The sequence below is a fragment of the Burkholderia sp. 8Y genome, assembly GCF_902506145.1.
Classification (GTDB): domain Bacteria; phylum Pseudomonadota; class Gammaproteobacteria; order Burkholderiales; family Burkholderiaceae; genus Caballeronia.
Genome location: NZ_LR733519.1, coordinates 1,149,170 through 1,206,840 on the forward strand (window position 1 = coordinate 1,149,170; position 57,671 = coordinate 1,206,840).

General features: G+C 63.0%; 48 protein-coding genes and 4 pseudogenes (2 of these 52 running past the window's edge). 23 read left to right on the plus strand and 29 right to left on the minus strand.

The genetic code is table 11. The features are described 5' to 3' along the window. The 4 genes from GV035_RS05025 to GV035_RS05040 form a co-directional block, all read left to right on the plus strand. On the plus strand, positions 1 to 666 hold the 3' portion of the coding sequence (locus GV035_RS05025) for an alpha-hydroxy acid oxidase (RefSeq protein WP_159833907.1). The gene continues 555 nt to the left of window position 1, outside the view; only the last 666 of its 1,221 coding nucleotides appear in the window; its start codon lies beyond the left edge, outside the window; the stop codon is at positions 664 to 666. 114 nt (positions 667 to 780) lie between these two features. Next, a complete protein-coding gene (locus GV035_RS05030) occupies positions 781 to 1,491 on the plus strand; it encodes a GntR family transcriptional regulator (RefSeq protein ID WP_159833908.1) in 711 nt (236 codons plus the stop codon). Positions 1,492 to 1,641: 150 nt separating this feature from the next. Then, the gene (locus tag GV035_RS05035; RefSeq protein ID WP_159833909.1) at positions 1,642 to 2,580 is read left to right on the plus strand and encodes a TauD/TfdA dioxygenase family protein; all 939 of its coding nucleotides are present in this window, start codon (positions 1,642 to 1,644) and stop codon (positions 2,578 to 2,580) included. 89 nt (positions 2,581 to 2,669) lie between these two features. Beyond that, positions 2,670 to 3,980: an MFS transporter gene (locus GV035_RS05040; RefSeq protein WP_159833910.1), complete on the plus strand. Its 1,311-nt coding sequence runs from the start codon at positions 2,670 to 2,672 to the stop codon at positions 3,978 to 3,980. 1,088 nt (positions 3,981 to 5,068) lie between these two features. On the opposite strand, the gene GV035_RS05050 is transcribed toward GV035_RS05040, so the two are convergent. The 7 genes from GV035_RS05050 to GV035_RS05080 all read right to left on the minus strand — a co-directional run bounded on the left by GV035_RS05050 (position 5,069) and on the right by GV035_RS05080 (position 14,810). Continuing rightward, entirely contained in the window at positions 5,069 to 6,412 is a 1,344-nt protein-coding gene (locus tag GV035_RS05050) for an MFS transporter (protein WP_159833912.1), read from the minus strand. A 757-nt stretch (positions 6,413 to 7,169) separates the two neighbouring features. After that, positions 7,170 to 8,561 (minus strand): MFS transporter, encoded by a 1,392-nt coding sequence (locus GV035_RS05055; protein ID WP_236572443.1) that lies wholly within the window; start codon positions 8,559 to 8,561, stop codon positions 7,170 to 7,172. A 230-nt stretch (positions 8,562 to 8,791) separates the two neighbouring features. After that, positions 8,792 to 9,784, minus strand: coding sequence for an ABC transporter substrate-binding protein (locus tag GV035_RS05060; protein WP_159833913.1), 993 nt, complete (start codon positions 9,782 to 9,784; stop codon positions 8,792 to 8,794). Positions 9,785 to 9,786: 2 nt separating this feature from the next. Then, a complete protein-coding gene (locus GV035_RS05065; protein ID WP_159833914.1) occupies positions 9,787 to 10,980 on the minus strand; it encodes a Gfo/Idh/MocA family oxidoreductase in 1,194 nt (397 codons plus the stop codon). Beyond that, positions 10,980 to 12,305 carry a Rieske 2Fe-2S domain-containing protein gene (locus GV035_RS05070; RefSeq protein WP_159833915.1) on the minus strand — a complete coding sequence of 442 codons (1,326 nt, stop codon included), beginning with the start codon at positions 12,303 to 12,305 and terminating at the stop codon, positions 10,980 to 10,982. Before GV035_RS05070 ends, GV035_RS05065 begins: the two co-directional genes overlap by 1 nt. A gap of 18 nt (positions 12,306 to 12,323) precedes the next feature. After that, positions 12,324 to 13,298, minus strand: coding sequence for a PDR/VanB family oxidoreductase (locus GV035_RS05075; protein ID WP_159833916.1), 975 nt, complete (start codon positions 13,296 to 13,298; stop codon positions 12,324 to 12,326). A 186-nt stretch (positions 13,299 to 13,484) separates the two neighbouring features. Beyond that, the gene (locus tag GV035_RS05080) at positions 13,485 to 14,810 is read right to left on the minus strand and encodes an MFS transporter (RefSeq protein ID WP_236572546.1); all 1,326 of its coding nucleotides are present in this window, start codon (positions 14,808 to 14,810) and stop codon (positions 13,485 to 13,487) included. A gap of 261 nt (positions 14,811 to 15,071) precedes the next feature. Between GV035_RS05080 and GV035_RS05085 the strand changes: the two genes are divergently transcribed. The 3 genes from GV035_RS05085 to GV035_RS05095 all read left to right on the plus strand — a co-directional run bounded on the left by GV035_RS05085 (position 15,072) and on the right by GV035_RS05095 (position 18,269). Beyond that, the gene (locus tag GV035_RS05085; RefSeq protein ID WP_159833918.1) at positions 15,072 to 15,659 is read left to right on the plus strand and encodes a MarR family winged helix-turn-helix transcriptional regulator; all 588 of its coding nucleotides are present in this window, start codon (positions 15,072 to 15,074) and stop codon (positions 15,657 to 15,659) included. A gap of 239 nt (positions 15,660 to 15,898) precedes the next feature. Beyond that, positions 15,899 to 17,797, plus strand: coding sequence for an FAD-binding monooxygenase (locus GV035_RS05090; protein WP_159833919.1), 1,899 nt, complete (start codon positions 15,899 to 15,901; stop codon positions 17,795 to 17,797). A gap of 28 nt (positions 17,798 to 17,825) precedes the next feature. Then, on the plus strand, positions 17,826 to 18,269 hold the full coding sequence (locus GV035_RS05095) for a MarR family winged helix-turn-helix transcriptional regulator (RefSeq protein ID WP_159833920.1): 444 nt from the start codon (positions 17,826 to 17,828) through the stop codon (positions 18,267 to 18,269). 33 nt (positions 18,270 to 18,302) lie between these two features. On the opposite strand, the gene GV035_RS05100 is transcribed toward GV035_RS05095, so the two are convergent. The 5 genes from GV035_RS05100 to GV035_RS05120 all read right to left on the minus strand — a co-directional run bounded on the left by GV035_RS05100 (position 18,303) and on the right by GV035_RS05120 (position 24,337). Further along, positions 18,303 to 18,806, minus strand: a complete 504-nt coding sequence (locus GV035_RS05100) for a bacteriohemerythrin (protein ID WP_442859520.1) — start codon at positions 18,804 to 18,806, stop codon at positions 18,303 to 18,305. Positions 18,807 to 18,863: 57 nt separating this feature from the next. Beyond that, positions 18,864 to 20,936, minus strand: coding sequence for a tripartite tricarboxylate transporter permease (locus GV035_RS05105; RefSeq protein WP_159833921.1), 2,073 nt, complete (start codon positions 20,934 to 20,936; stop codon positions 18,864 to 18,866). A gap of 199 nt (positions 20,937 to 21,135) precedes the next feature. Next, a complete protein-coding gene (locus GV035_RS05110; RefSeq protein ID WP_159833922.1) occupies positions 21,136 to 21,837 on the minus strand; it encodes a class II aldolase/adducin family protein in 702 nt (233 codons plus the stop codon). A 58-nt stretch (positions 21,838 to 21,895) separates the two neighbouring features. Continuing rightward, the gene (locus GV035_RS05115) at positions 21,896 to 22,966 is read right to left on the minus strand and encodes a Bug family tripartite tricarboxylate transporter substrate binding protein (protein WP_159833923.1); all 1,071 of its coding nucleotides are present in this window, start codon (positions 22,964 to 22,966) and stop codon (positions 21,896 to 21,898) included. A gap of 96 nt (positions 22,967 to 23,062) precedes the next feature. Beyond that, positions 23,063 to 24,337: an aromatic ring-hydroxylating dioxygenase subunit alpha gene (locus GV035_RS05120; protein ID WP_159833924.1), complete on the minus strand. Its 1,275-nt coding sequence runs from the start codon at positions 24,335 to 24,337 to the stop codon at positions 23,063 to 23,065. A gap of 341 nt (positions 24,338 to 24,678) precedes the next feature. On the opposite strand from GV035_RS05120, the gene GV035_RS05125 reads away from it, so the two are divergent. The 3 genes from GV035_RS05125 to GV035_RS05135 are packed head-to-tail and all read left to right on the plus strand — an operon-like array spanning position 24,679 to position 27,961. Beyond that, positions 24,679 to 25,929: a Gfo/Idh/MocA family oxidoreductase gene (locus GV035_RS05125; protein WP_159833925.1), complete on the plus strand. Its 1,251-nt coding sequence runs from the start codon at positions 24,679 to 24,681 to the stop codon at positions 25,927 to 25,929. 5 nt (positions 25,930 to 25,934) lie between these two features. Beyond that, positions 25,935 to 26,951 carry a PDR/VanB family oxidoreductase gene (locus GV035_RS05130; protein ID WP_159833926.1) on the plus strand — a complete coding sequence of 339 codons (1,017 nt, stop codon included), beginning with the start codon at positions 25,935 to 25,937 and terminating at the stop codon, positions 26,949 to 26,951. A 17-nt stretch (positions 26,952 to 26,968) separates the two neighbouring features. Further along, positions 26,969 to 27,961, plus strand: a complete 993-nt coding sequence (locus tag GV035_RS05135) for an ABC transporter substrate-binding protein (RefSeq protein WP_159833927.1) — start codon at positions 26,969 to 26,971, stop codon at positions 27,959 to 27,961. Between the two features lie 78 nt (positions 27,962 to 28,039). Here GV035_RS05135 and GV035_RS05140 read toward each other — a convergent pair whose 3' ends face one another. Continuing rightward, the gene (locus tag GV035_RS05140) at positions 28,040 to 29,227 is read right to left on the minus strand and encodes a porin (RefSeq protein ID WP_159833928.1); all 1,188 of its coding nucleotides are present in this window, start codon (positions 29,225 to 29,227) and stop codon (positions 28,040 to 28,042) included. Between the two features lie 418 nt (positions 29,228 to 29,645). Here GV035_RS05140 and GV035_RS05145 point away from each other — a divergent pair, with 418 nt between their 5' ends. After that, positions 29,646 to 30,227 (plus strand): MarR family winged helix-turn-helix transcriptional regulator, encoded by a 582-nt coding sequence (locus GV035_RS05145; protein WP_442859521.1) that lies wholly within the window; start codon positions 29,646 to 29,648, stop codon positions 30,225 to 30,227. A gap of 13 nt (positions 30,228 to 30,240) precedes the next feature. Continuing rightward, entirely contained in the window at positions 30,241 to 31,608 is a 1,368-nt protein-coding gene (locus GV035_RS05150; RefSeq protein ID WP_159833929.1) for an MFS transporter, read from the plus strand. A gap of 28 nt (positions 31,609 to 31,636) precedes the next feature. Here GV035_RS05150 and GV035_RS05155 read toward each other — a convergent pair whose 3' ends face one another. Continuing rightward, entirely contained in the window at positions 31,637 to 32,938 is a 1,302-nt protein-coding gene (locus GV035_RS05155) for a citrate synthase (protein ID WP_201303907.1), read from the minus strand. 165 nt (positions 32,939 to 33,103) lie between these two features. Here GV035_RS05155 and GV035_RS05160 point away from each other — a divergent pair, with 165 nt between their 5' ends. The 3 genes and pseudogenes from GV035_RS05160 to GV035_RS29345 all read left to right on the plus strand — a co-directional run. Next, positions 33,104 to 34,465, plus strand: a complete 1,362-nt coding sequence (locus GV035_RS05160) for an MFS transporter (protein ID WP_159833930.1) — start codon at positions 33,104 to 33,106, stop codon at positions 34,463 to 34,465. Positions 34,466 to 34,555: 90 nt separating this feature from the next. Then, positions 34,556 to 35,317 carry a class II aldolase/adducin family protein gene (locus tag GV035_RS05165; RefSeq protein ID WP_159833931.1) on the plus strand — a complete coding sequence of 254 codons (762 nt, stop codon included), beginning with the start codon at positions 34,556 to 34,558 and terminating at the stop codon, positions 35,315 to 35,317. A 61-nt stretch (positions 35,318 to 35,378) separates the two neighbouring features. Beyond that, positions 35,379 to 35,507 (plus strand): annotated as a pseudogene (locus GV035_RS29345) (ectoine/hydroxyectoine ABC transporter ATP-binding protein EhuA); the annotation flags it as partial. 414 nt (positions 35,508 to 35,921) lie between these two features. On the opposite strand, the gene GV035_RS05170 reads toward GV035_RS29345, so the two are convergent. The 7 genes and pseudogenes from GV035_RS05170 to GV035_RS05200 form a co-directional block, all read right to left on the minus strand. After that, positions 35,922 to 36,521, minus strand: a complete 600-nt coding sequence (locus GV035_RS05170; RefSeq protein WP_159833932.1) for a nitroreductase family protein — start codon at positions 36,519 to 36,521, stop codon at positions 35,922 to 35,924. A 79-nt stretch (positions 36,522 to 36,600) separates the two neighbouring features. Then, positions 36,601 to 37,494, minus strand: coding sequence for an ATP-binding cassette domain-containing protein (locus GV035_RS05175; protein ID WP_201303908.1), 894 nt, complete (start codon positions 37,492 to 37,494; stop codon positions 36,601 to 36,603). Positions 37,495 to 37,568: 74 nt separating this feature from the next. After that, positions 37,569 to 37,697, minus strand: a pseudogene (locus tag GV035_RS05180) (integrase core domain-containing protein); the annotation flags it as partial. 154 nt (positions 37,698 to 37,851) lie between these two features. Then, a complete protein-coding gene (locus GV035_RS05185; protein WP_236572444.1) occupies positions 37,852 to 39,144 on the minus strand; it encodes a glycosyltransferase family 87 protein in 1,293 nt (430 codons plus the stop codon). Positions 39,145 to 40,813: 1,669 nt separating this feature from the next. Next, positions 40,814 to 41,176 carry a hypothetical protein gene (locus GV035_RS05190; RefSeq protein WP_159833934.1) on the minus strand — a complete coding sequence of 121 codons (363 nt, stop codon included), beginning with the start codon at positions 41,174 to 41,176 and terminating at the stop codon, positions 40,814 to 40,816. Between the two features lie 426 nt (positions 41,177 to 41,602). Further along, positions 41,603 to 41,824, minus strand: a complete 222-nt coding sequence (locus tag GV035_RS05195; protein ID WP_159833935.1) for a hypothetical protein — start codon at positions 41,822 to 41,824, stop codon at positions 41,603 to 41,605. Between the two features lie 84 nt (positions 41,825 to 41,908). Then, positions 41,909 to 42,880 carry an SOS response-associated peptidase family protein gene (locus GV035_RS05200; protein WP_159833936.1) on the minus strand — a complete coding sequence of 324 codons (972 nt, stop codon included), beginning with the start codon at positions 42,878 to 42,880 and terminating at the stop codon, positions 41,909 to 41,911. 432 nt (positions 42,881 to 43,312) lie between these two features. On the opposite strand from GV035_RS05200, the gene GV035_RS05205 reads away from it, so the two are divergent. Together GV035_RS05205 and GV035_RS05210 are read left to right on the plus strand one after the other, a co-directional pair. Next, positions 43,313 to 44,608, plus strand: coding sequence for an MFS transporter (locus GV035_RS05205; RefSeq protein WP_159833937.1), 1,296 nt, complete (start codon positions 43,313 to 43,315; stop codon positions 44,606 to 44,608). Positions 44,609 to 44,651: 43 nt separating this feature from the next. Then, on the plus strand, positions 44,652 to 45,434 hold the full coding sequence (locus tag GV035_RS05210) for a substrate-binding domain-containing protein (RefSeq protein WP_159833938.1): 783 nt from the start codon (positions 44,652 to 44,654) through the stop codon (positions 45,432 to 45,434). Between the two features lie 40 nt (positions 45,435 to 45,474). Here GV035_RS05210 and dctA read toward each other — a convergent pair whose 3' ends face one another. From dctA to GV035_RS05235, 5 genes are all read right to left on the minus strand, one after another. Beyond that, the gene (gene dctA, locus GV035_RS05215) at positions 45,475 to 46,782 is read right to left on the minus strand and encodes a C4-dicarboxylate transporter DctA (protein WP_159833939.1); all 1,308 of its coding nucleotides are present in this window, start codon (positions 46,780 to 46,782) and stop codon (positions 45,475 to 45,477) included. Next, positions 46,779 to 47,747 (minus strand): LysR family transcriptional regulator, encoded by a 969-nt coding sequence (locus tag GV035_RS05220; protein ID WP_159834970.1) that lies wholly within the window; start codon positions 47,745 to 47,747, stop codon positions 46,779 to 46,781. The genes dctA and GV035_RS05220 overlap by 4 nt, the downstream gene beginning before the upstream one ends. Positions 47,748 to 47,888: 141 nt before the next feature. Next, positions 47,889 to 48,551, minus strand: a complete 663-nt coding sequence (locus GV035_RS05225; RefSeq protein WP_159833940.1) for an HAD family hydrolase — start codon at positions 48,549 to 48,551, stop codon at positions 47,889 to 47,891. A 178-nt stretch (positions 48,552 to 48,729) separates the two neighbouring features. After that, complete coding sequence (locus GV035_RS05230; RefSeq protein WP_159833941.1) at positions 48,730 to 50,106, minus strand: sensor histidine kinase; 1,377 nt, start codon at positions 50,104 to 50,106, stop codon at positions 48,730 to 48,732. Further along, entirely contained in the window at positions 50,096 to 50,773 is a 678-nt protein-coding gene (locus GV035_RS05235) for a response regulator (RefSeq protein WP_159833942.1), read from the minus strand. The genes GV035_RS05230 and GV035_RS05235 overlap by 11 nt, the downstream gene beginning before the upstream one ends. A gap of 166 nt (positions 50,774 to 50,939) precedes the next feature. Between GV035_RS05235 and GV035_RS05240 the strand changes: the two genes are divergently transcribed. The 5 genes and pseudogenes from GV035_RS05240 to GV035_RS29825 form a co-directional block, all read left to right on the plus strand. Then, positions 50,940 to 51,956, plus strand: a complete 1,017-nt coding sequence (locus GV035_RS05240) for an ABC transporter substrate-binding protein (protein WP_159833943.1) — start codon at positions 50,940 to 50,942, stop codon at positions 51,954 to 51,956. A 10-nt stretch (positions 51,957 to 51,966) separates the two neighbouring features. After that, positions 51,967 to 52,755 (plus strand): ABC transporter ATP-binding protein, encoded by a 789-nt coding sequence (locus GV035_RS05245; protein ID WP_159834971.1) that lies wholly within the window; start codon positions 51,967 to 51,969, stop codon positions 52,753 to 52,755. Positions 52,756 to 52,778: 23 nt separating this feature from the next. Next, positions 52,779 to 53,639 carry an ABC transporter permease gene (locus GV035_RS05250; RefSeq protein WP_040053446.1) on the plus strand — a complete coding sequence of 287 codons (861 nt, stop codon included), beginning with the start codon at positions 52,779 to 52,781 and terminating at the stop codon, positions 53,637 to 53,639. A 402-nt stretch (positions 53,640 to 54,041) separates the two neighbouring features. Beyond that, positions 54,042 to 54,548, plus strand: a complete 507-nt coding sequence (locus tag GV035_RS05255; protein WP_159833944.1) for a lipocalin-like domain-containing protein — start codon at positions 54,042 to 54,044, stop codon at positions 54,546 to 54,548. 20 nt (positions 54,549 to 54,568) lie between these two features. Next, a pseudogene (locus tag GV035_RS29825) lies at positions 54,569 to 54,676 on the plus strand (LysR family transcriptional regulator); the annotation flags it as partial. 23 nt (positions 54,677 to 54,699) lie between these two features. On the opposite strand, the gene GV035_RS05265 reads toward GV035_RS29825, so the two are convergent. The 3 genes and pseudogenes from GV035_RS05265 to GV035_RS05275 all read right to left on the minus strand — a co-directional run bounded on the left by GV035_RS05265 (position 54,700) and on the right by GV035_RS05275 (position 57,076). Further along, positions 54,700 to 55,722: an LLM class flavin-dependent oxidoreductase gene (locus tag GV035_RS05265; protein WP_159833945.1), complete on the minus strand. Its 1,023-nt coding sequence runs from the start codon at positions 55,720 to 55,722 to the stop codon at positions 54,700 to 54,702. A gap of 93 nt (positions 55,723 to 55,815) precedes the next feature. Then, positions 55,816 to 56,088, minus strand: a pseudogene (locus GV035_RS05270) (short-chain dehydrogenase/reductase); the annotation flags it as partial. A gap of 220 nt (positions 56,089 to 56,308) precedes the next feature. After that, complete coding sequence (locus tag GV035_RS05275; protein ID WP_159833946.1) at positions 56,309 to 57,076, minus strand: MBL fold metallo-hydrolase; 768 nt, start codon at positions 57,074 to 57,076, stop codon at positions 56,309 to 56,311. Between the two features lie 306 nt (positions 57,077 to 57,382). Between GV035_RS05275 and GV035_RS05280 the strand changes: the two genes are divergently transcribed. Next, positions 57,383 to 57,671, plus strand: the start of a protein-coding gene (locus GV035_RS05280) for a hypothetical protein (RefSeq protein ID WP_159833947.1). 419 nt of this gene lie beyond the right edge of the window; the window shows 289 of its 708 coding nt (coding positions 1–289); it begins with the start codon at positions 57,383 to 57,385; the stop codon falls past the right edge of the window.

Here is a 57,671-nt window from a genome sequence, read left to right on the forward strand (position 1 = left end):
AGGACGCCGCTCAGGCCGAACTTTCAGCTATTGCGCGACGGCCTGACGCATCCGCACTGGTCGCTCCTCACGTTTCTGCGCACGTTGATTCGTCATGGCATGCCGCACTTCGAGAATGCCTCGGCGCAACGAGGCGAGCCGTTGCTCTCGCGTCGCGCCAACCGGGATTTCAGCGGGCGTGAGCATCTGGACTGGGACGCGATCCGCGAAATTCGCGCGCGCTGGAGGGGGCCGCTGGTAATCAAAGGCATCCTGCATCCGGACGATGCCGCGACTGCCCGAAACCTCGGAGCGGACGGCATTATCGTGTCCAACCATGGCGGCCGGCAGCTCGACGGATCGGTCTCGCCGATGCGCATGTTGCCTCCTATCGCCGAAGCCTGCCCGGACATGCCGCTCATGATCGACAGCGGCTTTCGACGCGGCACGGACGTATTGAAGGCTGTCGCTCTGGGCGCGACGTGCGCTTTCATCGGGCGGCCGATGAACTACGCGGCGTGCGTGGGCGGGCAAGCCGGCGTCGAGCACGCCATCGGCCTTGTGAAGGCCGAGATTCACGCGGACATGGGACTCCTCGGCGTGAACCGTCTCGACGAACTCGGGCCCGAGTTTCTGCGTCTGTTGAGGTTCGCGCCCGGCGAGCTCGGCGCGGGCGCATATCGCTGATTGGGGCGAGCCAGTCGTGAGTGGTGATGAGCGCAGCGCCGCACCGTGGACCGGGACGCGCGAATAAGCGGTATATTGCGAGCTTGGCTCAATACGGCATCCGGAGACCGTCACGTGCAGCGCCTGAAGGACGTCAGAGGCACCCCAGCGACCACCGCACCAGGGCAAGGGTCGGCGACCACGCTCACCCAGGAAGCCTATCGGCGTCTGGAAGAAATGATCGTGACGCTGGAACTGGCGCCGGGCACGCTCGTATCGGAAGCTATTCTGAGCCGCCAACTCGGCATCGGCACCACGCCGATACGCGAGGCACTGCAACGGCTCGCGCGTGAATACCTCGTGGAAATCATTCCCCGTCGCGGCGTGGTCGTCACGACCATCGACGTGCGCCGCCAGTTCGAAGTGCTCGAAACGCGGCGCGAACTCGACCGGCTGCTCAGTTCGGCGGCGGCGAGGCGGTCCAACGCGCTGGAACGCAAAGCGTTCGCGGCCAACTTCGAGCGCACGGAGAAGTCCGTCGCCGATGGTGACACGCGCGAATTCCTCCGGCTCGACGCCGAACTCAACCAGTTGCTGTCGAAGGCCGCGCGCAACGCCACGGCGGCCGCGCTCGCCTCGACGCTGCATACCGTCTCGCGCCGCTTCTGGTTCTATCACCACGATCAGCACAATCCGCTCGGAGAGATCGGTCCGGTTCACTGCCACCTCGTCGAGGCGATCGCATCGGGCGATCCGGCGCACGCCGGGCATGCCTCCAACCGCCTCATCGACTATCTCACCACCTTCGCGCAGTCGACGCTCCCGCATCCGCTGACGCTTGACTGACCGCCCGCCCCGCTTCCACCCAAGCTTGCGTCGCTGGTTGGGTTTCCTCGCAGTTGCAGGCCGCGCAACAAGCGCCTTACCATCGCTTCATGTCTGGCATGCCAGTCACATACCAGAAGGGAACCGAAACTTTTCCAAGGAGCGAAGACGATGGAGCAAGCGGAACTCAATACCGATTACGTCATTACGCCGCTGGCAGACGCGCTGGGTGCCGAAGTAACCGGCCTCGATCTCACGCAGCCGATACTTCCCGAGACGATCGCAGAGATGAAGCGAGCCATCGCGACGTACGGCGTGCTGTGTTTTCGCAGGCAGTCGCTCACGGAAGCGCAGCAGATCGAATTCTCGAAGCTGTGGGGCCCGCTCGAAGACTTCCCGGAGGAAGACAAGACCGTATCCGCGCCAACCGTCTATCACGTGGCGAACGTGTCCGCGGACGGTCAAAGCCTGCCGGAAACCGATTTCCGCGTGATTTTCCAGAAGGTGAACGCACGCTGGCATACGGACAGCTCGTATCGTTACGTGCCCGCGTATGTTTCCCTGCTCTACGGAATCGAAGTAATGCCGAAGGGCGCGCCGGGCGGGCGCACCGGCTTTTCCAACATGATCGCGGCTTATGCCGCGTTGCCCGACGATCTCAAGGACGAAATCGAGCCGCTGCACATGGTGCATACGTACGAATTTGGCCGGCGCCTTTTTCCCGAACTTCCGCCTCTTACGAAATTCGAGAAGGAAGCGGTTCCGCCCGTGAGTCACCCGCTCGTGCGCGTGCATCCCGATCGCGACTACGAGCGCTCGCTGTACCTCACGGCGAACGCCGGCAACGAGATCAGCGGTCTGCCACTGGACGAAGCCCGCGTGCTGCATCGCAAGCTCGTCGAGCACATCTCGCAGCCGCAGTTCACCTATTTCCACGAGTGGGAAAAGGGCGACCTCGTCGTATGGGACAACCGCACCATGCTGCACAAGGCGGAAGCCTACGACATGAGCAAGTATCGCCGCGTCTTTCGCCGCACGACCGTGGCGGGCGACGGCCCCGTGCTCGGCCCGTATTCGCGTGCCGTGATCGACAAGGTTCGTCCGCGCTGATGGCAGCCGGCTGACCGCCTGCACTTCCGAACAAGCGATAACGGCCGCGGCGTCGCGCGGCCTCACAAGGAAACTCTCGAGGAGACACCATGCAGGAGAAGTCGACACGCCTGAAGCGAATCCAGGTCATGGCGATCGCATTGCTGACGATCGCGGGCATCGTGAATTATCTCGACCGCAGCACGCTCTCCATCGCCAATCATTCGGTGAGTACGGAACTGGGCTTGTCTGCCTCCCAGATGGGATTGCTGCTCTCCGCGTTTTCCTTCGCCTATGCCTTCGCGCAGCTGCCTATCGGCGTGTTGCTGGACCGCTTCGGCGCACGGATCATGCTCGGCGTCGGCATGTTCGTGTGGTCGACCGCCCAGTTGTGCGGCGGACTCGTGTCGAACCTGACGCAATTTCTCGTCGCGCGCGTGGCGCTCGGCCTCGGCGAGTCGCCGAATTTTCCGGCGGGCGCAAAGGTCGTGAGCGAATGGTTCGGCGTCCATGAGCGCGGCAGGCCGACGGGCATCTTCATCACTTCGTCCACCATCGGTCCCGCACTTGCTCCTCCGGTACTGACCGTGCTGCTGCTCGTATTCGGCTGGCGCGCCATGTTTGTCATCATGGGTGTGCTCGGCATCGTCGTGTCGATCGGCTGGTATCTGCTCTATCGCGACCGCCGCTCGATGCCGCTCGACCCACGCGAACTCGCCTATCTCACCGACGGCGAAAGCGGCGAACGGGCGGAGCGCCGCATGACGATGCTCGAATGGCGCAGCCTCTTCAGCAAGGCGACGACGTGGGGCATGATTTTCGGCAACATGGGCGTGATTTACATGGTCTGGTTGTATCTGACCTGGCTGCCCGCGTATCTGGAACACGAGCGGCATCTGTCGATCGCGAACACCGGATGGCTCGTTTCGATTCCGTACCTGTTCGGCACGCTTGGCATGCTGTCGAGCGGCTTCGTCGCCGACGGATTGATGGCGCGCGGAATGGCGCCCATGCGCAGCCGCAAGTGGCCGATTTGCGTGGGACTTGTCGGCGCCGCCCTCTTCACCGTTCCCGCAGCGTTCACGCCGAATCTGACGTTGGCAATGATCTACCTGTGCGCCGCCATGTTTTTCGTGAACATGGCGAGCGGCGCATGCTGGGCGCTTGCAACGGTTGCCGCGCCACGGCACATGGTCGCGTCGCTCGCAAGCATTCAGAACTTCGGCGGCTATTTCGGCGGCTCGTTCGCGCCGTTCATCACGGGCGTCGTCGTCGACACGACCCACTCGTTCGTCAATGCGTTTCTCATCAGCGCGGGTGTCGCGTTCGGCGCCGCGCTCGTCTACATGTTCGTGGTGCGTCGGCGCATCGAAGAGCCGGAGGCAGACGTGTCGAGCCTGGGTCTTTCGAAACTGAATTGATGCATGGGGACTGATGCAGCTCGCTGCTTTATGCTTCGCCTACCTCTGACGCTCTGTGCCCGAATCACTGAGCCGTTGCCCTGCCTGCGGCTCACAGTTGCACCGGCTTCGGCACAGTTCTTGATTAATGTCTACTGCAATTGATCTTTCGTTCGTTGAATCGCTTGCGCCTCTGCCTTGCCACCGCATCAAACGCAGGAAACAAGACAGAGGGCTCAACAGAAATCGTTCGGGATTGAGTGTCGCGTTCCGCCGTTGCTTCGAACGAGCGACGGCGGAAGCGTCATCGTCAGGACTGAACGCCCTTCAGATGCTTGAGTTTGATGGGCCAGCCGCTCTGGTTAGGCTGCGTCACCGACTCCGTTTCGATACGTTCGATGATCTTCCCGTCAGCATCTTTTCGCACCGACACGGACTTCGTATAGGTGGTCGAAACACATCCGGACAACAGAACCGAAATTGCACAAGGTGTCAGCACCAACGTCTTTTTCTTTTACATTCGTCCTAAGTTGAGACACCACCCGGAGAGAGGCTCCCTCCGGATGAAGGGTGCTTGCCCGGTCAGTATGAGATCGGGCTCAGAAGCGCAGGTGCACCGAACTCCTGCACCTTCGCATTCGATTGCTGAAAATACAGCATCCAGAATTGCTTGAGCACGGCCATCGTCACCGGATCGCGATACGCATTGCGTGCTTTCCCATCGCCGGAGAGCAGCCCCGCGCCGTAGGACGCGTAAGACCTCCAGCATCACGGCTCGCCGGTACACGAGATCGCCAGGCGGGTACGGTCCGAGGCACTCTTCAACGCTCGAATAGACTTCCTGACCGGGCCGCGGTGCGAATATGTCACCAAGCGAAGGGCTTCGGTAGCTGGGCTGCGCTCAGTGAACTCGCTGAACCGTATTTGCTCGATGGTGCGCCGGAGATCCCGCTTTGCTGCACGGATGTCTTCGGCCCCTACGACTATGTCGTCGAATTCCCTGTGCGGGACCGGGAACAACTGGAACCGAGGATGTCCCGACTGCTGGATTTCGGCCCGTTCGCCAAGTGCGTCGCACGCATGCAGTGGTGGTTCTGTCAGCCCTTCGATCAGCTGAGTCCATGAGTTGCGTCATCGACAATCTCGACGCCGATAACCGTCCATTGAGGGAACAGAAGACAGTCTCCTGCCAACGACGTCCGCGATCTCCGCGTCAACCCCTCAACCACCCAACGCCCCCTCATCGCTCCCGCCGCCCCGATACGCGAACGTCCCAGCGCCGCCACGGGCTGCAGCGTCACGAGACCGAGCACGGCCAGTCCCGCGCCCAGCATGAAGTCGATCTCCACGCCCGCACGGTCGACGATCGCGCCGCCCACGGCAGAACCCGTCGCAATCGCCACCTGAATGATGCTGACGAACATCGCCGAGCCGGCTTCCGGGTAGTCCGCCGTGCCGCGCTGTATCCACACGCTGAAGCACAGCGGCAGCGCGCCGAACGCCACGCCCCAAATCAGCATCGCGGCACTCTCGCCGATGTGCGAATGTCCGAGAAGCAGCATCGACACGATGGCGCCGAGAAGCAGCAGGATCATGGCGGCAACGGACTTGACGAGATGCTTCGCAACGAGCATCGACATCAGCGCGTTGGAGAAGAAGCCGATGACGCCGAATCCGAGCAGCAGCAGCGTGATCGCGTTCAGCGAGAAATCCTGTTCGAGCAAGGGCGCGATGTACGTGTAGGTCGAGAAGTGCGCGCCGAAAGCGAACGCGACCATCAGCATGCTGAGCCGCGCATGCGGCCTTGCGAGCAGCGCCCGAAAATCGCCGAAGCGCAGGCCCGATGCAGATGGCAGCCGCGGCACGAGCAACGCCTGCGCCGCGAGCGCGACCGCGACGAGGCCAGCGGTCGCGGCGAAGGACAGACGCCACGACGCGAACGATGCGATGAAGATGCCGAGCGGAACGCCGATGACCGTTGCGAACGTCACACCCGTGAGGATGATGGCCGTCGCTTTCGCGGCGTCCTTGCCTTGCACGAGTCGAGGCGCCGCGGCGGTCGCGAGCGTCCAGAAACCGCCGAGCGCCGCGCCGAGCAACGCGCGCCCGACGAGCATCGTGGCGAAACCGGGAGCCATCGCGCACACGACGTTGGACACGAACAGGACAGCCGTGAGCAGCAGGAAGACATATCGACGGTCCATGCGGCCCGCGCCGACGAGCAGCGTTGGAGCGAAGACGGCGGCCATGACACCGGGCGTCGTCACCATCAAACCCGCGACGCCGGCGGTCACGCCCAAGTCGTGAGAAATCTGCGGCAGCAGGCCGACCGGCAGGAATTCCGCCGTCACGAACGCGAATGCGCTGACCGCGACGGCAAGCACTGCAAGCCACTGACGTAACGTGGTTGCAGTGTCCGGTGATCCGGAGTTCGCAGGGGTGTCGATATGCATCGTGATGAGTAGCGGTAAAACTGTCCAGGCGATGGCCTCGCGTTCGACATCGAACGGCCAGTGCGACGAATGCAACACTGTAGGGGGATGCGCGACGAGGAAAAAGGGCGAGGGGTCGAATTGACAATCCTAGTCAGGCGAACAATCGCACGCGGCACGTGCACGGGCCGCGAGTCGCGCCTGTCGCGCGATTGCGGGTGTATCGACACCTTTCGGTTATGCACGGTGCTATGTCTGCATGCCGACGAGCGCAACCAAGGCGACGTTGCATCGCCCGGCCTGCAATGCTTGTCGCGAGTCGGCTGGAAAGCAAAGAACGATAAACCGTTTGGCATCGCGCGGGCGGCCGGCTTTCAGTGATTGGCTGGCTTTCGGGCCGCTGCATCGATGTCCTTGGGGAGATGCGCATCGGGCCGCGCGCGTGCCGAACAGCCCGCACCCGATGACTACCCCGAAATTCTGCAAATTCACGCCGACCATACGACAAAGCGCATTGCGGGCGCTGGCACTTCGATGGCTCCTGCGATGAAGCGCCGCTACCCGGCACGTTGCTGTGCATTCGAAGGTGAGAACACGCGTCGCCGCGCTCGCGGTCCGCAGCCCGATGCATCGTTCGCCGGGCGCGTGCAGGAATTCGCGCGGCCGGTCGCTGGACGCAATATCAGCGGCATTGCCTTGCACTTCAGTGCAGTCTGCGCAGCATAGCGACGTCATGCTTCTTCTCGACGAGTGCACGCAACGTGCAACCCGCCTCAGCTCATCTGCCCGCCGATCCGATCGCAACCTCCTCTGCCTCACGATGCATATCGGCGCAACGCAAGCGATAACGCGCGAGCACATGAACGCTCACCGCCGCGACCACGAGCGGTGCCGCGACGACGCCGAAGATGACCTTCGGTCCCCAGTGCGCCGCGAGCATCGCGCCGCCGATCATCGATCCAACGATCGATCCTATGCGGCCCATGCCGAGCGTCCACGCCACGCCGGTCGCTCGTGCCGCCGTGGCGTAGTAGCCTGCCGACAGAATGTTCGTGCCGGTCATCGTGCCGCCGGTGCCCACGCCGGTGACGAAGAGCGCGAGCAATGCCAGAGCCGGCATGCCGGAAAGATGGCCGAACGATGCAAGGCTGATCGCCGCGCAAACGAAGGCGCCGCACAGCACGTACTGCGGATTCATGCGGTCCATCAGCAGGCCGAGCAGGATCGCGCCGAGGCTGTTGCCGGTGAGATAAAGCGCCGTCATCAACGAAGCGTGATTGAACGACAGCCCGCTCTGCTGTATCAGAAGCGGCAGCCAGTTGCCGAGGAAGTAGATGACGAAGAGCGCCATGAATGCCGTCGTCCAGAGCAGCAGCGTGCCGCCGCCCACGCCGGGCCGCAGCAACTGGCGAATCGGCTGGCCCTGTACGCGGTTCTCGCCAAGCGTGATCGCGACGTTGTCAAACGTGGCATCGGGCGCGACGCGCTGCAGGATCGCGCGCGCCTGCGCTTGGCTGCCGCCGCGTGCGACGAGGTAGCGCGCCGATTCGGGAAGCCAGCGCGCCAGCACGGCAACGACGAGAAGCGGCAGGACGCCGCCCAGGACGAGCATCGATTGCCAGCCGAAGGCCGCGATCATGCGCGAGGCGACCAGCCCGCCGAGCGCGCCGCCGACGGCGATTCCGCATCCGATGGGCGCAACGAGTGTGGAGCGCAGGCGGTCGGGGCAGTATTCCGCCGCCAGCGTGTAGGCGTTCGGCATGGCGCCGCCCAGTCCGAGACCGGTCAGGAAGCGCAATGCGATCAGCATGCCAATGGAATTCGCCCATGCCGAGACCAGGCTGAAGAGCGCGAACACCGCAATCGACGCGATCAGCGTCGGCTTGCGTCCGAAGCGGTCGGCGACGGGGCCGAAGACGAACGATCCGACCGTCAGCCCGAAGAGACCTGCTCCGAACATCGGCGCGAGCTGGGCGGGCGCGGCGCCGAAGTGCGCCTTCAGCGCCGGCGCGATATAGCCGACCACCACGGTGTCATAGCCGTCGAGCACAAGAATCAGAAAGCAGAGCAGAAACGTGACGATCTGGAACCGCGATAAGCCACGCTGGTTGATCAGGTCCTGCAGGACCACGCTGCGCGTTTCGTCTGCTGGATGCGGTGCATGCATCATGTCTCCCGTGGCCGCTTGCGGCTCGTTATAGTCGGCGCTGTCTCGCCCGATTGCTGCGATCCTCCGGGATGCGTTGCCGGTGATGATCGATCGCGAACGCTCAGGCGCATTCCGCTGCGATCAGCCGGGCCATCGTGCTTCTTCTCATTGCCCCGTTTCGCGATGATGCCACTGCGCTCGACGCCCCGCCTCCACGGCGCATCGAGCGCGTCGCAAAACCACGCGCGGCGTCAGATCTTGAAGGATTCGAGCGTGGCGGGATGGAACAATTCCTCGGGCTGCAGCAGCCGGCTGGACAACCCTTCTTCGTGATGGCGCTTCAGGAAGCGCGAGAGCACATGCCGGTTCGGCTCGAAGCCGTATGACCAGAAGTCGTGTCCCATCAGCCGGCGCGCGTTCCGCAATTGCTCCTCGACGAACGGCAGCGTGACCTTGGTCGCGGACGTATCGCTCAACTTCGTGAGCGCGATTGCCTTGCTCTTCTCGAAGGCTTTGGCCACCGCGCCGGGCAGCCACGGATGCTGCTCCGCCAGCGTGCGCCGCACGCCCAGCAGATGCATGACCGGAAAGAGCTTCGTGCGCGAGTACCAGTCGGCGGCGGCCTTCTGCGGGTCGTCGAAGAGATACTTCACGTTCGGATGGCCTTCCGTGAAGCACGACGGCGCGCGCGGCCCAATGAGCGCATCGATCTCGCCGGACGCGAGCATGCCGGAGATGGTCTGATGTTCGGGCGCGTTTTCGAGCCGCACGTCGTCGGGCAGCTTGAGACTGATTTTCTCCAGGCGGCCAGGTTCCTCATAGCCGCCGCGAACCCACGTGACGTCCGACGGCTTCAGTCCGTGATCTTCTTCGAGGAACAGACGCGCCCACACGTTCGCCGTCAACTGATATTCGGGCACGCCGATGCGCTTGCCCTTCAAATCGGCCGGCGTCTCGATGCCGCGGTCGTTGCGCACGTAGATCGACGTGTGGCGGAACGCGCGCGACGGAAAGACCGGCACGCCAATATACGGGCTCGTGCCCGCCGCCGTCTTCACGCTGTAGCTGGAGAGCGACAGTTCACAGATGTCGTAATCCGCATGGCGGAAGGCGCGGAAGAAAATCTCTTCCGGGTCCTGCAGCATGAAGACGGGATCGACGCCGTCGATCTGCACTTCGCCGTCGACCAGCGGCCGCATGCGATCGTAGTTGCCCACTGCAATAGAGAGGTTCAGCTTCGCCATAGTCAACGTTTCCTGGTTTTGGTTGTTTCGCCGCCGATCAGCACATCGCGCGATTCGGCGCTCGATTGCAGCATGGCAAGACAAATCTCGAGCGTTCCGCGTGCCCACTCGCCGTCGTGCAGCGGCGCCATGCCGCCGTGCACGGCGCCGATCAATTCGTCGATGACTTCGGCGCGCGGCACGCCCGGCGCCTCGAGTTCGATGCGCTCGCGCCGTTCGTCCCCGTACATGACGATTTCATGCGGCAAGGGCCGCAAATCGCCACGTTCGCAGGATACGATGACCGGACCGAAGTGCTGATGCCGGGGCGCATCGGGCGCCCTGGAGACGGGCGTACAGGCCTTTCCGCCGTAAGTCCCCGCTGCCTTGAGGCGCGCTTCCTCGTCGGGCGACGACACCTGCGAGAGCTTGCGGCGCGCAACGCCGTATTCGTCGGCATCGCGCTGCTGTCCCATTTCGCCGATCCATCCGATCCACTCGTCCGAGTCGAAATGCGCATAGCCGTTGTAGCAAAGCGTGGCAAATGCGCCGTTCTCGAACCACAGCGTCGCGGTGTACGCGCCTTCGGTGGGACGCGCCGCATCCCAATTGCCGACGGCCGCGCGAATGCGCGTCGCGCGGCTGCCCGCGAGCATGCGCACGATATCGACCTGATGCGCCGCCTGACTGAACACCGCGCCGCCGCCCTCTTCGGTCTTCAGTTCCTCGGGACGGCGCGGCCGGTACAGGTAGTCGGTGTAATTGAGCGCGTGGATCATGCGCACGGCGCCGAACGCGCCCGATGCGATCAGCTCGCGCGTACGCAGATAAGGCGTATCGAAGCTGTGGCAATGTCCGACGATCAGATGCACGCCCGCCGTGCGGCATGCATCGATCATGTCGTCGCATTCGGCAAGCGACAGCGCCATCGGCTTCTCGACGAGCACGTGCTTGCCATGCGCCGCCGCGATCCGCGTATGCGCCGCGTGAAACTGGTGCGGGCTCGCGATATAGATGGCGTCGATGTCGGGCCTGCGGGCGAGCGCGTCGATGTCGTCGACGGCGGGCGCGTCGAAATCCGCCTCGAACTGCGTCCGCGCCGTTTCGCGCGGATCGCAGGCGGCAACCAGCTGCACGCGCGCGTCCGCGAGAAAGGTCGGCAGCATCAGCGAAAAGGCGCGGCCGAGTCCCGCTATGCCCAGGCGAATCTTCTCCATCAGACCTGAACCTGATAGTTCGATTCGAGTTCAGGTGAGGCTTGCGCAGCCGCTTCGACCCACACCGGTCGCGCGGCGTACTGCTTCCAGTCGGTGTCTTTCGGCACCATTGCCTGAAACGAGCACACGCTGCGCGGGATCGCCTTGTCGCCCGTGCCGATGGCCCCTTCGCCCGCCTGGAACGCTTTCAGCGCATCGAGCATGCGGCGGCGGAATTCCACCACGGCGACATCGCTCGCGCCGAGCCGCTCTTCGGTGCGATCCGCGATGGGACGCATGGTCAGCCACATCGCGATGTCCTGATTCGGGAAGCCCTTGATGCCGGTGAAGTTACCTGCCCTCATCGCTTCGCGATCCTGCCAGAAGCGGTTGTCGTGATTGCGCAGCGGCCGGTAATACGCGTCGAGATCGATGCCGACCTGCTGCCCGAGAAACTTGCGCCACGTTTCGGTCTCGGGCGTCTTGTCCGGATGGCCCCACGCCATGAAATAGAACGCGGTGCTGGTGTCGTCGCACGGCACGTTGATGTTGGCGACGTTGTACAGATTGTTCGGCGGAATCAGCGCGGTGGCCGGCGCGACGAACACCGTCGAGCGCACGTAATCGTACGTGGCGGCATTCTGGATCGGACGTCGCAGCGCGGCGTAACGAAAGCCGTATTCCGTGCGATGCACCTGCAAGCGCGGCGCCTTGTCCGTCGACGGGCGCAGCCAGTTCTTCGAGGTCGCTTCCGCGCCGCCCACGCGTGCCGGCACGAAGTCCGACGAATGCAGGCTGGAGCTGTGCGCAGAGTCGATGGCGCCTTCGAGAATCTGCGCCCAGTTACACGGCAGAATCGCCTTCGCGATGCTCACGCGCGTGTCTTCGGTCGGCGCCCACGCGGGCGGCACGAACTCGGGAATCGCGTCCTGCGGACCCATGTAGGCCCATACGAAGCCGCCCCATTCCTTCGTTTCGTACGCCTTGTGCTTGACCTTCTTCGTCATGTCGCTGCACGTGGGCTCGGACACCATCTCGATCACGTTGCCCTTCACGTCCATCTTCCAGCCGTGATAGAGGCAGCGCAGGCCGCAATCCTCATTGCGCCCGTAGACGAGCGAGACACGCCGATGCGGACAGTACTCGTCCATCACGCCGACGTTGCCGTCGGTATCGCGGAACACGACGAGGTCTTCCCCGAACACGCGGGCCTTGACGGGCGCGCCGTCCGGCTCGCTGACTTCCTCGATCAGGCACACGGGCGTCCAGTGACGGCGCATCAACTGACCCATCGGTGCATCGCCTTCCACGCGGCACAGCAACTCGTTTTCTTCATGCGTGAGCATTTACGCTTCTCCAGATATTCAAAGATCGAGCACAAGTTCTTCGCTCTTCGCGCGCGATACGCAGATCATGATCTGATCGCGCTTCTCGTCGTCGCCGAGCACCATGTCGCGGTGGTCCGCCTCGCCGGCGCACAGCGTCGTGCGGCACGATCCGCAGGTGCCGCTCTCGCACGAACTCGGCGCACGGATGCCGTTGTCGCGCAGGATTTCCAGGATCGAGCGGTCCTTCGGGATCTCGAACGAGCGACCCGAGCGTTCGAGCTTCACGCTGAACGGCGTGTTCTCCGCCGCGCGCGACTGATCCACGCCGAAGCTCTCGAAATGCACGGTGCCGGTCGGCCAGTGGCCGGTCATGTCGCGCACGCTGTCCATCAGCGCGCGCGGACCGCAACAGTAGACATGCGCGCCGCTGCCGGGCTTTTCGAAGACGGGCCAGAAATCGAGCGCATTCGCGAGGTCGCCGTGATCGTGGTGGATCACCACATGCGGTTTCCATTCGGCGCTCGACAGTTCATCGAGAAACGCGGTCGTCTCCGGGCTGCGCGATACGTAGTAGAGCTTGAAACGCGGACCGGACGTGGCCCTGAGATGACGCATCATCGACAGAATCGGCGTGATGCCGATGCCGCCCGCGACGAACACGAAGCTGCGTGCGCGCTCGCTCAATCCGAACTCGTTGCGCGGCTCGGAAACGTCGATACGGCCGCCTTCGGCGACCTCGTCGGCCATGCTGACCGAGCCGCCACGGCCTGCGGCGTCGCGCTTCACGGCGATCACGTAGCGGTCGGTTTCGTCCGGATCGTTGCAGAGCGAGTAGTTGCGGTTCGCACCGTTCGGCACGCGCACCGTCAGATGCGCGCCCGCCGTGAAAGGCGGCAACGCATGCCCTTCTTCATCGCGCAGTTCAAAACGGAAGATGCCTTCCGCCACCTGATCCTTCTTTGTCACCACGACTGTCCTGAACGACAGCTCCTTGCTGGCCGAGTCCTTCATTGCTTCCTTCCCCCGCTTGTTCCGGGCCCATCGACGCTTTCCATCGACGCCGATCTCCATGTTCATTATGTTAGATATCTAATTATTCTCAGGCAAGCGGGTTTTCCCTTAGACTGTGTCGGGCCGTGCAAATGAAAAACGGCGCCTCCAAAGCGAAGACGCCGTCCGTGCTGCGAGATTCGATGCTCAGGGATGCTGTTCCGCGTGCTCGCGCAGCGTGTTGGCCGGCACGCCGATCAGCACCGCGAGCCCGCCGATCATGACGATCGCGGCGATCGACGCGAGGCCGATGGCGAGGCTGCCCGTCACCGTCTTGATCCAGCCGAGCGCGATCGGGCCGCAGAACGCGCCGACCTGCCCGAGACAACTGATCGCGCCAATGCCCGCGGCGGCGGCGTCATCGGACAGATAGGCAGGCGGAATCGACCAGATGATGGCCGCCGCGCCGAAGTACGAAATCGAGATCATGCCGAGACAGACGATGGCCGCCGTGGTATTGCCCGACACGACCGGCAGCAGAAAGCCGCCGAGCGCGCCGATTGCCGTGCACAGAAAGAAGTGCCAGCGCCGCTCCAGCGTCACGTCCGAACTGCGCGCCACCGCGAACATGCCGAGCGCGCCGATGATGTAGGGCAGCGCCGACAGCAGGCCCACGTTCAGCACGTTCGAGACGCCCGCCTGCCGGATGATGGTCGGCGTCCAGTAGTTGAGGATCGTGCCGCACAACGGCACCGTGCCCCATCCCGCCGCGAGGATGTACACGCGTGGATCCTTCAGCGCCGCCAGCAGTTGATGCCGCGAGTGTTTCGCGGGCTTCTTCTCGGCGCGGTCGGCGGCGAGCGCATCGAGGATAATCTTCTTCTGCTCGTCGTCGAGCCAGCGCGCATCCTGTGGCCGGTCCACGAGATAGAAGAAGGCGACGACGCCCATCACCAGCGCGGGCAGGCCTTCGAGGAAGAACAGCCACTGCCAGTTCTTGTAGCCGAGCACATCGACGAAGTTGTGCAGGATCCAGCCCGACAACGGCCCGCCGATGATGCCCGCCGCCGCGATCGCCAGCAGAAAGCGCGACGTGATGCGCGCGCGCCGCGCGCCCGGATACCAGTAGGTCAGATACAGGATGATGCCGGGCCAGAATCCCGCTTCGGCTGCGCCGAGCAGAATCCGTGCGATGTAGAACTGCGCCGGCGTGGTCATGAAGGCCATCGCGGTGGAAATGCCGCCCCACAGCACCATGATGCGCGAGATCGTCAGGCGCGCGCCGATCTTCTTGAGCCAGAGCGTGCTGGGCACTTCCAGCAGGATATAGCCGATGAAGAAGAGGCTCACGCCGAGACCGTACGCGGCATCGGACAAGCCGAGGTCCTGCTTCAGATGCAACTGCGCGAAGCTGACGTTCACGCGGTCCAGATAGTTGAGCACCCAGCACACGAAGATGAACGACATCAGCCGCCAGGTGACTTTCTGATAAGTGGCCTCGATCCGCGCCGCTGTCGCGTCCGATTCCGGCATGAATTGCGTGACTGTGGATTTGGCCACCAAACGTCTCCGTTGCCCGTGGTCATGAGGACAATGCGGCGGCACGCGCGGACTTCGCCGCGTCTGCCGTGCATCCTTGTTTTATTCGATATCTAATGATTATGTTAAGGAGAGCGTGCGCGCGGAACAAGTTCGGGTTTGCACCGACATGTCTTGCGCACCGGTCGGGCAGTCACGCATGAGACCCACCGGCTATCATGTAAAAGAAACCCGCTTATGGATGAAGATTTCGTCATGACACGAAAGAAAACTGTGGAAGGCGCGCCGCGCGAGACCGCCGAAATGCTGCGCCACTGGCACGAATCCGTGCCCAACGACCGTCTCGCGCACCTCGTGAAGGACGCCACGCGATCGATGGTCCGCGCCTTGCAGATGCGGCTCGCGGAGCACTCGGTGTCGTTCGGACACTGGACCTTCCTGCGTATCCTCTGGGAAGCCGACGGCCTCACGCAACGCGAATTGAGCGAGCAGGCGGGCGTCATGGCGCCCACCACCTTCGCCGCCGTGACGGCGATGGAAAAGCTGGGACTCGTCGAGCGTCAGCAGCGACCGGAGAACAGAAAAAATACGCACGTCTATCTGACCGCCGAAGGCCGCGCGCTGAAGGACAAGCTCGTGCCGCTCGCGGAGGAAGTCAACGAGATCAGCGTGACGGGACTGAGCGAGCGCGACATCAAGACCGCGCGCAAAGTGCTTCTCACGATCATCGAAAATCTGGCCGGCGACGAGTCGGAATCGACGAATCCGCGCCGACGTGTCCTCTCGACCCGCGAGATCGGCAAGCTCATCGCCGAGCGCGGCGAGAGTCTGGAGGATGCTTGAGCTTGCTTCGACCGGCAAAGGTTTCGCATGTCGCTCAGTGCGGCCACTCGCGCAATGCGAAGCCCTTGCGCCAGCAGCCGGTGCCGGTTCAATTTTCGAGACTGCTATCTCATCCCTTCGATGATTGAGGTTTAGGGGTAAACATCAAGCATGCAAGAATTCGTCTCCATATAGTTGGCATACGGAGTATATTCTAGCCACCTAGACGTCATGAGACGTTCATTGATCGAGGACGACCTATGCAGTTTCATCTTGACGGCTTCCGCGCCGGCGACCCGACGATCCAACCCGCCGCCGGCGCGCACACCGCCGACATGCCCGACACCGTCGACGTGCTCATCGTCGGCAGCGGCCCGGCCGGACTCGTGCTCGCGGCTCAACTGTCGCAATTCGCGACTATCGCTACCCGTATCGTCGAGCGGCGCTCGGGGCCGCTGCTCATGGGTCAGGCAGACGGCGTCGCCTGTCGCACCGTCGAGATGTTCGATGCCTTCGGCCTGAGCGACCGCCTGCTGCGCGAAGCATACTGGGTCAACGAAACGGTCTTCTGGCGGCCCGATTCCAACAATCGCGGTGCCATCAAGCGAACCGGACGCGTTCAGGACACCGAAACAGGTCTCTCCGAATTTCCGCACGTGATCGTCAATCAGGCGCGGGTGCAGGACTATCTTCTGGATGTCATGCGCCGTTCCGCCCGGCGGCTCGAACCCGACTACGATCTGGAACTCGTGAGCGTCGAGCGCGACGACCAGGGCGAGCATCCTGTGCGGGTCACGCTGCGTCGCACCGACGCTTCGCGGCTCGATGAGATCGTTACCGTGCGCGCGCGCTATGTCGTGGGCTGCGACGGCGCGCGCAGCCGCGTGCGCGCCGCGATCGGCCAGACGCTCTGCGGCGACGCGGCCAATCACGCGTGGGGCGTCATGGACGCTCTCGCGGTCACGGATTTTCCGGACATCCGGCTGAAGGCGGCCATCCAGTCCGCGAGCGAAGGCAATCTGCTCGTCATTCCGCGCGAAGGCGGCTACCTGGTTCGCTATTACGTCGATCTGGGCGAGGTCACGCCAGGTAATCGCGATGCCATCAAGCAGATCACCGTCGATCGCATCATTCAGACGGCGCAGCGCATCCTGCATCCGTATTCGCTCGACGTGAAGGAAGTCGCGTGGTTCTCCGTGTACGAGGTGGGCCAGCGTCTGACAGATCGGTTCGACGATGCCATCGCCGCCGACGGCACGTCTCGCGAACCGCGCGTCTTCATCGCGGGCGACGCCTGCCATACGCACAGCGCGAAGGCGGGTCAGGGCATGAACGTCTCGATGCAGGACGGGTTCAATCTCGGCTGGAAGCTCGGGGCCGTGCTGAACGGACTCGGCGACGTCGATCTCCTCTGCACCTATTCCGACGAGCGCCAGCCGGTCGCGCAGGAACTCATCGACTTCGACAAAGAGTGGTCCGCGATGATGGCCGCGCCGCCCAAAGACCCCAGCCGGCCCGAAGCCGGCGGTGTCGATCCGGCCGAGCTACAGGCGTACTTCGTGCGCGCGGGACGCTATACCGCCGGCGTCGCGACCCGCTACCAGCCGGCCATGCTGACGGGCGAGCCGATTCATCAGGCGCTCGCGCGCGGCTTTGTGATCGGCATGCGCTTTCACTCGTCGGCCGTGCTTCGCGCGGCGGATGCGCGACCCGTTCAGCTCGGGCATGCCGCGCGTGCCGACGGCCGCTGGCGTCTGTACGCCTTCGCCGATGCAGACGAGACCGCGCTTCATGCGCTGTGCGAGCACCTCGCCACGTCGCCGGATTCCGTTCTGCGGCGCGTCACGCCAGACGGCGCCGATCCCGACAGCGTGCTCGACTTGCGCGCGGTGCTCCAGCGCGACCACCGCGATGTGCGGCTCGAAGACATGCCGGGACTGCTCCTGCCGCGCAAGGGCCGCCACGGGCTGATCGACTACGAGAAAATATTCACGAGCGACGCCGTCACTGATATCTTCGACGAGCGCAGGATCGACCGCGAACGGGGCGCGCTGGTCGTGGTCCGTCCGGATCAGTACGTCGCGCACGTCCTGCCATTGGACGCATACTCGGAACTGGAGAGCTTCTTCCGGCCGATTTTTCCGCGCGCCTTCGCTTGATCCTTCGCCCGTTCCTGACTTAGCCAAATTGCCGACCAGAGAAAACAACTCCCACGCGCTGTCGAAATACACGGGCAGCCTCGTGCGCCGCGCGCAGCAACGCCATGTCGCCGTGTGGCTCGCCGAGGTTTCCGCCGAAGTCACGAGCGTGCAGTACGCGGCGCTCGAAGTGCTGCACAGGACGCCCGGCGTCAATCAGCGGCAGCTTGGCGACGAGCTGGACGTGGACCGCTCGACCATCGCCGATCTGGTCGCGCGCATGGTTCGCAATGGCCTTGTCGAACGCGCGGACGATGCCGCGGACAAGCGCAGCTATGTCCTTTTCCTGACGCCGGCCGGGAAGAAGCAGCTTGCGACGCTGCGTCCGCGTGTCGAGGAAGTCGAGCGCATTCTCACGGCAAGGCTCACGCCGCGCGAATGCCTCGAACTCAGACGGCTGCTGTCGGCGCTTCTGCCGATGGATGAAACGTGACGCGGGCGCGCCGCCTGATCGACAATCACGCGCTCAAATCTTGCGCCTGAGCACGATGGGCTTTCCGCCCATGGTTCGCTTCGTCATCCAGGCGGCCAGCGCGGAATCGAGGTAGTCCGCGTGTCCGGGAAACCACGCGAAAAGCGACCGTCCGAGATCCCGCACCAGTTCGGCGCTGCCCAGGCCCTGCCGCACCGCCTCTTTCACTTCGCGCACCGACTTCAGCACGGCGGCGTGCTCGTCCAGATGGCAGTCGCGCGGCGGAAAGTTCGTCGAGCGCATCCACTCGTCTTCCTGCTCGAAATGGTCGACCGCATGCTGCTCGAACGCTTCCATCGCCGACATGGCGGTGGCGTCGGTGCACGTCACCAGTTCCAGCGCGACGGCGTAGAACTCCTCGTGCACATCGTCCATCGGTGTGAAGCCCAGCAGGCGGTCGTCGGACCAGGCGAGGCTTTCATCGCTGGAGCGCGTGGGCGCGCGCTCGTCCGTCATGCGCGATGCTTCGTCGCGGATCGTGTGAGTGTCGTCTTGCATGATGTCTGTGTGTCGATTTCACGCCGCACCGCGCGGGCGCGGCGTGACTTTCATCGCTCATAGCAAGCCGTGCGTCGCCGCGCGCAGCGCCGGAACCATGTTGCCGAGCAACGACTGCGGCCAAGTGATCGCGAAGATGCGGTCGAAGACCACCCACAGCGCGACGGTCATGATCACCGACATCAGCACGGACGTCTTCCAGCGTTCGCCGAACTCCAGGCGCGCGAGCAGCGCCATCGCGATCAGGAGCGCGGGCAACAGGCCGATGCCGTATGCAACGGCGAGCGCGCCGGCGAGCCATCCGAAGAAGCGCAGGCCGCGATTGCGCACAAGTTGCGGCGGCACGGGTGCCGCGTGGCGCGGCTGCATGATTTCATGTCCGGCGACGCCCGACGCATCCGGCGAAGGCCCGGCCTCGGAAACGCCGCCTTCGACCGACACGATCTGCCGCAGGAACACCAGCGAGCAGAACAGCAGCGCGGCGGTGGCTGCCGTCATCGGCATGAGCTTCGCACCGAAATTCCAGTTGCGCGCGGACCCGATCGCGGCAGCCGGAATCAGCACCATCACCAGCGCGAACAGCGTGCGGTGATCGAAGCGACGCACGGTCCATCGACCCTTCGGGCGGCTCACGGCGGTCTTCGGCGTTCCGTTCCGCAGGTTCCGATACCCGCGCCGCACGAGCGGACCGATCACGACCCACAGCGCCGCCAGCAGCACGACCAGCACGACCGGCCGGCCAAAGAAGTGCGTGCCGTAGACTTCGGTGGAAATGAAGTAGTAACGCTCGCACATGCTGCCGAGCACCATGCCGAGAATCAGCGGCGGACGCGGCCAGCCGAGACGTTTCATGATCCAGCCGAACGCGCCCGACAGCACGAGCGAGCACAGATCGCCCCAGCTCATGCTCGCGTTGAACGCGCCCAGGAAGATGATCGCGAGGATCAGCGGCAGCAGCACGCCGACCCGCACCGTCGCGAGCTTCGCGAAGAGGCCGCTGCCGGACAGACAGATGACCGCGCCCATGACGTGCGCAATCGTGAGCGTCCAGATGATCGTGTACGTGACGTCAAGATGCCGCGTCAGCATTTCCGGGCCGGGGGTGAACCCGTGCATCATGAATGCGCTCAGGAGCAGCGCCATGGATGCGCCGGCCGGCATGCCGAACGCAATCGTCGGAATGAGGTGGCCGCCCTCTTTCGCGTTGTTCGAGCTTTCCGCCGCGATCACGCCGCGAATGTCGCCCTTGCCGAAGGTCTCGGGGTTCTTTTCCGTGCGCAGCGCGTGCGCGTAGGCCATCCAGTCGATTACCGCCGATCCGATGCCGGGCACCGCTCCGAGCAGCGCGCCGAGGCTGCTGCATCGCAGGATGAGCCACCAGTTGCGCATCGCGTCGCGAATTCCGTCCCACTGGCTGCCTTTCGCGATGCCCGGCTCGGTGTCGCGCGCGATGCTCGTCCGCTCGATCGCCATGTCGACCAGTTCGGGAATCGCGAAGATGCCGAGCGCGACGGGAACGAGCGGCAGATGGTCCCACAGATAGAACGAACCGAAAGTCCAGCGCAAGGTGCCGGTTTGCGGATCGGAGCCGACGAGCGAGAGCATCAGCCCGAACGATGCAACCGCGAGCCCCTTGAGCGGCGCGTTGCCGCTCAGCACCGCGATCATCGACAGCCCGAAGATGCAGAAGGCGAGCAGTTCCGCCGAGCCGACATACAGCACGACGGTGCGCAAAAAGGGCAGCAGCACGGCGAGCAGCACCGCGCCGAAAATGCCGCCCGACAGCGACGCCATGTAGCCCGAGCCGAACGCGCGCGCGGCCTGGCCCTTGCGCGCCAGTTGATGGCCGTCGAGCACGGTCGCCGCCGCGCCCACCGTGCCGGGCACGCCGAACAGCACCGCCGGGATGAGGTCCGACACCGTCGTGACCGCCGCCATGCCGAGCAGCAGCGCGAAGGCCGTGTAGCCGTCGAGGTGATAGGTGAACGGAATGAGGAGCGCGAGACCGACGATTCCGCCGAGACCCGGCACCACGCCGAGCGCGAGACCGAGCACGACGCCGCCGAGCATCGTGAGCAGGCGCATCGGATCCGTGACGATGGCGAGCGCATGGAGGGCCGCTTCAATCATGACCGCTGCCTCGACCGGATACCGATGGCGCACGCGGCGTCACGCGCGCGCGCCGAATCACGATGAACCGACATATCCGCTGTCTCCGTTTAGCGTGCAGCCGCTCCCGGCCGGTCCCGCGAGGGAGACCGGAGACGGCTGCCGCATGTTCTGTTTTGTTTGAAGCCGCTGTCACGCAACCGCGAACGCCGGCGTTCTCCTATGCGGCGGTCCGGTTCACCTTGCGGCGCAGATAGTCGAAGTTGATCGTGAACTGCTCCGGGCGCGTCACCTGATCGTGCAGTCGCTGCACGTCGGCCTCGTCGAACACTTTGCCTGGGCCGCCCGCCGCCTCCGTCAGCAGTTGAATCTGGCAGGCGTTGTCGAGCAACAGCGCGAGCAGCACCGATTCCTCGATCGAGCGCCCGGCGATCGCCACACCGTGGTTGCGCATCAGCACCGCCTTCGCATTGCCGAGCGCCCGCGCGACGCCGCGGCCCATGTCCTCGGTGCGGATCAGGTTCATCGTGTCGGTGTAGTAAGGCACGCCTTCCGCGAAGTGCACGCTCGGCTGGCTGATCATCTTGAGCGGCTGGCCCGTGGCCGACAATGCGACCGCATGCGTCGGGTGCGTATGGATCACGCTCATCACTTCCGGGCGCGCCTTGAAGATCTCCGAGTGGATGAAGACCTCGCTATGGCGCCGCCCCGCGCCGCCCACTTTCTCGCCATCGAGATTGCAGACGACGATGTTCTCCGGCGTGATCTCGTCGAAGCCAAAGCTGTGCGGCTTCATGAAGAAATGGTTCGGGCCGCCCGGCACGCGCACCGATACGTGGCCACGCGTGAAATCGCCCTGGCCTTCGGCTTCGAGAATGCGTCCCGCGTCGATGAGTTTCTGCTTCGCCTCGTCAGCGTTCATGAAAAATCCTCTCCAGTTGAGCGATGGAGCGCCGCTCCACCGCTGGGCCGCCACCGGCCTACATACGTCCGCCCACCGCCGCCTTCGCCTTCGCGATCTGATCGGCTGGCGTCTTGTACAGATCGTCGAGCACCTCGCTGATCCGCTCCGGCGAAACGGGGCGTACCTCGATGCCGAGACTCTTCGCCTCCGCGAGGAACGCCGGGTCTTTCACCGTGTCCCCGAACGCCTTGCGCAAGGCGTTGGCGCGCTCCGGCGGCAAGCCCGGCGGCGCGGCGAAGGGACGGGCGAACGCCTGGCTCGCCGCAATGACCTTGAGCACCTGACGCGTCGAGTTGTCCTGCGAGAGATCGAGCAGCAGCGGCACGTTCGGCAGATCCGGGTGCTTTTCCAGCGCCATCTGCACGATCAGGTTCACCTTGTGGTCGCGCAGCCAGTCCGGGTGCCGCATCTGGAGCGTGCTCCACGACGTGCCGCATTCGCCGTCGATTTCCCCGCGCTCCATGGCGAGCGCACTTTCGTTGCTGCCGGGATAACCGGTCACGAGTTGCAGCTTCGCGTGAAAGAGATTCTTGATGGCCGACGCCATCACGTCCGGGTCCGAGCCCGCGCCCTGTCCGCCGAAGCGCGACGGCTTCGTCAAGAGGTCCTGGAAGGTCTTGATCTTCGAATCCTTCCAGGTGACGCAGAGCGCGACGTCGCTATCCATGCTGCCGAGCCAGACCAGCTTGCGCGCATCGAAGTCCGCCTCGCCCAGAAGCGGCTCTTCCGGCATGGTGCGTCCGAAGGTGCCGATCGTGGAACCGTCCTTCGGCGCCACGTTGTACAGATAATTCGCCGATTTCAGGCTGCCCGCGCCAGGCATGTTCTGCGGCGTGATCGTGGGTTTGCCCGGCAGATGATCGCCGAGATGCTTCGCGAGCAGCCGCGCATACATGTCGTAGCCGCCGCCGACCGAATAGCCGATCGTCATGTTCACCGACCGGCCGCTGTAGAAGTCCTCCACGCTTTCCGCGTGGCTGGCTCCCGCCAGGCAGGCCGTGGCCACCGTCAGGGTGGACAGGACTCGGCGCCAGTTGCGAGGTGCGCGTGGAGCATGCGCGTGGTTGCCCTGCGTTGCATCGTTCATCGGTGTCTCCATCCATGTCTGGCGGATAGGCGGGTTGCGGTCGCCCGGTCGCGGCTGTCTTGCGCGCAACCGGTGTCGCCGTCCCTGTCCCGGTATTTATTTGAAGTCGTGCGCGAGGTCTTTTTCGGTCTTTCCTTCGTAGACGTGCACGAGATCCTGCGCGATCGGCGAGTAGCGCGCGTGGGTGCGCAGCATGAAACTCGCGAAGCCGTCGCTGTTGTGGTGCTTCTTGCGCTCGTTCGGCAACTCGATGCACTCGTTCTGCCGCGGATCGCGCACGATGCCCATCGGGTCCTGGCCCTCTTCCACCTTGCGCATTTCCCGCCGCAGCATCTTTCGGTACATCGCAATGCCCTTGTCGGTCGAGCCGAGGTTCTCGCGCGTGCGGTCGGCGATCGTGCCCTGCGTGATCCACGCCATGATGTCCTGACCATCGACGTTATCGACGATGAACTCGCCCTTCTCGTCCTTGAACGGCACCTCGTAGACGTGCACCTTGTCGTAGAGACGCGCGGGCACGTCCGCGGTCTTCGGCGGCAGATACGCGTTGTACCAGAGGTGCATGGTGTTTTCGTCGTCCACCGGCACGCGGATCTGGAACGAGTAATAGCGCGTCGCCTCGTCGCCGTTGCCGACCGCGAGCATGTTCGGGAACACGATCGGATGGCCGATCCGCCAGTCGTCCGAATCCTCGGAATGCCCCTCCAGCAGGCGATGCTTCGTCATGCCGTACTGGAACTCGTTGAAGTCGATCTTCTCGTGACGCGTGCTGATCGCGACCTTCACACCTTCCTGTTCCTTCAGGAATTCGTAGTGGTGGCCATGCAGCCATTCCGTGTGGATCGGATCGAGCGAGTTCTCCATGATCTGCAGCCAGTTGATCGGCAGCATCGCGCGGCCCATCATGCGGATCGCGCCCTTCGCGACGAAGCCGTCGAAGCGCGGCAGCAACGGACGCGGCTCCGGCCCCATGTACGCAAATAGCAACCCGCCGAGTTCCTCGACGGCGTAGGCGTCCGTCGCGACCTTCTCGCGGAAGGCCGGATTGTCCGGCTCGTTGGGCTGGCTCAGGCACTTGCCAGCGCCATCGAATTCCCAGCCGTGATACGGGCAGCGAATGCCCTTTTGCGTCGGAATGCCATGCATGAACGAGGCGCGCCGATGCGGACATTGCTCGGCGATGAGACCGAGCGTTCCCTCCCGATTGCGGAACAGCACCAGGTCTTCGCCGAGGAGCCGCACGCGCTTCGTCCAGAGGCCATCCATTTCCGCTGCCGCTCCGATGGGCTGCCAGTAACGGCGCAGCAGATTGCCCATCGGCGTTCCCGGCCCCACGCGGGTCAGCGTTTCGTTCTGTTCAGCAGTCAACATACGGTTCCCTCTGTGTTCTGGCGATCGAATCAGTCGTGATGCCCGGTGTGTCCCGCCAGCCCCGCGGCGACTTCCCGGCTCCTCGCGACCAATATTATACTTAGGTGACTAAGCAACAATAATGGAAAACACCTAGACATCGTCATCCGCAGATCGGTCCGCTCATGATGTGCTGCTGCACGAGACGCGGTGCCAGCCGACGCACATTCCGGTCCACGAAAGTCGTCATAATTGACAACATAAGCTTAGGAAGCTAAGTTTATGTTAACCGACTGATTTGTTATCTGGACCGACGCGCGCGAGCGAGATCAACGTCTGTGTCCGCATCTGGAGAACCGTTCATGAACGCAGCCACACGCCCGAACGCCACCAAGGACCGACTGCGGCTCGGCATGGTCGGCTTCGGCGCCGCTGCCCGCGCATTCCTGCCGGCGCTCGCGCACGACCCTTCGTTCGTGTTGACGGCTGTCGCCGATCCCGTCGAGTCCGTACGCGCGGAAGCCGCCGAGACGCTAGGCGTCGCGGCCTACGACCGCATCGAGGCGCTCATCGACCATCCCGGCCTCGACGCGGTGTACGTCGCTTCGCCCACGCAGCTGCATCGCGAGCATGTGGAGCTGGCGTGTCGCGCGGGGAAACATGTGCTCGTGGAAAAGCCGATGGCGGTCAGTCTCGCCGACGCGCAATCGATGGTGGATGCGGCGGCGCGAGCCGGCGTCGTGTTGCTCGTGGGCCATTCGCACAGTTACGACGAGCCCGTTCACGCAATGCACACGCTGATCGAAGGCGGTTCGCTCGGCCGTGTCCGCATGGTGAACACCTGGTGCTACACCGACTGGGTCTATCGTCCGCGTCGGCCTGATGAACTCGACGACCGCGAAGGCGGCGGCGTGACGATCCGGCAGGGCGCGCACCAGTTCGACATCATTCGGCTGCTGTGCGGCGGAAAAGCCAGCAGCGTGCGCGCGAAGACGTTCGACTGGGACCCGCAACGCCGTGCGACCGGCGCGCATACCGTGTTCATCGATTTCGAAACCGGCGCGGCGGCGACGGCCGTCTATAACGGCTATGGACGCTTCTCCAGTGCGGAGCTGCACGGCGGCATCGGCGAATGGGGTTTCGAAGCGCCCCGACGCGGTCACACGCGAAACCGCGCGGCCGGCTCGCCGGAGGACGAACTGCGCGCCAAGCAGGCACGCGCGAAGCACGCGATTCCCGGGCGCGCGCCGCATCAGCCGCACTTCGGCCTCACGCTCGTCAGTTGCGAGCGCGGCGAGATTCGCCAGTCGCCGGACGGCCTCCTCGTCTACACGGACGACGGCGTGACGCCCGTCGCCTTGCCCACGGACACCTCGCCGCGCGAACGCGTGATAGCCGAATTCCACGATGCGATCACCGGACGCCGCGCCGCGCTGCACGACGGTCACTGGGGCCTCGCCAATCTCGAGGTCTGCCTCGCGGCGTTGCGCTCGTCGCGTGAAGGCCGCGAGATCGCGCTCACCCGGCAACGCGCGCCCGCCACGCACGACTTCGCTTTTGCATCGCGTTCGGGACCGAATTCACCTCAGGAGACGCCGGCACGACCGGAATGACGAACATGACGACCACGACCCTCCAGGAAACCGGCGAAGGCCGCGCGCTATCGGACGAAACGCTCGTGCAGGGCACATTGCGGCTCGAAGTCACCGACAAGATCGCGGTGGCCGACGGCATCTACTTGTTCGAATTGCGGGCGCCCGACCGCCAGCCGCTGCCGCCCTTCACCGCTGGCGCGCACCTTCTGGTGCAAACGCCGGCGGGCATCGCGCGGCGTTATTCGCTATGCAATGCGCCCACCGAACGCACGCGCTATGTGGTGGCGGTCAAGCTCGATCCCACGAGCCGCGGCGGCTCGACCAGCATGATCAACGACGTGAAAGTCGGCATGCGCGTGACCGTGTCGCTGCCGGAAAATTACTTCGCGCTCACCGATCAGGCATCCGACTATCTGCTGATCGCGGGCGGCATCGGCATCACGCCATTGCGCGCGATGATGGCGGAACTCGATGAGCGCGGCGCGCATTACCGCATCGTGTATTGCACGCGTTCGCGGGAGACGTCCGCCTTCATCGAGGAACTCTCCGCGCTGCCGGCAGAACGCGTCACGATTCATCACGACAACGGCAACCCTGAGCAGTCGTTCGACTTCGTGCCGCTCTTCGCGACGCGCAACGCCGACACGCACGTCTATTGCTGCGGCCCTCGCCCGCTCATGCGAGCCGTGCGCGAGGCGGCCGCGCACTGGCCGCATGCGAGCGTGCACTTCGAAGACTTCGGCACGAGCGTCACGCCGCAAGCCGGCAACGCCGGCGAAGGTAGCTTCGTCGTCAAGCTCAGGCGCAGCGGGCGTAGCATCGACGTCGTGCCGGGACAAAGCATTCTCGAGGCGTTGCGGGCAGCGGGCGTCGAGACGCCGAGTTCGTGCGAAGCGGGAACGTGCGGCGCGTGCCGGACCACGCTCTGCGGCGGCGTGGCCGATCACCGCGACTTCGTGCTGGACGACGACGAGCACGACAGCGCGATCATGATCTGCGTCTCGCGCGCGAAGTCGGACGAACTGATACTCGACCTTTGACACTGGCAGGAGACACAATGAGCAAACTGCAGCTTTCGATCGCCGTCGGCAACTACGACCGGATGCGCCCGCTCGTGGACGGCGAAGTTCAGATGGAGGGCGTCGATCCTGTCTTCATGTTGCAGGATCCGGAAGAGATCTTCTTCCGGGCGCTGCGGCACGCGGACTACGACATCTGCGAACTCTCGCTCAGCAGCTATTCGGTGAAGACCGCCGCCGGCACGTCGCCGTATGTCGCCGTTCCGGTGTTTCCTTCGCGCGCGTTCCGGCACACGTCCATCTACATCCGGTCGGATCGCGGCATCGAGCGTCCGGAGGATCTGAAAGGCAAGCGCATCGGGGTGCCCGAATATCAGTTGACCGCCAACGTCTGGGTGCGCCTCTTTCTGGAAGAGGACTACGGCGTGAAGGCGTCCGATGTGACGTGGGTGCGAGGCGGCTACGAAGACGCCTCACGCGTCGAAAAAATCTTGCTTAGCTTGCCCGGCGACGTGCGGCTCGAAAACGCCCCGGAAGGCCGCACCATTTCGAGCCTGCTCGAAACCGGCGAAGTGGATGCCGTGATCGGCCCGCGCGCGCCTTCGTGCTTCGATCGCGGCGCGCCGAACGTGAAGTACCTCTTTGATGCCCCTCATGCCGCAGCCGCCGACTGGTACCGGCGCACGTCGCTCTTTCCGATCATGCATACGCTCGGCATCCGGCGCACGCTGGTGGAAGCGCATCCGTGGCTGCCGGCCTCGGTGGTGAAGGCATTCGAGAGATCCAAGGCCGTCGCGCTGACGCGGTTGGGCGATACGTCGGCGTCGAAGGTGACGTTGCCGTTCGTGGAGGATCAGTTGCGCGCCGCCCGTGAACTGATGGGCACGGACTTCTGGGCATACGGCTTCGCCCCCAACGAGCACGTGCTGAATCGCTTCCTGAAGCGGCATCACGAGGAATCGCTGTCCAGCCGGCTGCTGACCGCCCAGGAACTGTTTCACCCGTCGAGTCTCGAGACCTTCAAGATCTGACCGGCTGCATCGCACAGGAAAAACGCGGCCCGGCATGCACATGGGCCGCGTTTTCTTGTTCGCGGAAGGGCGGCTGCGTCAGAACCGCTTCTGAATCCCGAGCCGCACGTACGCCTGATGGTTCGTCGAAGACGGCGTGATGTTGTAGATCGACGCGACCGCTTCGCGGCCCGTCGAATCCGTGCCGCTCGCCTTCTGATAGATGCCGATCATATACAGCTGCGTCGTCTTCGAGAGCGAATAGGAAGCGCCCACGCCCGCCTCGTTGTAGCTCGCGCCCGTGTGCCCGCTCACGCCGGACGTCTTGGTGTACTGATACACCGCGCCGAGCAGCACGCTCGGCATTGCCTGCCACGTCACGTTGAACTCGCCCGTGTTGAACCGGGCCGTTCCGCCGATGCCGCCCGCCGGCACCGGTCCGGCCGAGCGATCGCCCAGGCCGCGAAACTGCGTGTTGGAATAGTTGGCGGCCAGCAGTACGGGCCCGACCTGATACTGCGCGCCCACGGCAAGCGCCTGCAAGGAATGCGCGGACGCGAACCCCGTCGTCACCGGTGAGCCGCCGAAGTTCGCGCCAGGCACGCCGCCCGTCGTGGCGGCGGGCGAACCCGTGTCACCCCAGAAGGACACGTTCGGCTCGCGTACGTTCAGATAGCCGACGGCCGCCGCGAACGGTCCGTGTTTATAGCCCGCGCCCACCGAATAGATCTGGTTGCGCGTGACATCGCCCGCCACGCCGCCCAGGCTGTACAGGCCGCCTAGCCTGAAGCCGCCGTAGTCCTGGCTCATGTACTTGATGGAATTGTTGACGCGATTCGTGTGCGCCATCTGGTCGACGTCGCCGGGGTGCGCGAGCGGAGGACCGCCCCAGGTGTTGGCCACGGCGAACGGGTTGACGAATTCCACGATGGCGTCGTACTGGCGGCCCAGCGTCACCGTGCCGAGCGACTGGCTCGACAGCCCGACATACGCCTGCCGGCCGAACATCAGACCGCCCTGTCCCAGCCTGCCGTTCGTGATGTCGAATCCGTTCTCCAGCCGGAAGATGGCGGAGAGACCGCCGCCGAGATCTTCCTTGCCGAGCAGGCCGAAGCGGTCGCCGTTCAGCATGCCGGACGTCATGTTGTAGAGCTGCTTGCCGTTCGCGTTGCTCTGATAGTTGATGCCGACGTCGAGCAAGCCATAGAGCGTCACGCTGCTTTGCGCGCTGGCCGCGCCTGCGAGCCCCAGACCGCCCGCGAGGACGATCCATTTTTTAGCCTTCATTTTGTCTCCTCCGTTGAAAACCCTGCCGATCAGCAAAGCTAACGAACTCGCTGATCGCTTCGCCGGCGCGCGAATCCGCATGCGGGCGCGCATCCGGCTTCATGCCCGGCTGAAAGACCCGCCGCGCCAAGCAGCAGCCGGGCGCCGGCATCGGCCTCGCGCATCTTCGACCATATTTTCTTAGATACCTAATTTATAATCTATACGGCATGACGGAGCGCGTCAACAGCGTTGTTGTAGGTTGAATCGCGCAACCGCGGCCATGCAGTGCGGTGTCCTCATCGCGGGAAAATCGATTTTTTGCTTAGCCACCTATCATTTTGTTGGCGTGTCTACTAAGATGGGCCAACCAGAGCCGGTCGGAGTCCGGTTTGGGGATAATGAGGGCTATCCCAACCTCCGGAACGCAGGGGCACATGTGACGAAACACGAACCAGCCAAAGTCGAGACAGGTGCGGCCAGATTCATCCCGCGCAGGCAGGCAAGCAGTGAAGAGCGCATCGCGCATCTGATCAAGGACGCATACCGGGGACTCTCGAAGGCGCTGCAGATGCGGCTCAAGGCCCACGACGTGATGTACGGGCACTGGACTTTCCTGCGCATCCTCTGGCAGACCGACGGCATGACGCAGCGGCAGTTGAGCGAGCAGGCCGGCGTGATGGAACCCACCACGTTTTCGGCGCTGCAGTCGATGGAGAAGCTCGGCTACGTCACGCGTCAGAAAATGCCGGACAACCGCAAGCAGGTCCGCATCTTTCTGACGCCGAAGGGCGCCGCGCTGCGCAGCGTGCTCGTGCCCGCCGCAGAGGAAGTCAACGAGATCGCGCTGGCGGGCATCCCCTCGAAGGAGGTGGCGATCGCGCACAAGACGCTGCTCTCCATCATCGACAACCTCGCGCGCGCAGAAGGCATCGAGTTCGACCCGAAACCGCGCGACGAGGACGCCGCAACGGTCAAACGCGTGCGCAAGACGCCCACGAAGACGCCCGCGCAAACCTAGCACGCGACCCACCATGCACCAGACAGCGGCCACGCAGGACGGACTGACCGGCAAGCGGCTCTACCTCGGCGTGCTCGCGCTGGCGCTTGCCACGGGGCTCGGCGTGCTCGACGGCGCGGTCGCGAACGTCGCGCTGCCGACCATCGCGGGCATGCTTCGCACCACGCCGTCGAACTCGGTGTGGATCATCAACGCGTATCAGCTTTCGCTTGCCATGGCGCTGCTGCCGCTCTCGGCGCTCGGCGACCGCGTGGGCTACCGGCGCGTGTACCTGAGCGGTCTCGCGCTCTTCACCTTCGCCTCGCTTTTGTGCGCGCTGTCGCATTCGCTCGATGGCCTCATCGTAGCGCGGGCGCTGCAAGGATTCGGGGCGGCGGGAATCGTCAGCGTCAACACGGCGCTCGTGAAGACGTTGTATCCCTCGCATCTGCTGGGCAGAGGCGTGAGCATCAATGCGTCGGTCATCGCGGTGGCGACGGCGGCGGGGCCGTCCATCGCGGCCGTGATTCTGTCTGTCGCCGCGTGGCCGTGGCTCTTCGCCATCAACGTGCCGGTCGGACTCGCGGCGTGGCTCGTCAGCTTTTCGGCGCTGCCTCGCAGGCGGAGCGGAAAATCGAACGCTTCCTACGACTATGTGAGCGCGTTGCTCAACATGGCGACGCTCGGCCTGCTCGTCTTCTCCGTCGAACGGATGGGTCACGACGGCATCAGCGCGCCGATCGGCATGCAACTGCTCGTGGCCGCGATTTGCGCGGTGCTTCTCGTGCGCCGGGAGCGGCATCGGCCCAATCCAATGCTGCCGGTCGATCTGTTGCTCAAGCCCGCGTTCCTGCTGGCTATCCTCACTTCAATCTGCTCGTTCGCGGCGCAGATGCTCGCGTTCGTGTCGCTGCCGTTCCTTCTGCAGGACACGCTCGGCCACAGCACGTTGGAAACCGCCACGTTCATCACGCCGTGGCCGCTCGCCGTGGTCTGCACCGCACCGCTCGCCGGCGTGCTTTCCGACCGATACCGCGCCGCGACGCTCGGCGGCGCCGGGCTTGCCACGCTGGCGCTCGGGCTGGCGCTGCTCGCGCTGCTGCCGCACCATCCGGAGCCGCTCGACATCGGCTGGCGCACGGCCGTTTGCGGCGTCGGCTTCGGGCTTTTTCAAACGCCCAACAATCGCGCGATTCTCGCCGCCGCGCCGCCGGGCCGCACCGGGAACGCGAGCGGCATGATCGGCACGGCGCGCCTACTCGGACAGACGCTCGGCGCCGTGCTCGCCGCGCTCGTGTTCGCGGCGATTCCGGCTCACGCGGGCGCGGTCGCGTTGTTCGCGGCTGCGGGCTTCTCCGCCGTCGCCGCGTTCTTCAGCCTCTCGCGCGCGCTGGTGCAGTGATCGGCTAGAAGCGCAATCGCCGGTGTCGTCAGCCAACCGCGCCATTCGTGACGGACGGCGCCGTCTCGAACTTCGCGCGCGGACGCAGCAGGAACGCCTGCGTGCGCTGCTCCATCACATGCGCGACCCAGCCGGCCGTGCGGCTCACGATCCAGATCGCGGTCGCGGAGCCGTCGGGCAGGCCGAGCGCGCGCGCGAGCGTCACGAGACCGATGGCGACTCCCGCGTGCGCGTCCAGTTCCCGCCGCGTCCGGTTCAGAAACGCGATGGACAGGCGCGTGCGCTCGCGCTCGGCCGGCTTGCAATCGGGATGCTCCGCGATGCTCGCGGCGGCCTGCAGCATCAGATCGGCGCGGGGATCGCCGCCCGGATACAGCGGGTGGTTGTATCCGAACAGGCTTGCTCCGTACTCGCGCACGCGCCCGATGCGCGAATCGAGTTCGGAAAACGGCTCGCACAAGAGCAGCGTCTCGACCTTCTCGGTGCCGGTGCCGGTGGAAAATCCGATATGCGAGCCGATGGCCGCCGCCACGCAACTGTAGAGATCCGCATTGGTCGATGCGGCCACGCGCGCCGAGAACGTCGCGGGCGCCAGTTCGTTGTCGGCCAGCACGATGAGCGCGGTGGTGAGCGCGCGCTGCGTCTCGGGCGTCACCGTGGCCCCGGCCGCCCGCAGAATCTGACTCGCGATGCTCTCCGATCCCATGCGCGGACAAAACGCGCGCGCCGGACCCAGAAATCCGATGCAACCCGCCATGCTCTGCAGCATCAGGCGCGCGGCTTCGACGGCGCCGCCGTCGGCGATCTCTCTCGTGCCCCGCTGCTGCATCGCGAGCGCGAAAGGCACCATTCCCAGCAACGCGCCGATATCGCTGCTCGCCACCCCGCCCTCGTAACCCGACAGGAAGCGCAGCACGTCGGGCGGCGTGTCGAGTGGCGCCCAGACCGCGAGACCGTTCTGCCAGATGCCCGTCGTCAGCAGATGAACGACGGATTCGAACGCGGCGCCCGCGCTCGCCAGATCGACAGCGAGGCGGTTGCGGTAGCGCGGCCCGTGCGGCGTGATCTGAGTGATGGCCGTATGCAGCACCGGGTCGCCGAGGCGCAGCGTCGATTCGACGACCGCGCCGGCCGGTGCCCGCCCGCGCTTGCGCGCGGCAAGCCGCTCGATGTCGCGCCGCAGATACAGGCGCTTGCGGCCGTCCTCATGCGGCGTGGCACGCACGAGCCCACGGCTGACGTACGAATAGAGCGTCGCCGCCTTGATGTTGAGTTGCGCGAGCGCCTCCTCGCAGGTCACCACGTCGTTCCAGTTGCGTTGGTTTGTCATGTTCTTTCCGGCAGCGTCGAAATCAAACACCGCGATACATTGATTTTAAAACTCAATATTGATTGATATATAGGCTACCAGTAGAGTGGACTCGCAGAAAAACATAAAGGCGTGCTCCACCGCATCGGCGGAAGCGGCAGCCAAACATCCATCTGGAGACACTGCATGACCCAGGAGACAATCTCTTCGGCGGGAAAGCGGCTCGACGTGCGCGACACGCTGCACGCTGCGCCGCTCGGCGCGTTCCATTTCCGCCTCGCGATCCTGCTCGCGCTCATCCTCTGGTACGACGGCTACGATCTCTATAACGCGTCGTATATCGTGTCCGCCGTCACGCCCGCGTGGCATCTGTCGCCAAGCCAGATCGGCCTGTTGCTCTCGTGCGGACTCGCCGGCTTCGCCATCGGCTCGGCGGTTTCCGGACTTTTCGGCGACAGGCTCGGACGGCGCAAGGTGATCCTGCCCGGCGTGTGGCTGTCGAGCGCGATGAGTCTGGCCATCGCGCTTTTTGCCCACGATCTTTCGTCGTTCGTCGTACTACGCTTCATCATGGGACTCGCGCTCGGCCTGCTGATGCCGATGGCCGTCACTTACCTCAACGAGATCGCGCCCAAACGCGGCAACAACGTGTTCACTATCGGCTTCTTCTCGCTCGGCTGGATCGGCGGCGCCACCAGCTCCGGCTTCATCGCGGCGTGGTTGATGCCGCGCTTCGGCTGGCAGAGCCTTTATTTCACGGGCGCGCTGGCGATGCTCCTCGCCGTTGCACTGCACTTCGTGCTGCCGGAATCCGTGGCCTTTCTCAGCAGCCGCCATCGCCTCGACGCGGTGCGCGCGCAATTGGCCCGCTTCTGGCCCGCGCGCGCGGAAGAATTCCGCACGGCCGACCTGGTCGCGCCCGCGCCGACCGTGAAAGCCGGTTCGCTCGCCGCGCTCTTCGCCGCGCGATACCGCCGCAAGACGCTCTGTTTCTGGGCGATGGGCGCGCTCTCGCTGTTCTCGTCATATGGACTGTCGGGATGGCTGCCGACCATTCTGCTCAGGCGCGGCGAGAACTTGTCCATCAGTTTTGCGTACGGTTCGCTGCTCGTCTTCGCGTCCGCGTTCGGAAGCCTGCTCTCGGGCTTCGTCGCCGACCGCATCGGCAACCGGCGCCTTGCCATGTCGATCGCGTGGCTGCTCGGCGCAAGCGCCATCGCCCTGCTTGCGCTCGTCACGAGCGGCTCGATCTTCTGGATCATCGTGGTGGCGGGCATGTTCGTGATCGGCACGCAGACGGTCCTCAACAACCTCGTGGCCGTGAGCTATCCGACCGAGATTCGCAGCACGGCGGTCGGCGTTTTTTTCGGCATCGCGCGCTTCGGCGCCATGTGCGGGCCGGCGATCTCGGGACTGCTGCAACAGGCGACAGGCGGCCCGGGGGCGATGTTCTTCGTGCTGGCCGCCGCGCTCGTCACGGCGGCGGCGCTCGTCTTCCTCGTGGAGCGGCCAGAAGGCATGGCCCAGTCCGCTGCGTTCGGACATTGACGGTACCGAGAACGACGGCCCGCCCGCCGTCTGACTCTCGCTGGCCGAAACGCGCCTCTGATTTTCATCCTTTATGCAACGATAAAGACCATGACACACGACACCCCCTACACCCCCGCTGCGACCACTCACGGCGCGCAAGACGTGCCGCTCCTCTTCGAGGACCTCGCGGTGGCCAATCACATTCTGGCGCAGCATGAAGTGCTCGACGGCTTCGGTCACGTCAGCGTGCGCGATCCGCGAAATCCGGAGCATTTCCTGATTGCGCAGTCGATGGCGCCGGAACTGGTGCAGCCGCAAGACATCCTGACACTCGACTTCGACTGTCAGCCGGTCGACGGCGACACGCGCAAGCGTTATCTCGAGACGTGGATTCACGCGGAAATCTATCGCGCGCGGCCTGATGTGCAATCGATCGTGCATAGCCATTCGCCGTCGGTGATCCCGTTCGCGGCATCTTCGGTGCGGCTGCGACCGCTGTATCACATGGCCGGCTTCCTCTCGGCGGGCTCGCCGGTGTTCGACATCCGGCACTGCTTCGGCTGCACCGACATGCTGGTGCGCAACGGCGCGCAAGGCAAGGCGCTGGCGGACACGCTCGGCGATTCCGACGTCGCGCTCATGCGCGGACACGGCTTCGTGGCGACGGGGCCGTCGCTGCCCACTGCCGTCTATCGCGCGATCTACACGGAGCTGAACGCCGCCATGCAGCAACAGGCCATCGCGCTCGGCGGCGAGCTGACCTATCTCGACGACGGCGAAGGCAAGGCCGCCGACGACATGCTCCTCGGCGTAATGGAGCGCCCCTGGACGCTCTGGAAGCGGCAGGCTGAAGGACGGCGGCAAGACTGATCATCGAGGGCGATCCATAGAAGGTCCGCTCAGCCGTACGGCCGGAAGCGGTCTCAGGAGCAAGGTGCGCAGTAAGATCGGCATGGTGTTTCAGAGCTTCAATCTCTTCCCGCATATGACGGCCCTGCAGAACACTATAGAGGCGCCGATCAGCGTACTGGGCCTCGTTGCCGCGCAGCCTTCGCCGCGAACTTAAGCAGCCCACGAAAAAGTGATAGTACTATTTAATTCAAGTATTGGGGCTCGCTGGCGCCATCCGCAACACGCTGAGCAACCCGATTCCGGTGAAGCCCGTCTCGCCAGCTGGGGTGCGGCAGGCACGGAAGCAAGACGTACCGACGCTGGACCAAGGGACCATTTGCACGGGAGCATGGCGCAGGCAGAATCGTTGGGCATGCTGGCGCTTGGCGTTGAAAACGAGACGCTCGGAAAATGGGCCGCGGCCGCGTGAACCGTACCTGATTTGCCCGCAATGCGGCGCTATCGGCTGACCTAGTGCGCGAGCACGAGCAACTTGCGTACAGCGATTTCAAGGAGATTTTTCCTACAACCAGTCAACGTCCAGTATGCGACGGACAGCAACATGCATTTCTGGGCGCTTATGCTAGATTTCACCTTCGTTGGTCCATTTGCCGAAATGCGCAATCTCACCGAGCGGACGTCTTTGTCGGGGCGCGCGTTCCCGTTCCCCCAAGTCCACTGGTAAGTCGCCTGGGTCCCCATGATGCGCCACGGAAATCATAGCCAGCGGCACATACCGCTTGTCGATACCGAACCCGGCAAGCAGGGCTGGCGCGTCAAATCCGCTCATCGAATGCGCGGCGAGACCGCGGGCATGCGCTTCCAGTAGCAACGCCAGCGCCGATGCACCTGCATCGTAGTGCGCGGTACGATTGACATCGCCTTTGAAGTTCAGCGTATCGGCGAGCACGACAATAAGCACCTGAGCATTCTTGTTCCACGACTGGTTAAACGGCACTAGGGTACGGAATCCACGATCGAAGGCGACGGCATTCGTGCCCTTCTCCAATATCAAAAACCGCCAGGGTTGGCCATTGAAGGCCGAAGGAGCCCAGCGCGCTGCTTGGACCAAGGCACGCACATCGTCAGGCGAGACGGGGCGATCCGCATAAGCGCGCGGACTCCAACGGCCGGCGATCAAGGGGTGAATGTGGATATCGGTCGGCGCAAATTTGTCTGCCATCGACTGCTGTCTCGTCGGGTTTGCATTTATCGCCGCATTGTTCAAAGGTGTCTCGCCAGCGTTGCAGGCGGTTTTGGCGCTAACCAAGCCGAGATCGCACTGCTGCGAGCAGGTTGTCCGCCGTGATCGTCCCGACGACTTGCTCGTCTGCTCTTACCGCCAACGGTGTCGAGGATCCTCTGAGCCGGTCGATCAACACGGCGAGTCGGTCCTGCGTCGATACCGAAGGCCACGATTCCACTCCTTTCTTGACGGACGGTTCCATCACGGTCTCTGCCGTCACAGCGTGCAAATGATTGATGCCTTCAAGGAACGAGCGAACGTATTCGTTGGCGGGGTCGTGGATGATCTGGAACGGCGACCCGATTTGTACGATTTTACCCTCGCACATGATCGCGATCCGGTCACCGATGCGAACCGCTTCCTCGAAATCATGCGTGATGAACACCGACGTCTTGCCCATGCGACGCGTCAGCTCCGCGAACTGGTCACCTTGTTCACGTCTCACAACGGGATCGAGCGCACTGAAGGGCTCGTCCATGAGCAGAATCTCCGGGCCCGATGCCAACGCCCGCGCAAGGCCTACCCGCTGTTGCATTCCGCCCGATAGCTGGTCAGGGTAATGATCTTCCCATCCATCAAGTCGAACCGCACGCAACGCTGCACGCCCCGCGTCCAACTTATCGCGCTTGTCTTTCCCACGGCCGTGTAAGGCGAACGTCACGTTCTCGAGCACGGTGAAGTGCGGCCATAGCGCCATGTTCTGGAATACCATGCCGATTTGGCTCGCGCGCAGCGATCTCAGATCTCTTTCTGTCAGGGCCGAAATGTTCCGGCCGTTGATCCAGATCTGTCCCGCCGACGGCTCAATGAGCCGGTTGATATGGCGAAGCAGCGTGGATTTTCCGCAACCGGAAAGGGCCATCACACAAAGCGTCTCCCCTCGGCCGACTGAGAAGGTCACGCCCGCCACGCCGACGACACATCCGTACCTTTCGCGGGCTTCGTCCTTCGTCAGTCTGACCTGCCTGAGTTCTTCGGACCGTTTCAATCTTGGAGAACGGCCTCGATTGCTTCAGTTGAACAATACCGCTGCTTGAACTCGTCGGGCGTCAGGTAGGCCAGGCTTGAATGCGGCCGGATGGCATTGTAGTGACGCCGCCACTGCTCGATCACCGCGGTGACGATACTCGAGATCATGCTCGTCGGCGTCATGCTCGGCGAGGGCATGTCGCTACGCACGCTTGCCGGCGCGACGCTGTTGATCGCGAGCGTGCTGCTGCTCTATGCGCCCGCTCCGGCCACCGCCTGAGCCGCCGAGGTCACGCGTCTACGCAGCCCGCGCGTCGGGAAGCGCCGTCGCGTCCCGACTACGCGAAAACGCGGCGGGAAAATAGCGAGCTACGCAGAGCGCATACGTCAACATTGCAGCGACGAAATACGTGGCGGACCGTTCGAGAAAGTACAGCAGTAGTACGGCTATCGCAGTGACGACGATCTCGGCTCCCGGGGCAATGGCGGATAGGCGCACGGCAGGGCGCTCCATCGCTGTCCCGATGAGAATGACCAAGGGGATCAGCGCAATGACCATATGGATCGGTTCAATCACCGGAGAGGCGACAAGAATGGTCATAGATGCCAGTGCGTAGTCGATTCGCGTGTCACGACTGCGGCGAAAGATGAGATATGAAGAAAGGGCGCAAACCATCAGCGCAAAGATGTTCGCACTCCAGTGCAACACAGATTCGGACGCAGGCATGCCGACGCTTTGCACAGCTGTCTGCAGCGCGGCTCGAAGCGCGCCGTTTCCCGGCAAACCCCCGACGGTCGCAATCTGCTCTTGCGCGCGAAAAATATCAAAGAGGAAAAAATGCCGGATGACGTTGAATCCGAGTTTGAACGCGGTGACCAGCGTTAGAACTCCCGCGCAGACAATCGTCGACATCGCCGTGCGCCACTCGAAACGCAGCACGAGCAAGCCGAGAATCGCAAGCGGCGTGACCTTGAAAACGATGGCTAGTCCGAGAAAGACGCCGGCAGCATAGCGGCGATCGCGCTCGATCAGGAAGAAGGTTGTCGCAAGAAGAAAGAAGAGCAGTTCGTTCGACTGGGCCAGATAAGCGTCGTGTAAAACTGGATAGCTTAGCAGCGTCATCGCGACCAGCATGATGATTGCGCGCCGATCGGCTCCGCGATAAGACATTTTCGCCAGCAGTACTGCCCCGATCGCGCATAACACAAATGACGCGCTCACCCAGACGAGCTTTGCGGTCAGAGGCGATAGCAAGCCGAGAGGAGAAAAAATCAGTGCAAACTGAGGTGGATAGCAGTAGAACACGCCGAAGCCTGATGCATCGCTGCCCATTGCCGCCAAGAAAGCGGCGAGTCGTGCGTTGTCGTAAAGCAGCGAAGCCTGATTCGGGGAATGCAAGACAACGTTGAACGCATAGTAGAACAGATTGAAATCGCTCAGTATATCCGGCGATCTCACTGGATTCCGAAAGAACAGATGATAGATGATTACGACTCGGATGGCGAGGAAGCAGAGCGCCACGAAAGCCAGCAAGGCTGAGAGCATACGAACGTCTATCCCAGCTCGCCAGTTCATCCTTGACTTGAACATACATTTCTCCTGTGCGCTTTGCGCGTGCACCGGCCACTGGAGCCGCTTACCTCTAGATAACGGCTTCGTCGAATAATACGCAGCGGCGACGACGCCCGCAACCCGCGTCGTGTGAACAGATGTGCTCAACGCCGAACACCGATCGGGCAATCAAGAAACGTCGAGCGGTGCATCGGGAGGAGCGGGTTGACTCATGTGGACTGTGAGCGATCGCGCCAAAAAAGCTTTAGTTCTTCTGAACGGCAAGCGTTTCATTCAGTAGTCGTATCGCTGTATTCAGAGTCGAGGATTCTTCATTGCAAATGTACTACAGCAATGTTCATAACGATCCAGGGGGCTTCGACTCGTCGAGCGTTCCGCTAGTCAGCGATGAGAACAGATGTACCGCTATCAAGCAACTGCCTGTCGACAACACTAGCGTAGTGGAGCTTGCCCTGAATAAGACGCCGCGCCCGAATCGCCGGGCTATCGCGCGGTCCGGGTGTTCGACGATCGCATCGCCAAGACAGTGGTGTTCTTACGCGGTAGGCGCAGGCGGTGCCGCACCTTGTCGATATCCATTTTGCCCTTGTGATGGGCGCAGATTGGAAAGGTCATACGGTCTGAATGTATGCGCCAGCTTCTGACGGGCGCTGTGCAACGCTCCCGCGATTACTAGCGTTTCCAGAAAGACTGCCTGATCTTCGGCCCTCTTCCTGTGCTCGATTGCGATGGACCATTAGCGTCTCTATAGCATGCGTTGATCGCCACGGTATGACTGCCCGCCAGATAGCAGATGAATGCGCGGATCGATGAAACGTCCAGAGTCATGAGCGGCAATAAGGAGTTAGCTAAGCTGAACTGCGTTGGAGCAATTAGATGAGCAAATTACAACGCCCCGTTGCTTTCGCCGTATTAGCCCCCATTTTTTCGTTCTGTCGCTTTGGAATCCGTTCTTCCGCACGAGTACGCTCATTCAATTACCGTGGCTATCCGGTTATAAGCTGCGCCCCTTTAATGTGGAATACGGCACTTTGACTGGAAGCATGTCATTTTCGTGGACGGCGTTGATGAGCACGTGAATTACTTCCCGATATACCTATTCGGTGATAAATATGTGATAGGGGTTAACGCTCTTGCGGGCCCATTTATAGCAACCCGTGCGGCGATGTAAGCGAGATGAAACGACTGTCGGGATTGGTGAGCGACGGATGCACCTTGCGCTCGCCGCCCGTTTCGTACGGTGTTCGTGTTGAGACCGATCGAGGAGACGAGCGTCGAGGGGCTCCACTATGCGTGGACGGTCCCGAAGCGACAGTGCGCACCCTTCACTATAGGGCGCGACGCTACGAAGGAAGACAGTTGTATCGCGGCATAATGGATAAGAAGCCGGGCAGTCCTGCTGTAAATGGCCTCATCACAGCTTTGGCACAGTGTCCAACCGCACTAGCGCGTGACAATTGTATGTTAACTCTCGGTGCCGTCGAGGTGATCGATTGTCCGCGTGAATGACCGTTAAGGCTGCGGAAGTTGACATTGACTGTTGTCGCAGCTCGACGGCTGCATACGGTCGCATACGGCCTCTCCCCGCAGATCCACGAAGAACCAAATCATTACCGAGCTCGTGCTCTCAGCCGGGAACCGGAAGGAGTCCGTGGGTGTGCAGCTCAAGTTGCGCAGTCGGCGAACCTTACCTCTTGACAGCGGGCGCAGGCGCTCCAGGAACCGCATTGACTCGCGCGGCGTTCGCGGCGTTCGCGGCATTGGCCGCGTTGATTGCATTCCAGTTGTAGGTCGGGGCGGCGTTGTAGTTAGAACTGACGTTCGCGTTCGGCGTAGTGGCGTTCGACGTATTGGGACTATTAGTCGCAGTCGCCGCGGGGTTCGCCTTCAGCGGTTTCGGCTGCAGCGTTTGATTGATAACCGTTATCTGGCCGAGCTTCTTCGCCGCCTGACTCTCTGCGAGAGCTGCCGTGGCGAAGCACAGCGCGGCAGCGCCGATCAGCGCAATAAGCGGGGTGCGAAGCTGCGCGCGGTCCGAGATGCTTTTCATGATGGCCTCCTTGAGGACATACAGGGCGTTAAGACGGCTGCGGCGAGGCCAATGACAAGTCCGACGCCGATGGAAGCGGCGCGGATGCGAGACAAAGCGCGCCGCTTTCTAGGATTCTAGTGGCTCTCCAATGGCTCACCAAGAACAACAGTGCAGAGCGCAGGGAACCCATCATGGCCTAAGACCCTGAGCGCAGCGGTTTTCGGCCATCCTCGGTACGACGAATGGAGCCGGCAACACCCTCATCGCCTATTCGCGCAATGGCTGGAGGCGCGAGCCCAGTAGCCGCCTTCTGCGTGCGCACGCTCGCCGGCGATCCTCGGCAACGCGACTGACGCACGCGGCAACGCATCACCGCCGCAATGCGCCAGGCCGTTGGCATGAAGCGCCAGCCAAGTCGGGCTCCACGTCGGCACTTTGTGGAGATCAGCTACGTGCCTCGGTGCCCTTCAGTTCGCTGTGCTTGTGCGAGTGGGTCGCCCCGTATTTGAGTTCGAAGTGGGCGCCCTTGCCGCTTCGCGTCGGAGGAAAGTGTTCGCCCTCGACGCATGTGACTTCGAACGTGTCCTTGCCATCGTCATGGACGACGGAATAGATGCCGGACACTTTGACGATCTCTCCCGGCTTATACGAATTGTCGCCTGCCATCGTTGCCTCCTGAGTAAAGAACAACGATCCACCAGCAAGGAGCGTTCCGAGCGATGTGCGGCATGTTTCGCCCGCTGTGGCGACTTATGCGGCGAGCCGGTGCTCATAGTACGGCCGATCCCGATCCTCGAGAATCGCATCGAGCGCGGCGAAGTCGTGGGCTTGCGGGTTCAACCAGGCTTCAACGTTCTCCTCCTTGATCGGCACGATGCAGCGGTCGTGGCCGGCGGCTTCGACTTCCGCAGGCGGCTCGTCTGTGATCGCGGCAAACGACAAAAGATCGGGCTGGCCTTGAGCGGTCCACCTCGACCACAGGCAAGCGACCATCAGCAGTTGACCGTTATTGGGCCGAAACTCCAGCACGACGTTCTCACCCGGCGCCTGCGGTCCGTCATGTGTTTCGAACAACGTGTTTTCGCACTTTGCGCGCGTCACGTTCTCATAGAAGACATCGACCAGCAGCAACCCGTGTGTGTAGCCGAAACAGGGCTTCCAGAACTTGTCGAGACTGTCGCGCCGCGCGTTGTACGTGCCCGGGTACTTGATGTCGTAGTTCGCAGGCTTACCTGCAATGCGACACTGGTAGCGCATCGGCTTGACCACGTACTGTCCGTCTTCGACCACGAGGACAGGGGCGTAGTAGCCGGGAAAGATGCGCGAATCGCGAGGCTCTTGCTCGATGCGGTTCATGTCTGAGAGGCGACGCAACGCAGCGTCGATCTTGTCAGCCGCAATGCGCTTGCTCTCGGTTGCGCCTTTTGTGGTCTTCGTCTGTAGCGTGCGCTCGGCATCTGCCAGTCGCGTGCGCTGCTTGAATAGCTCCTGCTCGAGCTTCGTCGTCTGATCAGCGTTGTACCGGTCGATAGAAGCCTTGATCTGACGCTCGTCGTCGGTCGCAGGCTCACGGAAAGCGTCTTCCATCGCTTTCGGAATCTTGGACTTGCTACCCTCCGCACGTTCCCAAAAGAGTCGCGCGAACTCGCGGATGTCCATCTGCGCGCCGAACATCTTCACGTAGCGGCGATAGTCGGCCTTGATCTGCGCGGAGTAGCACATGCGGGACGTTCCTCGTTGGATGTTCGCGGCATTGGCTGAAGTCGGTCGGACCTTTCAGAGCGGCTCTCTGCACCACGCCAGATTCTTCTTGATGGCGGTGTATGAGTATTCTAGTTGCATGTCGCCCGTGAAGAGCGCCTGGACGTTCGACGTTCGCACCGCGATGCCGGCGCCTTTGAAATCTTCAACCGACCGCCCGACGACTTGTTCGCCTTCAAGACGCTCGTTTTCTCTATCCGCGCATGCTCGGCTGCGTCGCTGAAATCGACGATCATCTGAACCGCGGTCGCATCGGAACGCCCGCATTGATAACGACAGAACATTAATCGTTCCAAAATTTGCACTTATCGTTTTTGCGGCTCCGGGCGAATATTGACAAAACCACAAATGGCCGGACCACCGCGCCTTTCCAGGATTTCAGGAGACAGTTCGATGCACCCCTCGTCTAACCTTTCTACCGGACGTTCAAAGGCCGCCGCGGTTTTCCGCGTCACGGCCGGGAATTTCCTCGAGCAGTTCGATTTCTTCCTGTTCGGCTTCTACGCCACGCAGATCGCCAACGTTTTCTTTCCCGCCCAGAGCGAATTCGCCTCGTTGATGATGACGTTCGCCGTCTTCGGCGCCGGCTTTCTGATGCGGCCGCTGGGCGCGATCCTGCTCGGCGCCTATATCGACGACGTCGGCCGCCGCAAGGGCCTCATCGTCACGCTTTCCATCATGGCGAGCGGCACCATCCTGATCGCCTTCGTGCCGGGTTACGCGACGATCGGACTTCTGGCGCCCGCGCTCGTGCTGCTCGGGCGGCTGTTGCAGGGCTTCTCGGCGGGCGCCGAACTGGGCGGCGTATCGGTGTATCTCGCCGAAATGGCCACGCCCGGCCGCAAGGGCTTCTTCACGAGCTGGCAGTCCGCGAGCCAGCAAGTGGCGATCGTCGTCGCCGCGGGCCTCGGCTTCGCGCTCAATCATTGGCTGAGCGCATCGGCCATCGCCGCATGGGGTTGGCGCGTGCCGTTCTTCGTCGGCTGCATGATCGTGCCGTTCATCTTCATGCTGCGACGCAATCTGGAGGAGACGCAGGAGTTCAAGGCGCGTCAGCATCGTCCGACCATGAAGGAAGTGTTCGGCACGCTGGCCCAGAACTGGGCCGTCGTCGTCGCCGGCATGATGCTGGTGGCGATGACCAGCACGAGCTTCTATCTCATCACGGTCTACGCGCCGACTTTCGGCCGGACGGTCCTGCACCTGAGCACCGCCGACAGTCTGCTCGTGACGCTGTGCGTCGGCGTGTCGAACTTCGTGTGGCTGCCGATCGGCGGAGCACTCTCCGACAGGATCGGCCGCCGTCCGCTCCTCGTCGCCATGACGGTGCTCGCCATCGCGACCGCCTACCCGGCCCTGTCGCTGCTCGCTCGCGCGCCGAGCTTCGTCAACATGCTGCTCGTGCTTCTGTGGCTCTCGTTCATGTACGGCATCTATAACGGCGCGATGGTCGTCGCGCTCACGGAAGTAATGCCGGTGCAAGTGCGGGTGGCCGGCTTCTCGCTCGCCTACAGCCTCGCCACGGCGGTGTTCGGAGGCTTCACTCCCGCGATCTCGACGGCGCTCATTCATATGACCGGCGACAAGGCCGCCCCCGGCTACTGGATGAGCTTCGCCGCAGCGTGCGCGCTTTTGGCCACCTTCGCGCTCTATCGCCGCCGCGCAGTGACGCTGACGCCGGCGCACTGATGCGCTTCGCCCGCACCTATCGCAACCCTGCATGACCACAACCATGAAAAACCTGCTTCTTAAATTCTGCACGATGGCGCTCGTCGCGAGTTCGGCCGCCGCCGCGAACGTGGACGCCGCCGAGCTGCACGTCATGAGCTCGGGCGGCTTCACGGCCGCATACAAGGTGCTCGGCCCGAGATTCGCGTCCCAGACCGGCAACACGCTCGACACCGCGCTCGGGCCGTCGATGGGCAAATCGCCCGAAGCGATCCCCAACAGGCTCGAGCGCGGCGAGCCCGCGGACGTCGTCATCATGGTCGGCTATGCGCTCGACGAGTTGATCAAGCAAGGCAAGGTCGTCCCCGGATCGCGGGTGGAACTGGCCGACTCGCGCATCGGCATGGTCGTACGCGAAGGTTCGGCGAAGCCCGACATCGGCTCGGCAGAGGACCTCAGGCAAACCCTGCTGCATGCAAAGTCGATTGCCTACTCGGACAGCGCGAGCGGCGTCTATATCGAGCGAGAGTTGTTCAAGAAACTCGGCATCGAGGATCAGGTCAGGTCCAAGGCGAAGATGATCCCGCGGATTCCGGTGGCGTCGGTGGTGGCGAACGGCGACTACGAAATCGGCTTTCAGCAGGTAAGCGAGTTGCTGCCCGTTCAGGGCGCCACGTTCGTTGGCAAGATTCCCGAGTCTTTGCAGTCCGTCACGCGTTTCGCCGCAGGCATCCCTGTCGGCGCGCAGCATCCGAAGGAAGCGAAGGCGCTCCTCGACTATCTCGCCTCGCCCGGTGTACAAGCGGAAGTGAAATCGACCGGGCTCGATTCCGTCTCCGCGCATTGAGGCAGAACCGGGGGAAGGCCCGCCGCAGCCGGCCTTCCCGTCAGCCCGGCGTGTCTGTCGCGGGGTCAGTCGCAACGTCCGGGCGGCGTGGCCCGGTCGCGCCGAGCATCTGCGCGAGACGCGCACGATCGCACTCGCCTTCCCACATCGAAACGAAAATTACCGCGCAGGCGTTGCTGATGACGCTCGTCAGGGCGCGCGCCTCGGACATGAAGCGGTCGATGCCCACCAGCAGCGCCACCCCGGCGACGGGCAGATCCGGAATCACCGTGAGCGTCGCGACGAGCGCAACCAGCCCGCTGCCGGACACGCCGGCCGCGCCCTTCGAAGTCAGCAACATGACGGCGAGCATCGTCGCGATCTGCGGCGCGGAAAGCGGCACATCGCACGCCTGCGCGATGAACATCGAGGCGAGCGTCAGATAGATCGCCGTGCCGTCCAGATTGAACGAATAGCCCGCAGGCAGCACGAGGCCGACTACGCCCTTGCCGCAACCGAGCGCCTCCAGCTTCACGATTAAACGCGGCAGCACCGGCTCCGTCGACGATGTCGCGAGAACGATGAGCAATTCCTCGCGCATGTAGCGCAAGAGTCGCCAAAGCGCGAAACCGTGCAGGCGCGCGAGCGGCGCGAGCACCAGCGCAACGAACACCACGCATGCGACGTAGAAGGACGCCATCAGCATGCCGAGCGAGCCGACCGAACGGATGCCGAAGCGGCCCACCGTGAAAGCCATCGCGCCGAACGCTCCGAGCGGAGCGAGCCGCATGATCATCGCGAGCACGCGAAAGAGAATGTGCGCGACGCCTTCGATGACCGCCAGCACGGGCCGGCCGGCCTGCGGATACGCGTTCAGCGAGAAGCCGAACAGCAACGCGAGCAGCAGCACCGGCAACACCTCGCCCTTGTCGAACGCGCCGAGCATCGTCTCCGGGATCATGCTCAATCCGAACGCCACGAGCCCGCCCGCCTGCGTGTGCTTCGTGTATTGCCCGAGGACGCTCGAATCGAGATGAAGCACGTCAATGTGCATGCCAGCGCCAGGGCGCAGCACGAACGCGGCGACCAGTCCGAGCACGAGCGCGACGGCCGTCAGGCAATAAAAAAACGCCAGCGCCTGCACGATCGTGCGTCCGATGGCCTTCCCGTTGGCGAGCGACGTAATGCCCGAGACGATCGTGCAAAAGACGATCGGCGCGATCATCATCCGCACGAGTCCGACGAACGCGTCGCTCAAGGGCTTGAGCAGCGCGCCCGCTGCCGGCCACACGTGGCCGAGGGTCATGCCGAGCATCATGGCCAGCAGCACTTGCACATAGAGCAGACGAAGCGGTCTTGCCAACCTCACGATGCGGTCTTCCTTCTTGTCTGCGCCGTCGTCGCCGCGGCGTGCCCTCCGGCATCACGGCTTGCGACGCCCGCGCTTTTCGTCTCGATGATCGTCCGATGAAACTCCTGTGCGGCCGGCGTGAGCGGCCGTCCGCGCCGTCTCACGATTCCCACGCGTCGTTTGACCACCGGTTCGACGAGCGGCACGCTCGTGAGGATCGGGTGATCATGACCGGGCATGGCCATCGACGGCACCGCAGCGACGCCGAGGCCGGCTTCGATCAACCCGAGCATGGTCGTGACGTGCCGCGTCTCGCAGACGCTGGGCGCGCGTGGCGCGACGGCCGCGAGTGCCTGATCGAGCAACAGACGGTTGCCGGAAGTCTTGTCGACCGAGACATAGTCGTGCTCGTAAAGCTCGTTCCACGTCACGCGCTTCTTGCGTGCGAGTGGATGGTCGCGGCGGCAGGCGGCAACGAATCGCTCCTGCAGGAGCAGTTTGAACTCGACTTCCGATTCCTGACTGCCCATGAAGCTCACGCCGAAATCAGCCTCGCCGCTGATGACAGCGCCCAGCACTTCGTTCGCGCTGGAATCGAGGAGCTTGACCCGGATGCGCGGAAAGCGGCGATGATAGCTTGCGATGACGCTCGGCAAGAAGTAGTACGCCACCGAAGGCACGCACGCGATCGTCACGTGACCGAGGCGGCTCGATGAAACATCGCGGATGCCGAGCAGCGCGATGTCGAGGTCATCCAGCAGTTGGTCTGCGCTCGGGGCGAACACGCGCCCCACCGTGGTGAGCGTGACGCTGCGCGTGGTGCGCTCGAAGAGACGCACGCCGAGCGCTTCTTCCAGCTTGTCGATCCGACGACTCAAGGCTGGTTGGGAAATGCTCACCGCCTCGGCGGCCTTTCTGAAGCTGCCCAGCTCCACCACCGCGCGAAACGCCTGCAAGTCGTTCAAGTCGAAGTTGACGCCCACGGCCGGTCTCCGCATCTTGGAATCCGGCTATTTTGCATGATTCAGGAGGCGTCTCGTCCATTGAAACGATGCTTGTATCTGGCGGCTTCCAAGCATGGCGTGATACGAGGCGTACGCAGCGAATCGCGAGCAAGCGACCACCTATCGCACGAGCGGCGACGCGTCCAAACAGGCGAGGATAGCGGCTGGGCCGGGATAGATAGAGATGCAGCCCGCCTCCATCAATGCCTTTTCGGTGAAACATCCCGACAACACGCCCACGGCTTTCACGCCGAGCCTGGAAGCCGCTTGCGCGTCATAAGGCGAGTCGCCTATCGCGACCGCGTCGGGCGGCGAGACGTTCAGACGTCGCATGGTCACATCGAATATATCCGGTGAGGGCTTTGATTCGCCGACGTCTTCCGACGACACTTTCGCGTCGACTAGATGCGCGATTCCGGCAATGTCGATATACACATCCAGTTCGTCTTTCTTGGCCGACGAAGCAATGGCGATCTTCAACCCCCGTTCCCGAATGGCGTGCAGAAGGTCCGGCACGGCGGAAAAAGGCCGAACCATCGGCAGGTACTCGCTCTTGAAACGTTGGCCGCGCCAGGCTTCCAGCGCCTCGCCGTGATCGCGAATCTGCTCGCTCGTCAGAAAGACGGGGAGCAGCTTGTCGCCGCCCTTGCCGATTTGGCTCCGTGCGTTCTCGAAGCTCACGTCATGGCCGAACTGCTTGAACGCGTCGTGCCACGCTAGCGCGTGAAGATCGACGGAATCGATCAGAGTGCCGTCGATATCGAAAATGATGGCTGAGGGCATGACGCGCTCCAGTGTCTATTAGCACCAAAAGCATGATGCGAGAGGAAGGGTCCATCGTTTCCGGGTTGCGAGCATGAAGCGTGCCCCGGGTTTTCGAGCAGCCCATGCCGGCGATTTCGACAAAGGCCGACTTGCTCGATTGCCGTCGGCGCGTCGCACTCACAATCACGTCCCCGCTCTATAACGCCGCAAACGTCGCCGTAACGATCACCCCTCGCAATGGCTGCTCCCGATAATGAAGCGCAATCTCCCCGCGATGCGCCTGCACAATTTCCTTCGCGATCGCGAGCCCGAGCCCGGTCCCTTCGGTATCGGCGGATGCGCGATAGAACGGCTCGAACACGCGACTGCGCGCTTCAGCGGGAATGCCGGGGCCGTCGTCCGTGACGGTGAGCATCACGCGCCCTTCGCCGCGCGCCACCGCGACAGTCACGTGCCCGCCCGGCTGCGAGTAGCGAATCGCGTTCTCGGTGACGTTATGAACGAGCGCCGACAGCAATCCCTGATGCCCGATGATCCACGCCGAATCGGCCAGTTCCGCGCCAAGGTTGATGTCGTGCTTTTGCGCGAACATCGCGAGATCTTCGATCACGTCCTGCGCAATAGCGGCGAGATCGACCTTCTGCCTCGCGAGCTGCGTATAGTCCGCCGCTTCGGCCTGCGCGAGAAGCAACAGCTTGTTGGTCAGGCCGACCATCGACCGGTTGCTCCGCTGCATCGCCGCGAGCGCCTCGGAAAGCGTCGGCTCCATATCGCAATGCTGCCGCGCGAACTGCAACTGCGTCTCCAGCAGCGTGAGCGGCGTGCGCAACTGATGCGCCGCATCCGCGATAAAGCGCCGTTGCGCCGCCACCTGAAGCCCGAGCCGCGCGATGCACTGGTTGATCGCTTCGACGATTGGCCGCAACTCCGTATGCATGCGCTCGACGCGCAAGGGCTCGAGCTGCATCGGATCGCGGTCCATCACCTCTTCCTTCACCTTCAGGAGCGGCCGCAATTCGAACGTCAAGCCGATGCACGCCAGCGCCACGGCGAGCAGCACCATTTCAATCTGCCGCACGAGCTGCGGACGCCAGATCTCGCGGAGCATCGCATCGCGCGAAGCCTGCGTCTTGCCGATCGAAACGAGCACGCTGCGGATCGCGCCGCTGTCGTACATCTGGCGCACCATGCCGACCGCGCGGATCGGCTTGCCGTGCATATCGGCGTTGTAAAAGATCGGGGAATCGTGGCGGGCCGACGCTTTCTGCGTCGGAAAGTCGGGAGCGCCCGCGAGCAGACGGCCATCGTCCACGCTGACGTTATAGAACACCTGATCGCCTTGCGGCGACGCAAACACTTCGAGCGCGGCAGGCGGAATGTCCACGAGCAGGCGGCCATCGGACCATTCCACTTCGCCCGCGATCATCCGGGCCGATGCGAGCAGCGTGTTTTCCTGTACGAGATCGGCGGTGCGGCGCGCGTTGTCGTACGCGGCCTTGCCGGTCACGAAGACGTATATCGCGAGCGGTACGAGCAGCCACCACAGCAGGCGGATGCGCAAGCTATTGGTCATCGTCTCTTTTGCGCAGCAGATAACCGAGCCCGCGCAGCGTGACGATTGCGGCGGAACTGCCATCGAGCTTCTTGCGCAGCCGCGACACGTAGATCTCCACCGCGTCCTCGCTCGGCTGGTCGTCATGCGAGAAGATCGTGTCGAGGAGCGATGCCTTCGACACCGTCTTGCCCAGACGCAGAATCAGCGCCTCGAGTACGCTGCGCTCACGCGGCGTCACGTTCAGCGGTGCGCCTTTGAGCGTGAACTGGCGCGTGTCGATATCGAAGACGAGATCGCCGCATGCAAGCTCGTTCGCCGTCGATGACGAGCGCCGCCGGATCATCACCTTCACGCGCGCAACGAGCTCGCGGACTTCGAACGGCTTCACCAGGTAATCGTCCGCGCCCGCGCCGAGCAACTCCACTTTCTCGTCGATCGAACCGCTCGCGGTCAGGATCATCACGGGCGTGGCATCGCCGCGCTGGCGCATCCGGCGCAGCACGTTCTTGCCGGAAAGCCGCGGGAGGTTGAGATCGAGCAGCACGACATCGTATTGATTCGTCCGCAGCACTTGATCCGCGGACTCGCCATCCTGCACGGCTTCCAGCACGAACGCTTCCTGTTCCAGCATCTTCGCAAGCCAGAGAGAAAGCGTCGGATTGTCTTCGACGAGAAGCAGCTTCATGGTGCGCGATTGTAGAGGTGTCTCGCGCAATGAACGCATCGGGTTAACACCCATGCTTTGGCATCGCCGCAGAAAGCTGGCGGAAGGTTTCGCCTTCCTATAATCGCCCCACACAATCGAAAAGCGGGCCGCACAATCATCACGGCCCAACTCAAGGAGACTTCCGATGCGTACCCTGCGCCAGATCGCTGTTTTGTCCGGTATCACCTTCGCACTCGCGGCCGCTTCCGTGTCCGCGCACGCCGAAAAGATTTCGATCATGGTCGGCGGTGCGACCAAGATCATCTATCTGCCCGCGAAACTGACCGAGCAGCTCGGCTACTTCAAGGACGAAGGGCTCGACGTCGAAATCCTCTCGCAACCCGCAGGCGTCGATGCGGAGAATGAGTTGCTCGCGGGCGCGGTGCAAGGCGTGGTCGGTTTCTACGATCACACCATCGACCTGCAAAGCAAGGGCAAGGAAGTGCAGGCGCTCGTGATCTTCGGTCAGGTGCCGGGCGAAGTCGAAATGGTCGCGACGAAGCAGGCGGACAAGATCAAGAGCATGGCCGACGTCAAAGGCAAGACGCTCGGCGTGACGGGCCTGGGTTCATCGACCAGCTTTCTCACGCAGTATCTGGCGCAACGCTCGGGCGTGACTTCGAAGGAATACACGCTGCTGCCGGTGGGCGCGGATGCGAGCTTCATCGCGGCGATCAAGCAGGAGCGCATCGACGCGGGCATGACCACCGAGCCGACCGTCTCGCAACTGCTCAAGACGGGCGAGGCCAAAGTGCTCGTGGACATGCGCACGCTCGAAGGCACGCGCGCCGCGCTCGGCGGCACCTATCCGGCATCGAGCTTCTACGTGCAGCGCGCATGGGCAGAATCGCACAAGACCGAAGCCGCGAAGCTCTCGCACGCCTTCGCGAAGACGCTGAACTTCATCGCGACGCATAGCGCCGAAGAGATCACCGAGAAGATGCCGAAGGACTATTACGCGAAGAACAAAGGCCTGTACGCGGCTGCGCTCAAGGCGTCGCTGCCGATGTTCACGAAGGACGGCAAGATGCCGGCCGACGGCCCCGAAACCGTGCTGAAGGTGCTTTCCGCGTTCAATCCTTCGGTGAAAGGCAAGCATATCGACCTCGCGCGCACGTATTCGAATGACTACGTGGCGGCCACCGCGACGGCGTCCAAGTGAGGCTTTCATGATGAATCAATCCACTCAACCGGCCATCGAGCTGCGCCACGTCTCATGCCGCTTCATCTCGCCGGACGGCAAGGCGACCGTCGCGTTGCGCGACTTCAGCATGTCCGTGGCGAAGGGCGAATTTGTCGCGATCGTCGGCCCGACCGGCTGCGGTAAATCGACCACGCTCAGCATGATCACGGGTCTGCTCAAGCCGACGACGGGTGAAGTGCGCGTGATGGGGCAGCCGGTCGATGGCATCGATCCGCGCATCGGCTTCGTCTTTCAGGCGGACGCCGTGTTTCCGTGGCGCTCGGTGCTCGACAACGTTGCGGCAGGTCCGATGTATCGCGGCCGGTCGAAGTCCGCCGCCTACGACGAAGCCAACGAATGGCTGCGCCGCGTCGGCCTCGAAAAGTTCGGCAAGCACTATCCGCATCAATTGTCGGGTGGCATGAGAAAGCGTGTCGCGCTCGCGCAGACGTTCATCAACAAGCCCGAGATCCTGTTGATGGACGAGCCCTTCTCCGCGCTCGACATGCAAACGCGCACGCTGATGCAGGACGAGCTGCTGCAACTGTGGTCGGCGAATGCGGGATCGGTCGTCTTCGTGACGCATGATCTCGAGGAAGCGATCGCGCTTGCGGACCGAGTATTCGTGCTGACCGCGCGGCCCGCCACGCTCAAGAAGGTCTACGAGATCGACCTGCCGCGTCCGCGCATTACGTCGGAAATCCGCTATCACCCGCATTTCATCGAGATTTCGCGAGATATCTGGCACGACTTGCGCGAAGAAGTGCAAATCGGCTGAACTCGCTTCAAAGGAACTCAACTATGTCCACGCCTCAACAAGCGATGCCCGCGGGCATCGATCCGACCGCGCTCGCGCAGGTCGAACGTGAAGCGCAGAAGCGCATCAAGCAGCGTCACGCGCTCGTGATCGGATTGCGCATCGCCGTGCTCGTCCTCGTGCTCGGCGGCTGGGAACTGTCCGCGCGCCTGCACTGGATCGATCCGTTCTTCTTCTCGATGCCGTCCGCGATCTTCGAACAGATCGTCGAATGGTTCGTCGAGGGCACGTCGCAAGGTCCGCTGCTCACGCAGGTCTGGGTCACGCTGGAAGAGACGATACTCGGCTTCCTGATCGGTTCGGTGGGCGGCATCTTCTGCGGCATCGTGCTCGGGCGCAACAAGCTGTTGTCCGACGTGTTCAGCCTCTACATCAAGATTGCCAACTCCATTCCGCGCGTCGTGCTCGGCTCGGTGTTCGTGATTGCGCTGGGTCTCGGCATGGCGTCCAAGGTCGCGCTGGCGGTCGTGATGGTGTTCTTCGTCGTCTTTGCGAATGCCTTTCAGGGCGTGCGTGAAGCGGATCGCTACATGATCGCGAATGCGCAGATACTGGGTGCTTCGCGGCGACAAGTGACAACGTCGGTGGTGATTCCGTCTGCGCTGTCGTGGATTCTCGCAAGTCTGCACGTAAGCTTCGGCTTTGCGCTGGTCGGCGCAGTGGTCGGCGAGTTCCTCGGCTCGAAACAGGGCATCGGCCTCTTGATTTCGACGGCGCAAGGCGCGTTCAATGCGAGCGGCGTGTTCGCGGCGATGATCGTGCTGGCCGTGGTCGCACTTGCCGCGGATTACCTGCTCACGGCGGTCGAGCATCGTTTGCTGAAGTGGCGGCCCACGGTAAGTTGACCGCGTAATCATGTGCTCAAAGAAAAACCTCACGCGAATTGCGTGGGGTTTTTCGTTTATAGCTCTCCGATGCACAACGAAAGCCAGATAGTCGCGAAGGCCGTTGTTATCCACGAGAGACCTCACTTCCAATTCATCAAGCGGGCTTCGAACAAGGCAATGCGGTCACGACTCGGTTTGACATAGTGCGTCGCGAGGAATACCTTCAGGAGGCAAATCGAACGAAGGCGTGCGCCTTGCGGCTCTTGGCTTGTTCGCGCCATAAAGCAGTTCCGCCAAGCGGCCTGCTGCCTCTTTACAAGACCGACTCTCTGCTAGCCGCTCGCTACGATAAACGTTGGCATTCATTTAACCGTTTTGAAAATATAAACGATAGACGCGCTCATGCCGAAGGAGTGTTTCATGAGAAGGCACATTGTTGTGATGCCCCTGACACTGAGCATGCTATGTCTGTCCACGCTTGCCTGGTCCGACCCGGATCCGTTGCTCGGGACATGGCGCCTGAAGTCGTTCGTGCGCGAAGTCGCCGGAACAGGCGAGCGATACAACCAGCTTGGCGACCATCCCGACGGCTATCTCAGCTATTCGCCGGATGGCCGGATGCTGGCTCTCTTCGTGTCCGACGAACAGCCGCGACCGCGCACTGAGCCTTCGGACGAAGAGCGCATCAAGCTACACAAATCGATGCTCGCTTACGGCGGAACATATAGCGTGTCGCCCGGAAAGGTAGTCCATCACATCGACATCGAATGGGACGGAAGGCGCGTCGGAACCGATCAGGTACGTTTCTACACCATCGATGGCGACACGCTGTCGATCAAGACGGAATCCAACAAGAGTCCCGTCGATGGGCGCGAAGGGATAGGCATCCTGACGTTCGAGCGAGTGAAGGCATCGCGAGGGCAGTGATGCCGCTTTGACGAGCGACATACGTGCATGCCGTTTATCCGACGCGGCGCTTCGTGCCGTCGAAGTTGAAGGCGTTTCTCGATGCGCTCAAGGCGTGGAAGGGACCGCTCTGGCTTCCGTTGCGCTGAAGCCTGAGCGGCCGCACTAGCCACTAGCGCCAGCCGAGCGCGGGAGCGACGTGCGTGAGAATCGATTCTATCGAATGTGCGCAGTACTCCACGCCGAGCTGATTCGGCACGGTCAACAGTAGCGTGTCGGCTTCTGCAATGGCCTCGTCGGCTGCGAGTTGCCTGACGAGCACGTCCGGTTCCGCCGCATAACTGCGCCCGAAGATCGTCCGGATGTTGCCATCCAAGAGTCCGATCGTGTCGTCGCTGTTCGCATCGCGTCCGAAATACATACGGTCGCGATCGTTCATCAGCGCGAAAATGCTGCGACTCACCGATACGCGCGGCTCGCGGATGTGTCCTGCCTCTTTCCATGCCTGCCGGAAGGCGCGAATCTGCTCTGCTTGCTGGACGTGAAGCGGACGGCCCGTTTCGTCGTTCTTCAGTGTGGAGCATTGCAGGTTCATGCCCATCTTGGCTGCCCAGATGGCGGTGGCATCCGACCCCGAGCCCCACCAGATGCGATCGCGCAACCCTTCGGAATGGGGCTCGACACGCAGCAGGCCGGGCGGGTTGGCAAACATGGGCCGTGGATTGGGTTCCGCGAAACCTTCGCCGCGCAGTACTTCGTAGAACACTTCCGTGTGTCGGCGTGCGAGATCGGCGTGCGTCTCGCCCTCGCCCGGCGCATAGCCGAAATAGCGCCAGCCGTCGATCACCTGTTCGCCCGAACCACGACTGATGCCAAGTTGCAGCCGACCACCGGCGATGAGGTCCGCCGCGCCCGCATCCTCGGCCATGTACAGCGGGTTCTCGTACCGCATGTCGATGACGGCAGTGCCGATTTCGATGCGGCGGGTTCTCGCCCCTACAGCCGCGAGCAGGGGAAACGGCGACGCAAGCTGCCGCGCGAAATGATGCACGCGGAAATAGGCGCCATCCGCGCCGAGCTGTTCGGCAGCGACCGCAAGGTCGATGGATTGATGCAGGACATCGGCGGCAGAACGTGCAAGCGAATGCGACGAAGTGGACCAATGGCCAAACGACAGAAAGCCGATTTTCTTCATGTCAGTCAGGTTTGAGATGACGATGAGCGTATCTTGCCCGAGTCGGGCAGTCGCCGCTCGCACGCGCGCTGTCTGCCCGTTCTTTCTCGTGTATCAAGCCGGGATGTCGGTGGACGCGGAGAGCGCCTTCCACGTTTCCGTCTCGGCCGCTACGAATGCATTCTTCTGCGCAACTGCCTTCAGCGTGTCCGTTCCAAGCGGCAACCGCAGCGGCGGCGTCCTGGCATCGACGAGCGCGATCGTCGCCGCTGCGAATTTCGCAGGATCGCCTGGCGGATTGTGGTTGATCTCACGCGCTAGCTTACGCAGTTTGCCTAGCGTTTCTTCGTAGTCGCCGATGATCGAAGGGCCGACGACGAGCGACGACGTGAATGAAACGACTTTTCCATTTGCGGAAAAATCCAGGCAATGAATGCAGATTGCGTCGCGCATCTGCCCTTTCACCCCTAATTGGCGTGAGCAAGCGGCATCTGCTGGACATGCGTCTTTGTGGCTGCGACAACGGCTGATCAGTGCAGCGCGGCGACTGTCTCTCGATGGCCGAAAGAGGACCGATGGCGATGGTTCATCGCCGCGTCCACGCTAATCATGCGCGCTTCGCCAGATAGGCGTCGATAAGAGCGACCAGCCGCTCCCGTCCGAAGCTCGCGTCGTGTCCCGCGTGGACGACTTGAACGGGCAGATCGCGCAAACGCTTCATCGTACGCACATAGGCCGGGATATCGGCACCGCCTATCTCGTCCAGCAGCGGGCCATCGTAAAGCGCATCGCCCGAGAACAACGTGCCGGTGCTCGGCTCCCAAAGACCGATGCTCCCCGGTGAATGACCCGGCAGATGAAGGACTTCGAAATGCCGGTTACCGAGATCGACAATATTCCCTTCCTTGACGATTTCCGTGACGGGCGCAGCTCGTACGCAGTAGTCGGACATCTGGTAATCGGCATGTGGAAGGGCGGTGATCAGATCGCCATCGAACGGATAACCGAATTCGTGGTATCGACGAATCGCGGCTTCGCCCAATACCGATGCCAGGAGCGTACCGCCCTTGCGTGGCGAGCGCAGGTCGTCGGCCTCGAGTTCGTGGACAAGCGTGTGCTCGAACTCGTGATGCCCGCCCACATGGTCCGCATGCGTGTGTGTCGCGACTGCGGTCACCTTCTTTTGAAGCAGAAGCCGGGCCGCGTCCCGCAGACTGGCGATGCCCATTCCGGTGTCGATCATGAGGTCCCGGTCGCGGCCCCGCACGTGCCAGATATTGCACCGCATCAGTGGGACGACATGAGGTTCCCACAGCAGCGTGATGTCGTCACTGATGCGCTTCAGTTCAAACCAACGGTCGGCAATTGGCAGCATGGTCGTAGAAGGTCAATGCAAACTAACGGAAGCTGATCTACGGGCAGGAGATTCTGCGGGAGATTCAGGATCTTCTCGAGTTGAAGTATAACGACCTGACGTATCCATGACGAAGCAGGCGACGCGGCTCGGCTGCCTGCCGTGCATGAACGGGGTGTCACTGGTAGTAAAGCCTCGTCCGCTGCTGGTTCGACCTTGAGCTCGGTGTTAGCATCTGAGATAGGGCTCCTCAATACTCTAAACGGCGTCGAGATGAACGTTAGTGGTTGTGAGGTGGCCGGTCTACGCTGAATGATGGAGGTCGCAATGAAAGGGTTGCTTTCATTCCACGGACGAATCGTCAGAGCGGCTGTCGTCGCACTGAGCATCGTGAGCGTTGCACTCGTGGGACTCGCCGCGACGCGTGACGCCTTCGCGCAAACCGGCGGCGCCTGCATTCCCGTGAGCCAACGAACGACCGAACTCGGATGCTTCGTTTACGCGGAAGAGCATCTGCGAGAACTACCCGACGGACCGGTTTATTGGCATATCGATCGATTCGCAGATCAGTCATCGGCACAGGCGGCCAAGGGCGAGAATGGAACTGTCGTCGAGA

Coding starts and splice junctions, on each gene's coding strand:
- GV035_RS05035 (WP_159833909.1), top strand. CDS start 1,642: ATGGAGCAAGCGGAACTCAATACCGATTACGTCATTACGCCGCTGGCA.
- GV035_RS05040 (WP_159833910.1), top strand. CDS start 2,670: ATGCAGGAGAAGTCGACACGCCTGAAGCGAATCCAGGTCATGGCGATC.
- GV035_RS05050 (WP_159833912.1), bottom strand. CDS start 6,412: ATGCATATCGACACCCCTGCGAACTCCGGATCACCGGACACTGCAACC.
- GV035_RS05055 (WP_236572443.1), bottom strand. CDS start 8,561: ATGATGCATGCACCGCATCCAGCAGACGAAACGCGCAGCGTGGTCCTG.
- GV035_RS05060 (WP_159833913.1), bottom strand. CDS start 9,784: ATGGCGAAGCTGAACCTCTCTATTGCAGTGGGCAACTACGATCGCATG.
- GV035_RS05065 (WP_159833914.1), bottom strand. CDS start 10,980: ATGGAGAAGATTCGCCTGGGCATAGCGGGACTCGGCCGCGCCTTTTCG.
- GV035_RS05070 (WP_159833915.1), bottom strand. CDS start 12,305: ATGCTCACGCATGAAGAAAACGAGTTGCTGTGCCGCGTGGAAGGCGAT.
- GV035_RS05075 (WP_159833916.1), bottom strand. CDS start 13,298: ATGAAGGACTCGGCCAGCAAGGAGCTGTCGTTCAGGACAGTCGTGGTG.
- GV035_RS05080 (WP_236572546.1), bottom strand. CDS start 14,810: ATGCCGGAATCGGACGCGACAGCGGCGCGGATCGAGGCCACTTATCAG.
- GV035_RS05085 (WP_159833918.1), top strand. CDS start 15,072: ATGACACGAAAGAAAACTGTGGAAGGCGCGCCGCGCGAGACCGCCGAA.
- GV035_RS05090 (WP_159833919.1), top strand. CDS start 15,899: ATGCAGTTTCATCTTGACGGCTTCCGCGCCGGCGACCCGACGATCCAA.
- GV035_RS05100 (WP_442859520.1), bottom strand. CDS start 18,806: ATGCAAGACGACACTCACACGATCCGCGACGAAGCATCGCGCATGACG.
- GV035_RS05105 (WP_159833921.1), bottom strand. CDS start 20,936: ATGATTGAAGCGGCCCTCCATGCGCTCGCCATCGTCACGGATCCGATG.
- GV035_RS05110 (WP_159833922.1), bottom strand. CDS start 21,837: ATGAACGCTGACGAGGCGAAGCAGAAACTCATCGACGCGGGACGCATT.
- GV035_RS05115 (WP_159833923.1), bottom strand. CDS start 22,966: ATGAACGATGCAACGCAGGGCAACCACGCGCATGCTCCACGCGCACCT.
- GV035_RS05120 (WP_159833924.1), bottom strand. CDS start 24,337: ATGTTGACTGCTGAACAGAACGAAACGCTGACCCGCGTGGGGCCGGGA.
- GV035_RS05125 (WP_159833925.1), top strand. CDS start 24,679: ATGAACGCAGCCACACGCCCGAACGCCACCAAGGACCGACTGCGGCTC.
- GV035_RS05130 (WP_159833926.1), top strand. CDS start 25,935: ATGACGACCACGACCCTCCAGGAAACCGGCGAAGGCCGCGCGCTATCG.
- GV035_RS05135 (WP_159833927.1), top strand. CDS start 26,969: ATGAGCAAACTGCAGCTTTCGATCGCCGTCGGCAACTACGACCGGATG.
- GV035_RS05140 (WP_159833928.1), bottom strand. CDS start 29,227: ATGAAGGCTAAAAAATGGATCGTCCTCGCGGGCGGTCTGGGGCTCGCA.
- GV035_RS05150 (WP_159833929.1), top strand. CDS start 30,241: ATGCACCAGACAGCGGCCACGCAGGACGGACTGACCGGCAAGCGGCTC.
- GV035_RS05155 (WP_201303907.1), bottom strand. CDS start 32,938: ATGACAAACCAACGCAACTGGAACGACGTGGTGACCTGCGAGGAGGCG.
- GV035_RS05160 (WP_159833930.1), top strand. CDS start 33,104: ATGACCCAGGAGACAATCTCTTCGGCGGGAAAGCGGCTCGACGTGCGC.
- GV035_RS05165 (WP_159833931.1), top strand. CDS start 34,556: ATGACACACGACACCCCCTACACCCCCGCTGCGACCACTCACGGCGCG.
- GV035_RS05170 (WP_159833932.1), bottom strand. CDS start 36,521: ATGGCAGACAAATTTGCGCCGACCGATATCCACATTCACCCCTTGATC.
- GV035_RS05185 (WP_236572444.1), bottom strand. CDS start 39,144: ATGTTCAAGTCAAGGATGAACTGGCGAGCTGGGATAGACGTTCGTATG.
- GV035_RS05190 (WP_159833934.1), bottom strand. CDS start 41,176: ATGAAAAGCATCTCGGACCGCGCGCAGCTTCGCACCCCGCTTATTGCG.
- GV035_RS05195 (WP_159833935.1), bottom strand. CDS start 41,824: ATGGCAGGCGACAATTCGTATAAGCCGGGAGAGATCGTCAAAGTGTCC.
- GV035_RS05200 (WP_159833936.1), bottom strand. CDS start 42,880: ATGTGCTACTCCGCGCAGATCAAGGCCGACTATCGCCGCTACGTGAAG.
- GV035_RS05205 (WP_159833937.1), top strand. CDS start 43,313: ATGCACCCCTCGTCTAACCTTTCTACCGGACGTTCAAAGGCCGCCGCG.
- GV035_RS05210 (WP_159833938.1), top strand. CDS start 44,652: ATGAAAAACCTGCTTCTTAAATTCTGCACGATGGCGCTCGTCGCGAGT.
- GV035_RS05225 (WP_159833940.1), bottom strand. CDS start 48,551: ATGCCCTCAGCCATCATTTTCGATATCGACGGCACTCTGATCGATTCC.
- GV035_RS05230 (WP_159833941.1), bottom strand. CDS start 50,106: ATGACCAATAGCTTGCGCATCCGCCTGCTGTGGTGGCTGCTCGTACCG.
- GV035_RS05235 (WP_159833942.1), bottom strand. CDS start 50,773: ATGAAGCTGCTTCTCGTCGAAGACAATCCGACGCTTTCTCTCTGGCTT.
- GV035_RS05240 (WP_159833943.1), top strand. CDS start 50,940: ATGCGTACCCTGCGCCAGATCGCTGTTTTGTCCGGTATCACCTTCGCA.
- GV035_RS05245 (WP_159834971.1), top strand. CDS start 51,967: ATGAATCAATCCACTCAACCGGCCATCGAGCTGCGCCACGTCTCATGC.
- GV035_RS05250 (WP_040053446.1), top strand. CDS start 52,779: ATGTCCACGCCTCAACAAGCGATGCCCGCGGGCATCGATCCGACCGCG.
- GV035_RS05255 (WP_159833944.1), top strand. CDS start 54,042: ATGAGAAGGCACATTGTTGTGATGCCCCTGACACTGAGCATGCTATGT.
- GV035_RS05265 (WP_159833945.1), bottom strand. CDS start 55,722: ATGAAGAAAATCGGCTTTCTGTCGTTTGGCCATTGGTCCACTTCGTCG.
- GV035_RS05275 (WP_159833946.1), bottom strand. CDS start 57,076: ATGCTGCCAATTGCCGACCGTTGGTTTGAACTGAAGCGCATCAGTGAC.